The sequence below is a fragment of the Klebsiella sp. R445 genome (genome assembly GCF_051131755.1).
GTDB classification, from domain to species: Bacteria; Pseudomonadota; Gammaproteobacteria; order Enterobacterales; family Enterobacteriaceae; genus Klebsiella; species Klebsiella lignicola.
The window spans coordinates 1,373,234-1,430,904 of the sequence record NZ_CP180446.1; the positions used below are offsets into that span (position 1 = coordinate 1,373,234).

Sequence of the window (57,671 nt, forward strand, 5' to 3'; positions counted from 1 at the left end):
GAGTCGCTAAAGGAGAGCCAGGCACCATGCATACTAATTAATGACATTCTTTATTCCTTTCAGGCTGCGGTAATCAGCCAGCAGTTGTGAATCTGACGGTTACGGGCGAAATCCTGAGACAGCGTTTTTTGCGTAATTTCTTGCGCCTTCAGCCCCAGCTGTGCCAGTCCGTCATGATCCATACGGAAACCGCGTTTGTTGTTCGAGAACATAATGGTGCCGCCTTTGCGCAGCAGACGTTTAAGATCCGTCATCAGACGCAGGTGATCGCGCTGCACGTCGAAGGCATCATCCATGCGTTTGGAGTTGGAGAACGTCGGCGGATCGATAAAGATCAGATCGAACTGTTCATCGCTTTCACGCAGCCAGCCCAGCACGTCGGCCTGCATCAGACGATGCGCACGCCCGGTCAGCCCGTTGAGGCGCAAGTTGCGCTCGGCCCATTCAAGATAGGTGCGGGACATATCCACGGTGGTGGTGGAACGTGCGCCGCCGAGGCCGGCGTGGACGCTGGCGCTGCCGGTGTAGGCGAAGAGGTTCAGGAAGTCTTTCCCTTTGCTCATCTGGCCCAGCAGGCGACGGGCGATACGGTGGTCAAGGAACAGGCCGGTATCGAGATAATCCGTCAGGTTGACCCACAGACGGGCGTTATACTCCTGAACTTCCAGGAAATCGCCCTTCTCGGCCATTTTCTGGTACTGATTCTTGCCTTTCTGCCGTTCACGGGTTTTCAGCACCAGTTTGTTCGGCGCAATGCCCAACACGGAGATCGTCGCCGCGATGATGTCAAACAAACGCTGGCGCGCCTTGTGCGCATCAACCGTTTTCGGTGGCGCGTATTCCTGCACCACCACCCAATCGCCGTAGCGGTCGATCGCCACGTTGTATTCCGGCAGATCGGCATCATACAGGCGGTAGCATTCGATCCCTTCCTGACGCGCCCATTTCTCAAATTTCTTCAGGTTTTTACGCAGGCGGTTGGCGAAATCATCCGCCATGGATGCCACGCTGCTGCCATCGGTTTCCGCCAGATGGTAGTTTTTCTGCACGCAGTCCAACGGGCCGTTTTTCGCTTTAAACTGTTTGTCCGCACGCAACTGCAGGCAGCTAAGCAACTCCGGCGAGGCGCTGAACAGTGACAGATTCCAGCCGCCAAACTGCGTTTTCATCGCCCGACCAAGCAGGCTGTGCAGGGCAATCAGCGCCGGCTCGCTTTCCAGACGTTCGCCGTATGGCGGGTTGCTGATAACGGTCCCGTAAGGGCCTTTCGGCAGCGGATTGCTTAACTGGGCCACATCTTTGGCTTCGAAAGCGATCAGCTCGCCTACCCCGGCGCGACGGGCGTTGCTGCGCGCACGCTCAATCACACGAGCATCCACGTCAGAGCCGTAAAAACGTGACTCGTAGGCAGCCAACCCTTTGCGGGCACGGGTCTGTGCTTCGGCTTTGACCTCTTTCCACACCGCGTCATCGTGCTGCAACCAGCCATTAAAGCCCCAGTGTCCACGATGCAGACCCGGCGCGCGGTCGGTGGCCAGCATCGCGGCTTCAATCAGCAGCGTACCGGAACCACACATCGGATCGAGCAGCGGCGTTCCCTGTACCCAGCCAGAGCGCATAACAATCGCCGCCGCCAGGGTTTCTTTGATCGGCGCCATGCCGGTGCCATCGCGGTAGCCGCGAAGATGCAGGCCTTCTCCGCTGAGATCCAGCGAGATGTGCGCGGTCTCTTTATTCAGCCAGACGTTAATGCGCAGATCGGGTTGTTCACGATCGACGTTTGGACGCGGCAGATTTTTACGCGTGAAGCTGTCAACGATCGCATCTTTGACCTTTAACGCGCCGTACTGGCTGTTACGAATCTCGTCGTTCAGCCCGCTAAAATGGACGGCAAAAGTGGCGTCTGGGGTGAAAATCTCCGTCCATGGAATGGACTGCACGCCGAGGTACAGATCCAAATCGCTGTACACGCTACACTGGCCCAGCGGCATCATGATGCGCGAAGCCAGCCGGCTCCACATCAGGCTTTGATAGCGTACTCGCGTATCTCCCTGAAAATGGACACCGCCCTGGACTACCTGGCAGTCCAGCGCGCCAAGCCCTTCCAGTTCAGTTTTTAACAGCTCTTCAAGGCCACGAGCCGTACTGGCAAACAGAGAATTCATATCGTCACTTTTACTAAAAGAAAATTGTTGCGCATTATAGCCAATATGCGCCCCATGTCATAAAGTTAAAGGCTTATTTTTAAGCCTGGAGGCAGCGCATGCTAACGCTATCGCGACTTTTTATTCATCCCGTCAAATCCATGCGTGGAATTGGCCTGACGCACGCGTTTGCCGATATCAGCGGTCTGGCCTTCGATCGTGCCTTCATGGTGACGGAAACCGATGGCACCTTTATTACTGCCCGCCAGTTTCCTCAGATGGTCAAGTTTACCCCCTCGCCGTTGCACGACGGTATTCACCTGACGGCGGTCGACGGCAGCAGCGCGATTATCCGCTTTGCGGATTTTGCACCTCAGGGCGAGCCGACCGAAGTGTGGGGGAACCACTTCACCGCGCTGATCGCGCCCGCCTCGGTGAACCAATGGCTCAGCGGCTTCTTTAATCGTGACGTGCAGCTCCGCTGGTTAGGGCCACAGTTGACCCGACGGGTGAAGCGCCATGACGCGGTTCCCCTGACCTTCGCCGATGGCTTTCCCTATTTATTAACCAATGAAGCCTCATTGCGCGATCTGCAAAGCCGCTGCCCGGCAAGCGTGCGCATGGAACAGTTTCGCCCCAATCTGGTGGTGACCGGCGCCGCGGCCTGGGAAGAAGACAGCTGGAAAGTGATTCGTATCGGCGAGGTAGTGTTTGAGGTGGCAAAGCCCTGCAGCCGCTGCGTGCTGACCACCGTCAGCCCGGAACGTGGGCAAAAACATCCCTCCGGCGAACCGCTGGCCACCCTGCAGCGCTTCCGTACCGCGCTGGATAACGGCGATGTCGATTTCGGTCAGAACCTGATCGCCCGCAACAGCGGCGTCGTGCGGGTTGGCGATGAAGTGGAAGTGTTAACGCGTGGTCCGGCAAAAGCCTACGGCGCAGGCGAGAGCGACGAGACGCTGGCGGTAGATTCACAGCAGGATTCCGTGGTGGAGATCGCGTGGCAGGGACAGAGTTTTAACGGCAATACGCAGCAGGTCCTGCTGGAGCAGCTGGAGCAAAAAGGCATTCGCATTCCCTACTCCTGTCGGGCCGGCATCTGTGGCAGCTGCCGTATCCGGCTGGAAGAAGGTGAAGTCAGCCCGCTGAAGAAAAACGCGGTGGCGGCAGATGGCACCATTCTGTGCTGTAGCTGCGTACCTAAAACTGCTTTACGGCTGGCTCCTTAGCCAACGTGGTGTTTACACCGCCTGACCCAGACTGTAGCTGGCGGCACCTGATGCCGGTTGCAGTCGGTCGTTCATAATTTTAATCACGTCACCAAGCTGCAAAATACGTCCTGCGACCGTCACTCCCGGCTGGGCCAGCAAACACAGGGCCGCATTTTCCCCGGGTTCAACCACCAGCAAATTCACCTGTTGTCCGGTATCGCTGAGCCAGGCGCTGGCGGCATCACCGCTCACCGGCTGCCAGCTGGCGTCATGAGAAGTGAAATGCCAGCTTTTTGGCATTTGTGGTTTCAGGAAGCGAATCGCGACCAGCGCATTAAGGACTAATTCCGCGCGCTGCTCTTTCGATAATTCTATATCGCGACATTTCTCTTCGAAGGAAAAATAAAGCGCAGCATCGTCAACGCAAAATCCGGATGGCGCGAAGGCGTCCGGGGTTAACATCCGACGCGCAAAACGCGAACGGAACAACATACCATTGGCCAAATCGAGCATCATACGATCGTGCTCTTCATCGTAATACCAACGCCAGTTATCGTCAGGTTTAATTCGCATCGTCTACTCGCCCTCTTTTGCGTCCAGCCTTAATTACAATGGCATCCTGCAACAAAATTATTTCCAAAATTAAGAAAAGACTAAAATGTCTAAATAAGCAACAATGAAGGAATATAAAACAACCAGGGCCGGAAATAAAGCCCTGGGTGGGATCAGAGGGGGAAAAGATTAGATATGGGTAACAATTTCTTTAATCAGGGGCGGCCCTTTAAAAATAAACCCGGAATAAATCTGGACCAGACTCGCCCCCGCGGCCATTTTTTCTCGCGCGGCGATCACCGAATCAATCCCGCCAACACCGATAATAGGTAACCGACCATTTAATTCCGCCGCCAGCATACGGATAATTTCTGTACTCTTCAGCTGCAGCGGACGACCGCTAAGACCACCGGTTTCATCACAGAATTTCATTCCCTGTACCAGCGAACGATCGAGGGTGGTATTGGTCGCGATGACGCCATCAATATTATGACGAACTAAACTATCGGCGACCTGGATCAATTCTTCGAGAGAAAGATCCGGCGCGATCTTCACCGCTACTGGAACATATTTTTGATGCTTCTGCTGAAGCTCCAGTTGCTTATTTTTAATACCGGAAAGCAGATCGTCGAGGGCCTCACCATATTGTAAGGTACGCAGCCCTGGCGTATTCGGCGAGGAGATATTAATGGCGATATAACCGGCATAGGGATAGATTTTTTCCATACAAATCAGATAATCATCTTTACCCTGCTCGACCGGCGTATCTTTATTCTTGCCGATATTAATGCCGAGGATACCGTCAAAATGCGCCTTTTTGACGTTCTCAACCAGGTTATCAACGCCGTGGTTATTAAAGCCCATGCGGTTGATCAAACCTTCCGCATCGACCAGACGGAAGATCCTCGGCTTGTCGTTGCCCGGCTGCGGGCGTGGCGTCACGGTGCCAATTTCAATAGAGCCGAACCCCATGGCGCCGAGCGCGTCGATGCACTCGCCATTCTTATCCAGCCCTGCGGCCAGACCCAGCGGATTCTTAAATGTGAGACCCATGCAGGTAACCGGTTTGGTCGGCACCTTCTGGCGAACCAGCATTTCCAGCGGCGTACCTGATACTCGGCGTAATTGTTGAAAAGTAACTTCATGAGCGCGCTCAGGATCGAGCTGAAAAAGGGCTTTACGAACGAAGGGGTAGTACATGAACTCTCCTGGATTCCCGGTGGCAAACCGGGGGCGTATTATGTTCGATCGGCGCCAGAAAGGGAATTGACCTACAACAAAAAATCTCGCATCCGACGCAAACGTTTTCTTCTCTTCCCTTCCATTATGCAAATTCTGACAAAACAAGGGTGGAAAAATCATTTAGGGAAATAAATCGCCTCTGTCACACTGCACGCAAATGTTATCAATTATAGATAAATGCAAACATTTAGTTATAAGGAGAGAGACGATGCGTGTCATTACACTTGCGGGCAGCCCGCGCTATCCTTCCCGTTCCAGTGCGCTTCTGGAATATGCCAGAGCAACACTCTCCGCGGTTGATGTTGAAGTTTGCCACTGGCACCTGCAAAACTTTGCCCCGGAAGACCTGCTTTATGCCCGTTTCGATAGCCCGGCGCTGCAGACCCTCAACGAACAACTGTCCGGCGCTGACGGGTTGATTATCGCCACCCCGGTCTATAAAGCGTCGTTTTCCGGTGCCCTGAAGACCCTGCTCGACCTGCTGCCGGAGCGGGCGCTGGAGGGGAAAATCGTCCTGCCGCTGGCCACCGGCGGCACTATCGCCCATATGCTGGCGGTGGATTATGCCCTGAAGCCGGTTCTCAACGCCCTGAAAGCCCAGGAGATCCTCCACGGCGTCTTTGCTGACGATAGCCAGATAACCGACTATCAGCACAAGCCGCAGTTTACGCCAAACCTGCAGGGCCGCCTCGATCAGGCGCTGGAAACGTTCTGGCAAGCGCTGCACCGCACCGCCAGCCGGGCCCCTGGCCTCAAGACCATTCGCGGGGTGGAGCATGCGTAATATCCTGCGAACCTTGACCCTCAGCGGGTTACTGACATTTTCTGCCCTGAGCCACGCGGCGGAAACCACGCCTGACGCGCTGCGCATCGGCTACCAAAAAGGCAGCGTCAGCATGGTGCTGGCCAAAAGCCACCAGCTGCTGGAAAAACGCTATCCACATACCACCATCTCCTGGGTGGAGTTCCCGGCGGGACCGCAGATGCTCGAAGCGTTAAATGTCGGCAGCATCGATCTGGGCAGTACCGGTGACATTCCGCCGATATTTGCCCAGGCCGCCGGGGCCGATCTGGTTTACGTCGGTGCCGAACCGCCGAAGCCCAAAGCGGAAGTGATTCTGGTGGCCCAGGACAGCCCGATAAAAAGCGTGGCGGAACTCAAGGGACGTAAAGTCGCGTTCCAGAAAGGTTCCAGCTCCCACAACCTGCTGCTGCGGGCCCTACAGCAAGCTGGCCTGAAAATCAGCGATATTCAACCGGTCTATCTGGCCCCTGCCGACGCTCGTGCGGCGTTCCAGCAGGGCAACGTGGATGCCTGGGCTATCTGGGATCCGTACTACTCTGCGGCGCTGCAGCAAACCCACGCCCGGGTGCTGAAAGATGGCAGCGACCTGAAACAAACCGGCTCTTTCTATCTCGCAGCGCGCCCCTATGCCGACAAAAACCCGGCCTTTATTACCGGCGTACTGGAAACATTCAGCCAGGCGGATGCCCTGACCCTGAGCCAGCGCCCGCAAAGCATTACCTTACTGGCGAAAACCATGGGTGTCCCAGAAGCGGTGATCGCCAGCTATCTTGACCATCGCCCGCCCACCACCATTACCCCGGTCAGTGCCGAAACGGCCGCTCGCCAGCAGCAAACCGCCGACCTGTTCTATGAGAACAAACTGGTACCGAAAAAAGTCGATATCCGCACCCGAATCTGGCAGCCCGCCGTGGCACAAGGAGCAAAATCATGAGTTTAAATATGTTCTGGTTTTTACCGACCCACGGCGATGGCCGCTACCTTGGTACTGACGAAGGCGCTCGTCCGGTGGATCATGGCTATCTGCAACAGATCGCACAAACCGCCGACCGTCTTGGGTTTACCGGCGTGCTGATCCCGACCGGCCGCTCCTGCGAAGATGCCTGGCTGGTTGCCGCCTCGATGATCCCAGTGACGCAACGGCTGAAGTTTCTCGTGGCCCTGCGCCCCAGCGTGATGTCTCCGACGGTTGCCGCTCGCCAGGCCGCAACGCTCGACCGCCTGTCCAACGGCCGGGCGTTGTTTAACCTGGTAACCGGTAGCGATCCGCAGGAACTGGCCGGCGACGGAGTATTCCTCGACCATACCGAGCGCTACGAAGCCTCCGCGGAATTTACCCATATCTGGCGCCGCCTGATGGAGGGAGAAACGGTCACATATAACGGTAAACACCAGCGGGTTCGCGGCGCGAAGCTGCTGTTCCCACCGATCCAGCAGCCGCGGCCACCGCTCTACTTCGGCGGATCCTCTGACGTCGCGCAGGATCTGGCGGCGGAACAGGTCGACCTCTATCTGACCTGGGGAGAACCGCCGGAACAGGTGGCAGAAAAAATTGCCCAGGTGCGGGAAAAAGCCGCGCGTCATGGTCGCCAGGTCCGCTTTGGGATCCGTCTGCATGTGATTGTCCGGGAAACCAATGAAGAGGCCTGGCAGGCGGCTGACAGCCTCATTTCACACCTTGATGATGAGACCATTGCCCGCGCGCAGGCGGCCTTCGCCAAAACCGACTCGGTCGGCCAACAGCGGATGGCGGCGCTGCATAACGGTCAGCGTGACAAGCTCGAAATCAGTCCCAACCTGTGGGCTGGCGTCGGGCTGGCACGTGGCGGCGCCGGCACCGCGCTGGTGGGCGATGCGGCCACCGTGGCCGAGCGCATCAATGAATACGCGGCACTGGGTATCGATAGCTTTATCTTCTCCGGCTACCCGCATCTTGAAGAAGCTTATCGCGTCGGGGAGCTGCTGTTCCCGCTGCTGGATGTCAATATTCCGTCGGTTCCGCAGCCGCAGAGCCTGCGCCAGCAGGGCGAGGCGGTCGCCAATGAGTTTATCCCGCGTAAAGTCGCGCAAAGCTAAGGAGCACACATCATGGCAAGGTCTGCGCAAAAACTGCTGATGCGGGTTGCTCCCTGGCTGCTGCCGGTGGGAACCGTCATCATCTGGCAACTCGCGTCGTCGGTCGGCTGGTTATCCACCCGCATTCTCCCCTCTCCGGAGGGGGTACTGAAAGCCTTCTGGACGCTCTCCGCCAGCGGCGAGCTGTGGCAGCATCTGGCCATCAGCTCATGGCGTGCGCTGCTGGGCTTTGCCATCGGCGGCTCTATCGGGCTGGTGCTCGGGCTGATCAGCGGCCTCTCGCGCTGGGGCGAACGTCTGCTGGATACCTCGATTCAGATGCTGCGCAATGTGCCGCATCTGGCCCTGATTCCGCTGGTGATTTTATGGTTCGGCATTGACGAAAGCGCCAAAATTTTCCTCGTCGCGCTGGGGACCATGTTCCCTATTTACATCAACACCTGGCATGGCATTCGTAACATCGACCGCGGGCTGTTGGAGATGGCGCGGAGCTACGGCTTATCCGGCTTTGCCCTCTTCCGCCATGTGATTCTGCCCGGCGCCCTGCCCTCCATCATGGTCGGGATCCGCTTCGCCCTTGGCCTGATGTGGCTGACGCTGATCGTGGCCGAAACCATCTCCGCCAACGCCGGCATTGGTTATCTGGCCATGAACGCCCGCGAGTTTTTACAAACCGATGTGGTGGTGGTAGCCATCATTCTTTACGCCATTCTTGGCAAACTGGCCGACGTCAGCGCACAGCTGCTGGAGCGCGTGTGGTTACGCTGGAACCCGGCTTATCATCTTCAGGAGGCCAACGCATGACCACTGCCCGTCTCAACCCAGGGATCCCGCTGTTACTGAACGGCGTAAGTAAGCGCTACGGCGACAATACCATTCTGAACGCGCTGGATTTACATATTCCTACCGGGCAATTTGTCGCGGTAGTCGGGCGCAGCGGCGGCGGAAAAAGCACCCTTCTGCGTCTGCTCGCCGGGTTGGAAAAGCCCAACGACGGCGAGCTGCTGGCCGGTGCCACCCCGCTGGCGCAGATCCAGGACGATACGCGAATGATGTTTCAGGATGCGCGATTGCTGCCATGGAAAACGGTGATCGACAACGTCGGCCTGGGCCTGAAAGGCGCCTGGCACGACGCGGCCCGCCAGGCATTGGCCAGCGTGGGTCTGGAAAGCCGTGCCGGCGACTGGCCGGCGGCGCTCTCCGGCGGGCAAAAGCAGCGTGTGGCGTTGGCCCGCGCGTTAATTCACCGCCCCGGCCTGCTGCTGCTCGACGAACCACTGGGGGCGCTGGATGCGTTAACCCGCCTGGAAATGCAGGATCTGATTGTGTCGTTGTGGGAACAACATGGGTTCACCGTGCTGCTGGTCACGCATGACGTCAGTGAAGCGGTGGCAATGGCCGACCGGGTGCTGTTGATTGAAGACGGTAAAATTGGGCTGGATTTAGTGGTGGATATTCCACGTCCACGGCGGACCGGTTCGGCGCGCCTGGCCGAGCTGGAAGCCGAGGTGCTGGACCGGGTTATGCAGCGCGGCAAGAGCGAGTCTGCGCCGCGCTTATTGAATCACGGTTAACCACCGTTCTGGATCTCCCCGGTCGCGCTGCGCGTACCGGGGATCCACTGACCGTTATGCCAGAGCTTTACTGATTTTTTCGAACAGATCCCCGGAGAGATTCTCCAGACCTTTCAGCTGCTCCAGCGCCCCACGCATCAGCGCCTGACGTTTGGCATCGTAACGTTTCAGACGAATCAACGGCTCAATCAGGCGAGACGCCACCTGCGGGTTACGGCTGTTGAGTTCGGTCAGCATTTCAACCAGGAACTGATAGCCGCTGCCGTCTTCCGCATGGAACGCCGCCGGGTTGCTGCCGGCAAAGGCGCCAATCAGCGAACGAACGCGGTTCGGGTTGCTGATGCTGAAGGAGCGGTGATTCAGCAGGCCGCGCACCGTTTCCACGACATTCGCCGCCGGGCTGGTGGACTGCAGAATAAACCATTTATCCATCACCAGACCGTCCTGATGCCACTTATCGTCATACTCCTGCATCAGCGCATCGCGGCACGGCAGTTCCGCCGCCACCGCCGCTGACAGTGCCGCCAGCGCGTCGGTCATATTGTCCGCCTGATGATACTGCGCGACGACCAGTTTGTTTGCCAGCTCAACGTCGCCGAACGCCAGGTAACGCAGGCAGGTATTGCGCAGTGAACGTTTGCCGATATCGGCATGTTCCACGCGATAGCTCGCGAGCTTGTTGGCGTTGTAGATTGCCAGGAACTCGTCCGCCAACTCTTTCGCCAGCGTGCGGGTCAGCGCTTCCCGTACCGTCGCAATGGCGATCGGGTCGATGATGGCAAACAATTCAGCGATTTCGTTGGCGGAAGGCAGCGTCAGAATTTCTGCCGCCAGCGCCGGGTCAATCTTCTCATCCAGCAGGATCGCGCGGAACGCGTCGGCCACATGAATCGGCAGCGACAGCGGCTGGCCCTGCTGATGGCGATTGACGTTCAGCTTGATGTAGGTTGCCAGCAGGCTCTGCGCAGCATCCCAGCGAGAGAAGTCGTTACGCGCATGGCGCATCAGGAACGTCAGCTGCTGATCGCTCCATTTATACTCCAGCTTCACCGGAGCGGAAAATTCGCACAGCAGCGCCGGTACCGGCTGGAAGTAGACGTTGTCGAACACAAACGTCTGCTCGGCCTGGGTCACGTTCAGCACATGATGCACCGGATGACCGCCCTTCTGCAGCGGGATCACCTTGCCTTCGTTGTCATACAGTTCGATATCGAACGGAATGTGCAGCGGCTGTTTTTCCGGTTGTTCCGCGGTCGGCGGAGTACGCTGGCTGATGGTCAAGGTATACTGTTCGGTTTCCGGGTTGTAGTCATCATGGACGCTCACCACCGGCGTACCGGACTGGCTGTACCAGCGACGGAAATGGGACAGGTCGACATTGGAAGCATCTTCCATCGCCTGGACAAAGTCGTCGCAGGTGGCGGCGCTGCCGTCATGACGTTCGAAGTACAGCTGCATCCCTTTCTGGAAGTTGGCTTCACCCAACAGGGTGTGCAGCATGCGGATCACTTCGGCCCCTTTTTCATATACCGTCAGGGTGTAGAAGTTGTTCATCTCAATGACCATATCCGGGCGGATAGGATGGGCCATCGGGCTGGCATCTTCAGCGAACTGCATGCCGCGCATGGTGCGAACGTTGCTAATCCGGTTGACCGCACGTGAACCGAGGTCGGAGCTGAACTCCTGATCGCGGAAGACGGTCAGCCCCTCTTTGAGGCTCAACTGGAACCAGTCGCGACAGGTGACGCGGTTACCGGTCCAGTTATGGAAATATTCGTGGCCAATCACCCGTTCGATATCGAGGTAGTCTTTATCGGTCGCGGTATCGGTACGGGCCAGCACGTATTTGGAGTTAAAGACGTTCAGTCCTTTGTTCTCCATGGCGCCCATATTGAAGAAGTCGACGGCGACAATCATATAGATGTCGAGGTCGTACTCGAGGCCGAAACGAGTTTCGTCCCATTTCATGGAGTTTTTCAGCGACGTCATCGCCCACGGTGCACGATCGAGGTTGCCGCGGTCAACGAACAGCTCCAGCGCCACTTCACGCCCGGAGCGGGTTTTGAAGGTATCGCGCAGCACATCGAAATCACCGGCCACCAGCGCAAACAGATAGCACGGTTTCGGGAACGGATCCTGCCACTGGATCCAGTGACGCCCCTGCTCCAGTTCCCCCTGCGCAACGCGGTTACCGTTGGAGAGCAGGTACGGATACTTCGCTTTATCGGCGATAATTTTGGTGGTGAAACGCGCCAGAACATCCGGGCGGTCCAGGTACCAGGTAATATGTCGGAACCCTTCGGCTTCACATTGGGTGCACAGCGCTTCGCCGGACTGATACAGGCCTTCGAGCGCGGTATTGGCCGCCGGGCTGATTTCATTGACGATAGTCAGGGTGAAATGTTCCGGTAATCCTTCGATCACCAGCTGGTTATTTTCTTCTTTATAGTGGCTCCACGGCTGGCCATCCACGTTCAGGGAGACCAGCGTCAGGTCTTCGCCATCCAGACGCAACGGCACGTCAGACGCCGCCGCGTGACGGGAGACTTTACTCTCTGCCGTAACAACGGTTTTCTCGGCATCCAGGTCAAAGGTCAAATCGATATCGCTAATCAGATAATCCGGCGCACGGTAATCGTGGCGGTATTTGGCTTGGGGCTGTTGTGTCATAAAAAACCTTTAGCATGTTCCATAAAGTGTCGAACCCAGTCTATTCCTGTTGCGTAGATCGCGCTACGCAGAATCTTCATCTTTTCAATGCCAAACACGAAAATTGCTACATATCGATAACATTAGAGGCACGAAATGCACTCGACCCGCTATAAAGCTTGTGGTGTGATCCCTGTTCAATATATTAAACTAGGCCTCGCAAATGACCGCCAGCGTCGCCATCGATCGCCACTGCGGGACAGAGTCGGGTAATAAAGGTATACTCCGCCTCCTTTTTTCTGCTTCGGTTTTGATGGAAACGCTCCAGTGAGAGGACGCTACTGCGCACCATGACACAATTCACTTCTCCTGTACTGCACTCGCTGCTTGATACGGATGCCTACAAGCTGCATATGCAGCAGGCTGTCTTCCACCGCTACGAAGATGTGTACGTTGCGGCGGAGTTCCGCTGCCGCGGCGACGATCTGCTCGGTATCTATGCCGATGCGATCCGCGAGCAGGTTGAGACCATGCGTGACCTGACGCTGCAGGACGATGAATATCACTGGTTGTCTACCCTGCCGTTCTTTTCTCAGGATTACCTCGACTGGCTGCGTGACTTCCGCTACGACCCGAGCCAGGTCAGCGTCAGCAACGACAACGGCAAGTTGAATATTCGCCTGTCCGGCCCGTGGCGTGAAGTGATCATGTGGGAAGTCCCGCTGCTGGCAGTGATCAGCGAGCTGGTTCACCATTATCGCTCGCCGGAAATCAGCGTCGATTTGGCGTTAGACACGCTCGAACACAAGCTGACCGATTTCAGGCAGATGACCGCCGACCTCGATCTCAGTGACTTCCGCCTGATGGACTTCGGCACCCGCCGCCGTTTCTCGCGTGAGGTGCAGCAGGCTATCGTTGAACGCCTGCAGCAGGAGCCGTGGTTTGTCGGCACCAGCAACTACGATCTGGCCCGCCGTCTGAATCTGACGCCTATGGGCACCCAGGCACACGAATGGTTCCAGGCGCATCAGCAAATTAGCCCTAACCTCGCCAGCAGCCAGCGCGCGGCACTGGCAGCATGGCTGGAAGAGTATCCCGACCAGTTAGGGATCGCCCTAACCGACTGCATTACCATGGATGCGTTCCTGCGAGATTTCGGCCCGGAGTTTGCCACCCGCTATCAGGGCCTGCGCCATGATTCCGGCGATCCGGTTGAGTGGGGAGAGAAAGCCATCGCGCACTACCACAAGCTGGGGATCGACCCGCTGAGTAAAGTGCTGGTGTTCTCCGATAATCTCGATCTGGCCAAAGCGGTGGATTTATATCGCCACTTCGCGTCACGGGTTAATCTCAGTTTCGGGATTGGTACGCGCTTAACCTGCGATATTCCTCAGGTGAAACCGCTAAATATCGTCATCAAACTCGTGGAGTGTAACGGTAAACCCGTCGCTAAACTCTCTGACAGCCCCGGTAAAACCATCTGCCACGATAAAGCCTTTGTCCGGGCGCTGCGTAAAGCCTTCGATCTACCGCCGGTGAAAAAGGCCAGTTAATCATCATAAGGAGCCGTTCTGGCTCCTTTCCTTTATTTATTTCCGAATTCTCCCCTTCGCGGTGCGAAATCTACTTGTCTGATGGAAGATGACAGGTAACATAGATATCCCCCCATCACCGGGGGATACAGATTTTTTTTATTGGACTACGAATAGAGAGACTATTATGAGCGTTGTGCCTGTAGCCGACGTACTCCAGGGCCGTGTTGCCGTTGACAGCGAAGTCACCGTGCGCGGATGGGTGCGTACTCGCCGAGATTCAAAAGCTGGCTTTTCCTTCCTGGCCGTCTATGACGGTTCCTGCTTTGATCCTGTACAGGCCGTCATTAGTAATTCTCTGCCCAATTACAATCAGGAAGTGCTGCGTCTGACTACCGGCTGTTCGGTCATCGTCACCGGTAAAGTCGTGGCATCTCAGGGCCAGGGCCAGAGCTTCGAAATTCAGGCCAGCAGCGTAGAAGTGACCGGCTGGGTCGAAGATCCGGATACCTATCCGATGGCCGCCAAGCGCCACAGCATTGAGTACCTGCGTGAAGTCGCGCACCTGCGCCCGCGTACCAACCTGATTGGCGCCGTTGCCCGTGTTCGTCATACCCTGGCGCAAGCACTGCATCGTTTCTTTGACGAGCAAGGTTTCTTCTGGGTATCGACGCCGCTGATCACCGCATCCGATACCGAAGGTGCCGGCGAAATGTTCCGCGTCTCCACCCTGGATCTGGAAAACCTGCCGCGCAACGATCAGGGCAAAGTGGATTTCGATAAAGACTTCTTCGGCAAAGAGTCGTTCCTGACCGTATCCGGCCAGCTGAACGGTGAAACGTATGCCTGCGCGCTGTCCAAAATCTACACCTTCGGCCCGACTTTCCGCGCCGAAAACTCCAATACCAGCCGCCACCTTGCGGAGTTCTGGATGCTGGAGCCGGAAGTGGCCTTCGCTAACCTGAACGACGTTGCCGGCCTGGCGGAAGCCATGCTGAAGTATGTCTTCAAAGCGGTGCTGGAAGAGCGTGCCGACGATATGAAATTCTTCGCCGAGCGCGTAGATAAAGAAGCCGTATCGCGTTTGGAACGCTTTATTGATGCCGATTTCGCCCAGGTCGATTACACCGATGCCGTCACCATTCTGGAAAACTGCGGCAAGCAGTTTGAAAACCCGGTGTACTGGGGCGTAGACCTCTCTTCCGAGCATGAGCGCTATCTGGCAGAAGAGCACTTCAAAGCACCGGTCGTCGTCAAAAACTACCCGAAAGACATCAAGGCGTTCTATATGCGCCTTAACGAAGACGGTAAAACCGTCGCGGCAATGGATGTTCTGGCACCAGGTATCGGCGAAATCATCGGCGGTTCTCAGCGTGAAGAGCGTCTGGACGTGCTGGATGCCCGCATGGCAGAAATGGGTCTGAATAAAGAAGACTACTGGTGGTACCGCGATCTGCGTCGTTATGGCACCGTTCCGCACTCTGGCTTCGGCCTGGGCTTTGAGCGTCTGATCGCCTATGTCACCGGCGTACAGAACGTGCGTGATGTGATTGCGTTCCCGCGGACCCCGCGTAGCGCCACATTCTGATTGTTTTTCCTTATTACCCGAAAGGCCAGCGTATGCTGGCCTTTTTTTATGTCAAGATTTGTTAACGAATATTAATTAATCTAAACATCAACCCTTCCGCGCAACATTTGTGTTACTCACTATTACGACTCCCTGAGTAAGGATAAATCGCACCTTATGTTCATTTCTCAGTGAAACACCTGATAATTTTGTTCATTTTTTAACCTCTCGCAGCACGAGATGCAAAGACAAACGCTGAGCGAAAAAAAAGCGAAATGCAGCCATAAAATGCACAATCGCGGCTTTATCTAAATTAATCATAATTAATTCATATAGATATATATAGCCAGGTGATTTAATGAGCAAAGTGGAACGGAATTTTGATTGAGTTCACAAAGTTCCCTAAAAAACACATTTTGTTACATACTCTTTCTTATTGTTACTCATATGCGACATTGGTAGCATTTTCCGGCTAGCGAAACGCTGGCGCGGATGGAAAGATGCCTTCAGACACCAAACTATCATCAATGGTTCTGTAAGTTTTTATTGACAGAATGTATTGGCGGCAGTGGCAAGTGTTCATATAAAAATATTAATGAGGGTAATAAATAATGATGAAGCGCAATATTCTGGCAGTGGTAATTCCTGCCCTGCTGGTAGCCGGCGCAGCGAATGCTGCAGAAATCTATAACAAAAACGGCAACAAACTGGATTTCTACGGCAAAATGGTTGGCGAGCACGTCTGGACCACCAACGGTGACACCAGCAGCGAAGACACCACCTACGCTCGTATCGGCCTGAAAGGCGAAACCCAGATCAACGACCAACTGACCGGTTACGGCCAGTGGGAATACAACATGGACGCGTCCAACGTTGAAGGTTCTCAGGGGACTAAAACTCGTCTGGCATTCGCTGGTCTGAAAGCGGGTGAATACGGTTCATTCGACTACGGTCGTAACTACGGTGCGATCTACGACGTTGAAGCTGCAACCGATATGCTGGTTGAGTGGGGCGGCGACGGCTGGAACTACACCGACAACTTCATGACTGGCCGTACCAACGGCGTTGCAACCTACCGTAACTCTGACTTCTTCGGTCTGGTTGACGGCCTGAGCTTCGCGCTGCAGTACCAGGGCAAAAACGACGCAAGCACTCGTAACGTTCACAAACAGAACGGCGACGGCGTCAGCACCTCCGCAACCTACGCGTTTGACAACGGTATCGCGCTGTCTGCTGGCTACTCCAGCTCTAACCGTAGCGTAGATCAGAAAGCTGATGGCAACGGCGACAAAGCTGAAGCATGGGCAACTTCTGCGAAGTATGATGCGAACAACGTCTACGCTGCAGTGATGTACTCCCAGACCTACAACATGACCCCGGAAAACCAGGGTAACTACTTCGCCGGCAAAACTCAGAACTTTGAAGCCGTTGCTCAGTACCAGTTCGACTTCGGTCTGCGTCCGTCCGTTGGCTACGTACAGACCAAAGGTAAAGACCTGCAGGGCCGTGCTGGCTTCTCCGGCGGCGATGCTGACCTGGTTAAATACGTTGAACTGGGTACCTGGTACTACTTCAACAAGAACATGAACGTCTACGCAGCATACAAATTCAACCTGCTGGACGACAACGATTACACCAAAACTGCGGGCGTTGCTACCGACGACCAGGCAGCTGTTGGTATCGTTTACCAGTTCTAATCTGCAGTACACCCCTTCGTGATATGCCTAAAAAGCAGGACTTCGGTCCTGCTTTTCTCATTTAGTAAGATAAAGATCGTAACTTTCGAAAACCTTCTCGCTTTTTGTCGCAAACGGTTGGCAATTTGTAAATCTCCCGTTACCCTGATAGCGAAATTCCCTCAGTAATCACAATGGAACCTCGTCATGTTTGAGAACATTACTGCCGCCCCTGCTGACCCCATTTTAGGCCTGGCCGATCTGTTTCGTGCCGATGACCGTCCGACTAAAATTAACCTCGGAATTGGTGTTTACAAAGACGAAACGGGTAAAACCCCGGTCCTGACCAGTGTCAAAAAAGCAGAGCAATACCTGCTGGAAAATGAAACCACGAAAAACTATCTGGGTATCGACGGTATTCCGGAGTTTGGCCGCTGCACTCAGGAGCTGCTGTTTGGTAAAGGTAGCCCGATCGTTAGCGATAAGCGCGCACGTACCGCTCAGACTCCAGGTGGCACCGGCGCGCTGCGCGTTGCCGCAGACTTCCTGGCAAAAAATACCTCAGCGAAACGCGTCTGGGTAAGCAACCCAAGCTGGCCGAACCACAAGAGCGTGTTCAACTCCGCAGGCCTCGAAGTATGTGAATACACCTATTACGATGCGGCCAACCACGCGCTGGATTTTGACGGCCTGCTGGCAAGCCTCAGTGAAGCTCAGGCGGGTGACGTGGTTCTGTTCCACGGTTGCTGCCATAACCCAACCGGTATCGACCCGACGCTGGATCAGTGGCAACAGCTGGCACAAATGTCCGTCGAAAAAGGCTGGCTGCCGCTGTTCGATTTCGCCTACCAGGGCTTTGCCCGTGGTCTGGAAGAAGATGCTGAAGGTCTGCGTGCATTCGTTGCGCTGCATAAAGAGCTGCTGGTTGCCAGCTCCTACTCGAAGAACTTCGGTCTGTATAACGAGCGTGTGGGTGCCTGTACGCTGGTGGCCGCCGATGCCGATACCGTTGACCGCGCTTTCAGCCAGATGAAGTCGGTGATCCGCGCCAACTACTCCAACCCGCCGGCTCACGGTGCTTCGGTGGTCGCTACGATCCTCAGCAATGACGCACTGCGTGCAATCTGGGAACAAGAGCTGACCGATATGCGCCAGCGCATTCAGCGCATGCGTCTGCTGTTTGTTAATACGCTGCAGGAAAAAGGCGCCAGCCGTGACTTCTCTTTCATCATCAAGCAAAACGGGATGTTCTCGTTTAGCGGCCTGACCAAAGAGCAGGTGCTGCGTCTGCGTGAAGAGTTCGGCATCTACGCCGTGGCGTCCGGGCGTATCAACGTGGCGGGCATGACGCCAGATAACATGGCGCCGCTGTGTGAAGCGATCGTCGCCGTGCTGTAATCTCGCCCAGAAAAAATAAAGGCCGCTAACGCGGCCTTTATTACATTCCCCACACGATAAATTACCAGACCGGCATTTCATCCTGCAGGAAGGGGTTGTGCAGACGCTCATAGCCCAGCGTCGATATCGGACCGTGACCGGGAATAAACGTCACATCATCACCTAACGGCAATAATTTACGTTTAATCGCATCAATCAGCTGCCCATGATCGCCGCGCGGGAAATCGCTGCGCCCGACTCCCCCTTTAAAAATCACATCGCCGGAAATCAGCAAGCGTGAAGCATCATCAAAAAAGACAACGTGTCCAGGCGTATGCCCCGGGCAGTGCAGTACCTGCAGAGAGACATTCCCTACGCTGACCACGTCGCCTTCATTGAGCCAGCGGTCCGGCTGCAGCGGCTGGCAATCTTCCAGACCGAACATCCGGCTTTGCGCTGGCAGCCCTTCCAGCCAGAACTCATCTTCTTTTTCCGGACCGATAACCGGCACACCATAATGCTGTGCCAGTTCAGCCGCCGCACCAACGTGGTCGAGATGACCGTGGGTGAGCAAAATCTGCATCAGGCTGACGCCCGCTGCGGTCACTTCCTGTTTGATTCGCTCGGCGTCGCCGCCCGGATCGACCAGTGCGGCGAGCCGGGTTTGTTCACACCAGATTAAAGAACAGTTCTGAGCGAACGCGGTGACCGGAATAATACGATAGTTCATGATGCTCCTTTCGTTACCAGTGCCTGACCGGACCGGTATCAATATGCACAAAATTGCTACGTGGGTAGTATCCTACACCACCTGCGCCCATAGATAACGCCGCTTTGCGAACATTGCTTAACGAAATGCCTTCAATATGAAAATCCATGGCCTGTCCCTTGGTGTGATAGCTGTGTTTAGCCACACCACGGCTTCGTGCGCGAAGCTCGTCATTGGTATCGAGTGAACGATAGCCAGAGATGAGCTGGACAGGTTTATTCGTGCCAAGTAATCCCTGCAGACGATAGAGGTGATCAAACAAACTCGGATCGATAGTCTTAATTTTATTCGCGCGGAAATCGCGGAAGAAATGATTAAGTCTTGCTAATTCATCCTGAATATAGCCTCTGCCATCGAAAAACTCCGCCTTGAGTGATTCACCAGTATGCAGGTTATTCAACGTCAGAATACGCGGTCGGGGGGTCGAGAGGGTGGCAAATGCCGGCGCAGGCAGGATGGCTGCAGCACCGAGCGCAACCCCGCCTAACGCCAGCAGTTTGCGGCGATTAGCGTCAAATTTGTCCATGATAATCAGGTCTACAAGTAAATGAATCGAATATATGCACTTCTGGCGCACGAAAGGCACCTTACCGGGCATTATTGCCAACGTCAAGGTAGCCTAACCCCAGCAAATACAGGCCCTGCAGACACACAGAGCCTGTTTTTACCACGTAATAGGACAACAAATTTGGCTGAACTACTTCATTTACCTGATTAATTGTTCCGCTTTTGGCAGAATTTGTGCGCCAGATCGCGCGGTGAGATCGTAATTGTAAATATCTGTACGATATTGCATGCGGCCATCGGACCCGACGAACGCGGTTAAATAGTAAAGATTGACCGGAATATTTTGACGGATATTCACATAACGGGTGTCGCCCTGCTTCAGCGCATCGGAAATCCGCGTATCGTTCCAGCCCGCATCCTGCAGCAGCATATTCGCCAGTTCAGAGGCTTTATTCACCCGCACGCAGCCGGAGCTTAACGCCCGGACATCTTTCTGGAACAGGTTATGGTTCGGTGTATCGTGCAGATAGATGGCATCGGAGCTTGGCATGTTGAACTTATAGCGGCCCAGTGAATTACGCGCGCCTGGCGCCTGCTGGAAGCGGAACGGCAGATTTTTTTCGGTGATCGTCGACCAGTCAACCCGGTACGGATCGATCGCCTCTTTGCTGTTCCAGCCGCGCATTACGGTATAACCGTGCTGTTCAAGATAACCGGGGTCGTTACGCACCTTCGGCAGAATATCTTTGCGCGCCAGCGTCGGCGGGACGTTCCATGGCGGATTAACCACCACGTTATTCAGCGCGCTGCTCATCATCGGCGTTTTACGATCCGGACGACCGACGATAACCCGCGATGCCAGAACCTGGCTGCCATCCTGGTAGTAGACCAGGGAGAATGCCGGGATATTCACCATGATACCGGTCGACAGTTTGCCCGGCAGCAAGCGTAAGCGTTGAATATTTAACGCCAGCACCCCGGCGCGTTGCGCCGCCGAGACGTTCAGCCAGTCGCGTGTGGATTGACCAATAACGCCATCGGCACCCAGTCCCTGCCAGGTCTGAAAACGCTTCACCGCGTCGACAAGCTGGCGGTCATAGACCCCGCGCGTCGCGGCTTTCCCCTTCTTCACCGCCGACGGGCTTACGACATCCCCCGGCAGGGCAATGTTAGCGGCATCGTCGAGCATGCCGTTGCGCTGTAAGATTTCACGCAGCGCGCCAATATCGTTGCTCCACTCGCCCGGTCGCAACGAGGTCGTGCTGGTCAACTGCGGCCACGGACGCGAATCCGCCACCAGCGACAGCAGCGCGCGGTGCATCGCCTCATATTGCGGGTGCGTTGGCGTCAGTCCGGCAATAAACGGCACCAGCGCGCCGTTATCCAGCGCCAGCTGCCACTGATTAATCACCGACAGCGGCGGCGTCGCCATCGTGTACGGTTTGGTGCCATACAGCCAGCGATTCCCCTGCACCGGAATGCCGCTGATAAAATGCAGGTAGCCCATCATGGCGTCAGACAGCACGATATCGCGTGCCATACCGTTGACTGCCGGATCGGTCAGCAGGCTCACCCAGGTGGTGAACTGCGGTTGAAACCCGGCGATGGCGACCTCGGCCAGCTGTTGCTGGAAGGCCTGAACCGCCTCGCGGTTCTCCCACATCGGTTTCATGTCCCTGGCCGCATACAGCGCCACCAGCGGATTCATAAACACCGGCTGGTAGCCCGCCGGCAGCAGGGCTGTGATATCGGCGCGACTTTTCTCTACAGCTCCGGCAGCCTGAGGCTGCTCACCGGCCATTTTGGCCACCGCCGCCGACTGGCCGACGCTCTGGCTTAGCGCAGAAGACAGCTCTCCTAAGGTCGCGGAGCTGTCCGTTGGTACAACTTCAGGCTCTTCGGCCTGGGCATTGAACAGTGGAGCAAATGCCAGTGCCAGGCTCAAACTCAGCGCTGACAATGAACAACCATACCGTTTCTTTAGCAACATCCCTTGCCCCCTGTTGACACATTGCTGCCCACAAATTAGGGCTTACTCTCAGTATATGAAGGCGAAAGCGCTTTTGCCTTCCCAAATGTAAAGAAGTTTAAAGATTATACAACGTTACGGTAGCAGATCCGACAACAAAAAGGGCGACATCATGTCGCCCTTCTATCTATCAATCATCCCTCTCAGGAAGCATCCGCCGTTCCCGGCAGCGTTTCCGGAAGTTGGGCGGCAAAACCGCGCAGCCCGACCACGTGGACGTGTTCGTGATTATTAAACACTTTACGCACGAGTTTGTAGGTGGTGCCTTTTTCCGGACTGATGTTTTCCGGCGCCGCAATGATCAGCTGCATCTCGAGGCGTTCGCACAGCTCAAACAGCGTGGCAATAGAGCGGGCATCGAGACGCGCCGCTTCATCGAGGAACAGCAGGCGGCATGGCGACAGGTCTTTTCCGCGCAGGCGGCGAGACTCGTCTTCCCAGCTCTGCACAACCATTACCAGAATTGACATCCCGGTACCGATCGCTTCCCCGGTCGACAGCGCGCCGGATTCCGCACGCAGCCAGCCGTCGGAACCACGGTTGACTTCCACTTCCATCTCCAGATAGTTGCGGTAGTCGAGCAGCTCTTCGCCGATGGTCTGCGGCGTGCGCTGCCCCATATCAATCTGCGGGTTCAGGCGTTGATACAGTTTCGCCAGCGCTTCGGAGAAGGTCAGACGGTTGCTGTTAAACAAATCCTGATGCTGTTCATGCTGTTCAGACAACACATCAAGCAGCGTCGAGTGGGTTTCCCGCACGTTGACATTCAGCCGCACGCTGTTGACCTGCCCGAAGGAGACGCTCTGCAGACCCTGGTTGAGCATACGGATACGGTTCTGCTCGCGCTGGATGGTCTTACGAATGATGTTGGCGACGCTGCGGGAGCTAATAGCCAGCTTCTGTTCGCGGTTAGTCAGCTCTTCGGTCAGACGGTTAAGCTCGATCTCCATCTGTTCAATCGCTTCAACCGGGTCATCGGTACGAATAATATCCTGACGGATACGCTCGCGCAGATGCTGATAAACGGCGACAAAGAACTGAATTTTACGCTCAGGACGTTTTGGATCTTCCGAGACGCGCAGCACATCGCGCAGGTGTTCGTTATCCGACACCGCCAGACGCAGCGCACCGAGGGCTTTATCCGACATCGAACGCAGTTCATCAGCAGAGAGATAGGCCAGCTCGCGACGGTGCAGGCGACGTTCGACGCCGTTGTCTTTCACCAGGCGCATGACCGCACACCAGCCCGCTTTGGCGCTCACCACCTGCTCACGCATTTCGCAGTAGTCACGCTCAAGCTTACGCAGCTTGCGGGTCAGGTTGTCCATTTCCGCTTCGCAGAAGGTCAACGCTTTCTCCAGCTGATTACGGCGGGCGCGGTTGTTGCTTAACTGCGTATGCAGCTCATCGCGACGCGAACGGGCGCGTTCTTCCGCCCCGCTATCGGCACGAACGCCGATCTCCTGCAGCTCTTTATACAGATCGCCCAGCAGCTCTTTTTTGGTGTCATAAGAGCTTTTCAGCGAGGCCAGTACCTGATTGTACTGGTTCAGCTGCGCAGAATGGCTGCGCATTGCCTCACGGGCGCGGCTACGTTCCGTTTCGGCGTGCTCCAGACGCTGGCGCAGTTTTTCGTTCAGATCGCTGTTGCCGCTCAGCATTTCCGCCGAGTCTGAGTAGCTGAAGTGGGCGCGACGCTGCACAACTTCGCTCAGCGCAAACGCCTGCTGACGCGCATCACGCTGCGTCTGCTGCGAATAGAGATAGTCTTCTTTCAGCTGTTCAAACTGTTCCGGATCGCTTTGCAGTACCGAAACGATCGGCTCCAGCTTCGCCAGCTGATTACCGTGCTGCTGAATAAAGCGCGCGGCTTCCTGGGCTTCATCCAGACGTTCCTGAATTTCGTCCACCCGGTCAGCCAGGGTATCGTCCGCCAGCAGGCTAAGACGCGGCAGCAGACGGTTAAGGGCCGAGACGCCCTCTTTCGCCTGTTCAAATTGTACCCGGTTCTGCTGGTTATCACTTTCGTGCGTCGTCAGCGCGCGCTCCAGCTCGCCACGGCGGCTGTTGAGCTTGCGGATTTCTTCTTCCGGATCGTCTTCAAAGGCTACCGCCAGATGGCTACCGATAAAGCGGCTGAAGGCCTGATGCTGACGCTGCGTTTTCTGAACATCAAAAGAGAGGGTCGCAAAACGCTCGGACAAATCTTCACGTTCAGCGTGCAGGCTCTCGATGCGACTTTCACGTGCGGCGCGGCCGAACAGCGGCAGCGTCGGGAAGCGTGAATAACGCCATTGACGATCGGCGACCTTCACCACCACCGCTTTTTCCATCTCATCGACGCTAAATACGCTGTCATCGAATGACTGCGGATCGCCCTCGATCAGATAGAGATCTTCCGGGCAATCTTCCAGCCCTTCAAGATGTTCGGTGATCTGCGACAGATCCGGTACCACGATCGCATGACGCGACGGGCCGTACAGCGCGGAGAAGTACGGGGCATCTTCGAGGCTGACATCGTCATAGATTTCCGACAACAGCACACCGCCAAAACGTTCCGCCAGCGCATTAAGACGCGGGTCTTCAGAACCACCCGGCTGACTGAGACGTTCGATCTCTTCGTCAATGGCCCGTTTACGTGCGCCAACTTCGTCACGCTCAACAATCGCTTCGCGCTCGCGCTCCAGCAGCTGCTGCAGATATTCGGTGACGTCCTGGCTCGATTCAAACTGTTCGCCGCTCTGCTCGCAGAGCTGGTTGAGGCTGTTCTGTGCCGCCAGCCAGACCGGCGCACGACGCAGCAGAGACTGGGTGCGCGACTGCAGCTGTTCCAGCTCCTGGCGCAGGTTCATGCGCTGTTCGCTGGCGGAAGAGACGCTATCGGACAACGACGCAATACGCGCTTCCAGCTCCTGATGCAGTGCTTCCAGTTCGTCGAAGTCGTAGCGTTTACCCTGGCGCTTGCAGAAATCGCTCAGTTGACGTTCGGCATCCTGCTGTTCGCGCAGGCGCTGTTCCAGTTCGGTCAGGCGGCTCCGTAGCCCTTGCGCTTGCTCGGCATGATGTCGCTGATTCACGCCATCACGCAGCAGTTCGCGCGCGATGTCCCAGGCTTCATTACGCGCCAGTGGGCCGTTAATCGCCGCTACCAGCTGATAAGCCTGTTCAAACTGACCGTGCGCCGTTTGCGCGACGCTCATTTTTTGTTCCAGCGACAGCATTTTCTCCGTCGCTTCTTGCTCTTTCGCCTGGAAGGTTTCGAGCCATTCGCCAGCGCTTTCCGGAGTTAAATCCGGCAAATGGCACAGCGCTTTCGCACGCTCCAGCGCCTGCAGCGCCTGGTTGTACTGAATGGCCCGGGTCTGCTGCACGTCCAGCGCCTGCTGATAGTCGGCGAGCTGGCTTTTCAGCTCATCCACTTCCAGTTCAGCGGCTTCTGCGCGGGCTTCGTTTTCTTCCTGCAGATCGGTCGCCTCTGCGACCACTTCGTTCTGCTCTTCAAGACGAATCTGCAGCTCTTCGAGGTCCGCTTCATAGCGCTCGATTTTTTCCTGCTGACGCAGTGCGGTTTGCACCAGATTCAGATGGTCGCTGGCCGCCTGATAATCGGCTTCCAGATCGCCCTCTGCGCCGTTATGCTCCTGAAGTTCGCGGGCCATATCGACGTGCTTATACTGCTCTGCTGCCAGCTGCGCCCGTGAGGTAAACAGGTCGCGACGGTACTCCAGCGCTTTGTCCAGATGCACCCGACGTTCGTTGGCGTGACGCATGTAGTCCGCCGCCACGTAGTTCGTCGCTTCGCTGATCAGGTGCTTAAACAGGTCACGATCGGACTGCGTCACCCGGATCGCTTCAAGGGTCATGCGGTTTTCACGCAGCGCGGCTTCCATGTCCTGGAACGCCTTACGCACGCCGCTGTTTTCCGGCAACAGATAGTCGCGCAGCGAGCGGGTAATGGTGTTGGAGATGCCGCCATACAGCGAGGCTTCAATCAGGCGATAGTATTTACTACGATCCGAGGCCGAGCGTAAACGACGGGCGACGACGCCCAGATCGAACATCAGCGAGTGATAATCGGTGATCGAGTTGAACTGTTTGAACTGCACCCCTTCCATCGCTTCGAGCTTTTCTTTCAGCTCATTGAGGCTCAGAACACGAGCCTGGCGTTCGTTCAGGGTCTCGGTCAGCAGCTGGGTCGGCTGAATCGCCATCGGCAGCCCCTGGATCGCGAAGGGCTTGATATCCACTTTACGATCGCGACCGGCGATCTGCTGCAGGCGCACGCCCACGACCACGCGCTGATGATGGGAGTTGATAACGTCCAGCACCGAATAACAGACCCCGGCTCGCAGCTTACCGTGCAGGCCTTTATCGCGCGAACCGCTGGTGGCGCCAGCCTCGGTGGTGTTACGGAAGTGCAGCAGGGTCAGGTCAGGGATCAACGCCGTGACGAAGGCCGCCATGGTGGTTGATTTCCCTGCCCCGTTACCGCCGGAGAGGGTCGTGACCAGCTCATCCAGATCGAAGGTTCGGGCAAAAAAGCCGTTCCAGTTAACCAGCGTTAGCGAGCGAAATTTACCGCGTTCAATCATTACTCTTCCTCCCCGCTATCCGGCTGATGCTCTTCATTTTCGTCATGAAGCTGCAGATGATTTTCCAGCGCCATCGCTTCGCCGTCGCGAATCATGCGCAGCTGCGCTTCGCGCGGATCGTCGCCCACGCGCACGTCAGCGCCAAAGCGGAACACCGATTCGGTAATGCGGAATTTGCTGCTGTCATGGCCCATAAACCAGACCATGCCCAGACGGCGCAGACGGTTAAGCGAGGCGCGGACTTTTTCCTGCAGCTTCTGGCGGTCGAGATCCGACCCGGTGGAGCGGTTGTTCACCAGCTTCAGCAGCTTGGCTTCGTCGGCCAGGCTCAGCAGCTCATCGTACAGCTCCTGTTGGGTAAAGATCCCTTCATTGGCCAGACGTTCCGGGCTGAGGTAGAGATAGCAAAGAATTTTGCCCACCATCATATCCAGCTCGGACAGCACCGAACGCGGGATCAGCGTGGTGGAACGCGGGCGCAGATAGAAAAACCCTTCCGGCGCGCGAATCAACTCAACGTTATAGCGAGCGTAAAATTCTTCCAGGTAGTCCTGGAAATCCATCAAAAATGCGTGATTATCCAGCTCGTCCAGACCCACATGGCGGCCTGCACGCAAGGCGCTATCCAGCGCCGGAAATAACGGATTGCCCAACGCCTGCGCCAGTTTAACTGGCATCACTTGTTCAATATTTGTCGATGACATGCGCCTGTACCTTGGCTCCGTAATCATTAATCGGCTGCCATTTTGCCGGCAGTCCGGTGAAATCTGCTTGTGCGACGCCCAGGCGAACGGCCTGGTCAACAACGATTCGCGCCACATCAAAATGGCGAGCCCGCGGATACTGTGCCAGATATTCGCGCACCACCAGACCCAGGTCCAGCGGCACACCTTTGTCTTTATAGACCACCAGCTGCGCTTCAATCAGCGCGGCAAGCTGTTCGCGAATTTCGTTAAACTCTTCGTACTCCAGATCGGCCGGAAGTTCCCCGGTAACCTCTTCGTCGCGCAGCGCCATCTCTTCATCACGCATATCCAGCAGACGATCGGCGCTGGCGTGGGTCAATGCCCACGGTGCATCAAAGTAGGTTTGAATCGACTGGCGCAGACGCTGGGCGAACACGCGGTTTTTATCCATATCGATGGCGGTACGGATAAATTTGTGGACGTGGCGATCGTAGCCAATCCACAGGTCGATAGCCTGTTGGCCCCAGCTGACGATGCGGTCGAGTTTGCTTTGCAGATCGAAAACCAGACGGTCAACAAAATGCAAATCATCGCGCGCGATTGTCGCGTCCTGAATCCTCAACAGGTTTGCCTGAAGCTTATCGCCCGCGGCATCCAGCGTATCCTGCAGCTCACGCAGCGTGCCTGAGGTTTCTGACAGCAGCAGTTCACAGCTGGAGATCGCCGCACGCCAGTCTTTATTCAGCAGCTGAGCGATATCATCTTTGACCAGCTGCTGCTGCTCATCCATGATGCGCTGCGTCAGGTCGATACTGTCGAAAATCTCAGCCACCGAGTATTTCAGCGGCGCAAAGACGTTGCGATGCCAATGAAACTCATCGCCGCCCTCTTCAGCCGAATCAGCGGCGCGCTTAAGCTCACCGGCAACGATCGACAGCTGCATCGACAGGCGCAGAGTAGAAAATTCGCGTTGGCGAATATAGTAGTCGGTAATGCCGATACCCAACGGCGTCAGGCGATAAATCGCATTACCTTCCGTAATTTCGCTGGTAAAGCGGTTCAGCAGACGCTGGCGCACCATATCGTTGATCGCGTTATTGGCGCGCTGGCTGATGGTTTCGCTGGTCTGCTCAAACGCATCACTGACGTGGCGGAACGCATCCACCAGTTCTCCCTCAGTCATTTCCCCTTCGAGCCGCTCGCCGTTCAGCGTAGCAACCGCCAGCAGAAAAGAGAGTCTGTCCACCGGCAGCGAAATAGAAAAATCATTTTTTCTGGCCCAGGCAACCAGTTCGGGGACTGTCTGGGAAAATTCACTCATAGTTTATCCTTGCATCTGCGGCTTAAGCGCTGTGACATGAATGTAGCGACCCAGGCTGATATACGGCTCCTGGCGACAGTAGCGCGTCTCCAGCTCCAGCAGCGCCGCAAAATCGTCGCGCTGTTTGCGTTTTTCACGCAGATAATCATGAAACACCCGCACGCCGGTTTTCCCGGTAATGTGCCAGCCCTGCTCTTCCAGCCAGCCATAAACCTGCTGCGGTGAGCGCGGATAGTCCGGCGACAACGTGCGTTTTTTCTTTTTCGGCATGCCAAGCTGTACGTAGTCGAAGTTTCCGACCACCATATTGTGCATCAGCAGACCGTTAGCATTGTAGAACATTAGCGACAATGCACCGCCGGGTCTGATAACGGACCACAGCGTGCGCAGCATCTCCTGCGGTTCAGCCACCCACTCCAGTACCGCATGAAACAGTACCAGATCGACCGGGGTTTCCAAATGCTGCGCAATATCCTGAGCAGCGCATTGTACAAAATGCATGTTGTCGATCACACCTTTATCGGCAGCCGCCTGCCGGGCGCGAGCCACCATTTCGCCAGAGAGATCGCATAACGTCACATGATGACCCATTTCCGCCACTTTGACCGCCGTCTGGCCTTCCCCGCCGCCCGCATCGAGCACCCGAAGCGGCCCAGGGCCAAGCTGGCTCAGTAACGGGTGGAGATCCTGCCAGAGGATCGCCTGACGCAGTTCGCCCTTGGTGGTACCGTAGATATTGCGCGAAAACTTTTCAGCCATGTCATCGAAATTACGATCCTTCACCGGCGACTCCACCTGCCAAAACAAAACCGCTATTTTGTCATACCCACGCGGAGAATGTAGCGATCTGTTATAAGATCCGGGCATAACTTTGGTTATATGGTTAAAAAAGGAACCACCTGGCATGCTTTTTACTCTGAAAAAGTATTTAGGCGGCATGATGCTGCCGCTTCCCTTGTTGCTGTTGCTGATTGCCGCAGGCATCGCCCTGCTGTGGTTCAGCCGTTTCCAGCGAACCGGTAAAGTGTGCGTCAGCGTTGGCTGGCTGCTGTTGGTTGCGCTCAGCCTGCAACCGGTGGCCGATGGTTTACTCAAACCTATTGAGGACAAGTACCCAACATGGCAAGGCAGCGAACGGGTTCAGTATGTGGTGGTACTCGGTGGCGGATATACCTGGAATCCGGACTGGGCGCCCAGCTCTAACCTGATCAACAACAGCCTGCCGCGCCTGGCTGAAGGGATCCGGCTGTGGCAGGAGAATCCGGGGGCGAAGATGATCTTTACCGGCGCCGCGGCGAAAACCAACCCGGTCAGCACCGCTGAGGCTGGCGCCCGGGTGGCGCAAAGCCTTGGCGTCCCGCGCAGCGAAATAATGGTTCTCGATAGCCCGAAAGATACGGAAGAGGAAGCCGCTGCGGTCAAACAGGCCATCGGTGATGCCCCTTTCCTGCTGGTGACCTCCGCGTCGCATCTGCCCAGAGCGATGATTTTCTTCCGACATGCCGGGCTTAATCCACTGCCGGCGCCGGCTAATCAGCTGGCGATTGAATCGCCGCTTAACCCGTGGGAGCGCGCGATCCCGTCGCCGGTATGGCTGATGCACAGCGATCGCGTCGGTTACGAAACGCTGGGGCGCCTCTGGCAGTGGCTAAAAGGAGTGTCAGGCGAGCCAGGGCAGGAGTGATTTAGCGGCCAGATCAAACCGGGTGCGGTCAAAGCGCCCGGTATTGACCAGGTTGTCCACTTCATCCCACAGCAGATACAGCCAGCGCCGCCAGACGAATGACTCCGACACCGGCGCGCGGCGCAGATAGTGCCACAGCAGCTGCTCCCCTTGCCCGCCGTCCGACAGTCGGAACAGTTCGTATTCTCGGGGCGCCCAGAGCATCATGCCCGGCCCGACCATTGCCAGCAGCTGATCGCTACGCGCGTCTTTCAACATACTGCGCAGCGTGAAGCTCCCGTGCACCAGCACGCAGTTATCGCTGAAATCTTCAAATAGCGCCGGGAGGCACTCCCGGGAGCGGAACAGGATCCGTTTGTCCTGCATCGTCAGGCCGGTGTCCTGATACAGGTTTAGCGTACTCCACAGCATCTCTACCCGTTGACGATACCAGTTCGACCACAGGTTTTCCTGGGTGCTGTCGACCATGCCAACACAGCCGCCGCTGTCATGCCGATGCCAGGCCAGCAGGGCTTCAACGATCTGCTCCTGCAGCTGTTCCCAACGTTGCGGCGTCCGGGTTGGCGCCTCCACGGAAACACCGCGCAGTCGTTCAATCAACAGCACATCAGGCCCGGGATGTTCCTCATGAGTTAACACGCCGTACACCACCGGCATCCGCGCGGTGCCGCTGCGCGCAAGCATCGAGATTTTCCAGGCCAGCTGACGGGCAATTCCGGGGGTGGTGAAACTCCTCGCCAGCAGCGGTAACGGATTTCCTTGTGCATCATAGAGCGACCACAGCGCCGACAAGGGCTTCTCGCTGACACACTCCACGCGGCTGAGTTTTTCACCCAGCAGGTGGCTCAGTTCGGTTCGCAACTGTTCCATTCAGATTACCCCTGTGAATACTACTGGTTTCATAATGAGCGCCAGCCGCAGGGATGTCATCGGGTAAGATCAAATTTGGGGCAAATAGTATGGAAAAACAGCGTGAGGATATCCCCTCGCGATGGAGGGGATGGGGAGATTATCGCAGCTCTGCGCGAACGCGAGCCAGATCTTCCGGCGTATCGACACCGGTGCCGGGAACCACTTCGGCTACCGCAACATGGATTTTTTCGCCGTACCACAGCACCCGCAGCTGCTCCAGCATTTCGATCTGTTCCAGCGGGCCTGGCGCCCAGCTGACATAGCGACGGATAAAGCCCGCGCGATACCCGTAAATCCCGATATGACGAAGCAGTGAATCGCCGATGGTTTCGCGGGACTGCGCAAAACGATCGCGATCCCATGGGATCGTGGCGCGGGAGAAATAGAGCGCGTAGCCCTGCGCGTCCATCACCACCTTCACTGCATTAGGGTTAAAAGCTTCTTCGGCATCATGAATCGGCACCGCCAGCGTCGCCATACCGCAGGTATTAGCCGCCAGATTCGCCGCCACCTGGCGCACAATCGCCGGCGGGATCATCGGCTCATCACCCTGAATATTGACGATGATGGTGTCATCACTGAAGCCGCATTTTTCAACGACTTCGGCCAGACGTTCAGTGCCGGACTGATGGTCAGCGCGCGTCATGCACACTTCGCCACCGGCTGCTTCTACCGCACGCGCCACTTCATCATGGTCCGTCGCGACGATAATACGGTCGGCCCCGGACTCACGCGCGCGTTCGAGCACATGCACGATCATCGGCTTACCGTTAATGTCCTGTAACGGTTTTCCGGGCAAACGTGTGGAGGCAAAACGGGCAGGAATAATGACCACGAAACTCATGAGTGGCTCTCTCCGACGGCTAATGCGCGGGCTTCGGTTTCCAGCAAAACGGGAATGCCGTCACGCAGCGGGAAGGCCAGGCTGTCAATTTTACAGATCAGCTCTTGCTTATCCTGGCTGTAGTAGAGTTTACCGTTGCAGACAGGACAGGCGATGATTTCTAATAAACGGTGATCCATAATTCCTCCTGATGGACCGAATAGATTCCGCAGCAGCATATCACATGATGACAAGCTCAGGGATCCGTTTGCGGCAATGGCTACGCGAGCCATCGCCAGGGGGTCAGGCTGAGGCGATTTCCCAGCCCTGAGGCCGGTCTGCAAACAGCCCCGGCGGCAGACGACCCAGAGTGATATGCTGCACCGACTGCCAGAGGGCAAAGGCTTCTATTGCACGTATCAGCCCTTTTTCCAGCCCGCCGCTAACCTTAATCCCCTCTTCCAGCCACAGCGAGATAATTTCCAGTACCCCGGTTTTACGATGCACTTTGCTGTCCATTCTGCCCACCAGTTTGCCCTGATGCAGCAGCGGTAGTACAAAGTAGCCATACTGACGTTTAGGCGCCGGGGTATAGCACTCAAGGCGGTAGCTGAAATTGAATAGCTGTTCGGCGCGTTTACGGTCCCAGACCACCGGGTCAAACGGTGAGAGCACGGCGCTATGGCTGGCGGTAAGTTTGCCTGCAGGCGCGGATTCAAGCTGCGCTCGCGCTTCGTGATGCAGCCACATTTCACCGAGCTCTTCAACGTTCACCGGCGTCACCAGCCCATCGTCCTGCCAGCGCTTGAGCAGCGCCGGCAACGATGGTTGACGCAGCCGGTAGTAATCGGCCAGCCACTGGGGACGGAAGATACCGAGGCTGCGGGCGCTATTACGCAGCATCAGGGCTTCAGCGTCGGCTTGCGACAGCGCGTCGCGCTCATCATCCCAGTGCGGCATCACCCGATGCGTCAGATCGTACACCCGCTGGAAATTACGTCGTTCGACAACCATGACTTTTCCGGCGGTAAACAGCCCTTCCAGATGACGTTTATGCGGTTTCCACTCCCACCAGCCGCTGGTACCTTTGCGCGGGTGTTCAAAATCGGCGGAACGTACCGGGCCATTCTGGGCAATATGCTCCAGCAGCTGTTGAATATCAGTGGCGTGTTCAGCCATCCATCCTTTGTGGTACTTCCAGCCCATATTATCCGGCGTCAGCATGCGGTGGCGTACCAGGGCAAAGTCACTGCGGGGTAAAAAGCAGGCTTCATGGGCCCAGTACTCCATCAGCTCGCCGCTGCGCAGCGCCTCTTCCAGCCAGGCTGGCGAATAGCTACCGAGACGACTAAAAAGCACCAGATAGGGGCTGCGGGCGACGACGTTGATGGTATCGATTTGCAGCAGTGACATCTGCTGGATGGTGGGAAGAATATCGCTGGCGCGAGCACGGCGCCGGGGCGTTTTCAGTAACCCCTGCGCCGCAAGATGGAGATGGCGGGCGTCTTTAAGTGAAAGTTGTAATACCGACATGCAGGTTCTCCGTGAAGGACTCCGGCACAGCGTTATTGAGGCTTACGTTGCGCCAGCGCGACCAGTTCCGTCAGCAGCTGCTGAGCGCGTTCATCCGCCATTATGGCGTCGACGGGCAAATACCACCAGTTCGCGTCGGCAAAACCGCGGCATTTCACCGCGTCTTTTTCAGTCATCAGCAGCGTTTGCTGTGCCGTCACGAGAGCGGAAACGCTGGCCTGGGTCAGCGCCTGATGATCTGCCAGCGCCACGGTGTTCACCGGCTGTACGCCGCAGCTTTCCAGGGTGGCGAAGAACCGCGGAGGATGGCCGATTCCGGCCATGGCGACAACATTGTCGAATGAGGCCACATCACGCCGTTCACCGCTGAGTAAATTCACCGCCTGCCCCGGACGCAACTGCATCGGGATCTCACCCGTTCGCGCCACGCCGCCGTTCACGATGATGGCGTCGACGCTCTGAAGGCGTGACGCGCGTTCGCGCATCGGCCCGGCCGGTAGCCACCAGCCATTGCCAAAACGACGCACGCCGTCAATCACCACGATTTCCTTGTCCCGCGCCAGCTTATAGTGTTGCAGGCCGTCATCGGTAACAATGATCTGGAGGTCGTGGGCCGCAAGCAGAGTGCGTACCGCATCGCTGCGCACCGGCGAGACGGCAACCGGTGCTCCGGTACGTTGGAAAATCAGCACCGGTTCGTCACCGGCTTCGGCGGTACTGGTGCTGGCGCCCAGCAGCAACGGATAGCTTGCCGCCTTCCCGCCATAGCCGCGAGACACCACACCAACGCGAATGCCGCGCTGCTGGAGTTGTTCCACCAGCCAGATAACCACCGGGGTCTTACCGTTACCCCCGGCGGTCAGGTTACCGACAACCACCACTGGAACCGGCGCGCGCCAGGCTTTCTTCAGCCCCAGCCGGTAGCTGAGGCGAATCAGCCCACTCACCAGGCCATAAAGCCAGGAGAGCGGGAGCAACAGCCGCCATAACGGCGACTCACCAGACCAGATTCGGGCAATCATTGGCCAAACTGCATCTTATGCAGTTGGGCATAGACGCCACGATGCTCCAGCAGATCGGCATGGCTGCCACGTTCTACGATGCGACCATCTTCTACCACGACGATTTCGTCGGCTTGCTCGATGGTAGACAGACGGTGCGCAATCACCAACGAAGTGCGGTTTTTTTGCAGTTCGTCCAGTGCCGCCTGGATGGCGCGTTCAGATTCGGTATCCAGCGCCGAGGTTGCTTCGTCGAGGATCAGAATCGGGCTGTTACGCAGCAGCGCTCGCGCGATAGCAATACGCTGGCGCTGACCGCCGGAGAGCAGGACGCCATTCTCACCAATAACGGTATCAAGGCCGTTATCCATTTTGCTGATAAAGTCCATCGCATAGGCCATCCGCGCGGCTTCTTCAATCTGCTCGCGGCTGTACTCGTCCGTACGGGCGTAGGCGATGTTGTTCGCCACGGTATCGTTGAACAGATGGACATTTTGCGACACCAGCGCCACCTGATTACGCAGAGAGGCCAGGGTATATTCACGCAGATCGTGACCATCCAGCTTAATCTGGCCTTCATCGATATCATAAAAGCGGGTAATCAGGCTGGCGATGGTCGATTTGCCCGACCCGGAACGCCCGACCAGAGCAACCGTTTTACCTTCCTGAATGTTCAGGTCGATATTGCGCAGAGCCGGCGTTTCGCGCCCTGGGTAGGTGAAGGTGACATTGTTGAACTCAAGGTTGCCCTTCGCACGCTCAATCACCAGCTTACCTTCGTCTTTTTCCTGCTCGGAATCGAGGATAGCAAACAGCGTCTGACAGGCCGCCATACCGCGCTGGAACTGGGCGTTGACGTTAGTCAGTGATTTCAGCGGACGCATCAGGGCAATCATCGAAGAGAACACCACGGTGATCGTACCGGCGGTCAACGTTTCCATCACGCTTGGGAAACTCGCCGCATAGAGGACAAACGCCAGCGCCAGCGAGGCAATCAGCTGAATGATGGGATCAGAGATTGACGAGGCGGAGACCATTTTCATCCCCTGCAAACGCATCTTGTTGCTGACCTTATCAAAACGCTTGGTTTCTACGCCCTGGCCGCCAAACATCAGCACTTCTTTATGGCCTTTCAGCATCTGCTCAGCGCTGGTTGTCACCTGCCCCATCGTATTCTGCATATTTTTACTGATATTACGAAAACGCTTGGAGACCACACGAATCGCGATGGAGACGATAGGCGCCAGCACGATCAGGATCAGCGACAGCTGCCAGCTGTAGTAGAACATCATCACAAACAGACCGATGATCGAGGCACCTTCACGCACCACGGTAATCAACGCGCTGGAAGAGGACGACGCCACCTGTTCGGAGTCATAGGTAATACGTGACAGCAACGTCCCCGTGGACTGCTTATCAAAGAACGAGACCGGCATTCCCATCATATGGCTGAACAGACGACGACGCATCGTCATAACCACTTTCCCGGAAACCCAGGAAATACAATAGCTTGAAATGTAGCTGGTGACACCACGCAGCACCATCAGGCCGATCACCACCAGCGGCATCCATAGCAGCACTGAGCGATCCGTTTTACCAAAACCATCATCCAATAACGGTTTAAGAAGCGATAACATGAAAGTATCACTAGCTGCGTTAAAGACTAACGCAACTGCCGCGACGATCAGTCCGGGTTTAAATGGCGCTATAATCGGCCAGAGTCGGCGGAAGGTCTGCCACGTGGAGAGATCTTTATCGTTCTGCATTCAATAAACCAGCTTATGTTGAAATAGCCGCATATTCTACCCGTTATCCACGGTCTCGCCAAACCACTGATGATACCAACGCGGTAAAAGTTGATCTCGTAAGCTGTGGATTTGCCAGCTTTCTGCGGAAAAAATAACCGTTATTTGCCCCTGATGGGGCGTATCGAACCACCGGTAACCTTGCTGCCGGTAGCGCTGCACAACCTTATCCGCTGGCATGCGCCAGGCATTGTATCGCGACACCGACGCCAGCGCCGCCGCCCCGCCCACCCGCTGCAACAGCGCGAGGGAAGATGACGTATTGCTGCCATGATGCGGGACCTGGATAAGTGTAGACGCAAGATGCTGCCAGTAGTGACTCATCATCGCGCGTTCTGCTGGAATTTCAATATCTCCGGTTAACAGAATGCTGTGTTTGCCATCGTCAATGCGCACCACGCAGGAGCGATTATTGCCCGTCGTGTTTGCCTCCGGGAGCGGCCAGAGTGCGCGGAAGGTCAATCCCTGCCAGCGCCAGCTTTCGCCTCGCCGGCACGGGAGATGCCCCTGCCAGCCAAGCGGACTACGGACCCACAGGCCGGGCCAGGCCTGCAACAACGAATTCAGACCACCGCGATGATCGAGGTGTTCATGACTCAAAATAATCCCCTCAGGACGCAGGTTATGCCAGCGCAACCACGGGATAATAATCTGCTGCCCGCTATCGCCACCGGGCCAGGCCAGCCCGGTATCATAGAGAATCGCCGCCCCTTCACGCTCAATAACCAGCGCCAGCCCCTGCCCGACATCAAGCATCGTGACCCGCCACTCCCCCTGCGGCAACGGGCGCCATAACGGCCAGCTCAACAGCACGGTGCTGCTGAGACACAGCGCCGGGAGCGAACGCCAGGCATGAAAGCGCCAGATAAGGAGCCACAGCCAGGGCAACAGGCTCACCCCGGCCCAGCGGAAATCCAGGCTCAGCCACCCTGACGGTAACAGCCGTAAAAACCAGAATAATCCGGCCAGCAGACGGTCAGCCAGCAGCCACAACGCCATCTCAATAAGCGTGGGACCACTGAGATGCAGCAACATGGCCAACAGAATGCAGGGAACGATAGCAAAGGTGACCAGCGGCACGGCAATAAGATTAGCCAGCCAGGAGGTCAGGCTGATGCCATGGAAAATAACAATCTGAATGGGCAGCAGTAAAAACATCAGGCCCAACTGCAGGTGACTTAATGCCAGTATCTGCCGCAGAGGCCAACGCCAGTTGTGCAACGACACGGGCACAATCTGATACCAGAAAATCAGCGTTGCGACGGCAAATACCGAAAGCCACAGGCTATCCGATAACACCGCCAGCGGGTCGGCAAGCAGCATCGCTCCAATACAGCATAACCACACCTGCCAGGGCGACCAGCGCTTGCCGGATAATCGCAAAGCGACCGCCGTGCCCAGCGCAATACAGGTCCGCAGGGCCGGCGGCTGCATACCGGTCAACCAGGCGTAACCGAGGGCACAGATCAGGCCCGCGAGTAACGGCGTTTTCCAGTTGATCCATCGGCAGGGAAAAAAGAACTGCAGGCCACGTACTGCCAGTCCACCCAACAGCGCACCTAGCGCGATATGCAAACCAGAGATCGCCATCAGATGAGAGGTTCCGGTCTCTTGCATCAGGCGTTTGATATCCCCGGGAATCACCAGGCGCTCCCCCATCCCGAGGCCGAGGATAACTGGCTGCCAGGGGAATGCCGCGAGGGTATGACCCAGCGAGGCCAGAAAGCGCGCCCGATAGCTGCATTCAGGGTCGAGCGCTTGTGCAGAGGTAAAGCGGCCGCTCAGAGAACGATGTTGCGATAGCGCATAGCGCTGGCTGTCAAAGCCTCCGACGTTAAGCTGGCTATGGACCGGACGAAGCCGGACCGCCATCTTCCAGCGCTGCCCGGCACAAGGCGCAATGGGAAGAGGATTGCCATACAGCGTAATCCCCGGGGCCGGAAACAGCCGCTGCCCGTTCAGGTGGGTGATAACCCCCTGATGGGTTGTCTCGGCGTCAGTCGCGGTCAGCGTTATCTCAACCGACGAGTGGCTACCGGTTAATGCGCGGGTTGGCCAGAGTGCCTGATGGGCGCTCAGCACGCCCCAGGCAAAAAAGAGGATGGTCAGCGCCAGGTAGCGTAAGACGACATAGCGGGAAAAAGAGAGCGCGATGGCCCCGAGAATGCATCCTTGAATGGTGCTCAGCGTCGGCAGCACCGGCAGTACCAGCAGCGGAAATATTCCGGTAATGACGCACCCTGCTAGCTGTGATAAACGCATGGTGACCTCCCTGTTAGCGGGAAGTATTACGCGAATGCGGGAGAGCGTCAGCTGTCGTCCGTCGGCTATGGATTGCGGTTTCTACAGAATTGGTCGGAGTACTGCAAAGCGGAGAATAAACTGCGAGGAGCAGCAAATTGCGGGCATAAAAAAAGCACCAGTGAGGTGCTTTTTTTATCTTCGGAGTACGTAGTCACCATCTGGCGAGACTTACTCTTCGTAAATATTGGCGCGGTCGCGTAGTTCTTTCCCAGGCTTAAAGTGCGGAACGTACTTACCTTCCAGTTCGACTTTATCGCCAGTTTTCGGGTTACGCCCGGTGCGAGGTGCTCGATAGTGCAAAGAGAAGCTGCCGAAACCGCGGATTTCAATGCGCTCACCTTGAGCAAGCGTTGAGGCCATATGCTCCAGCATCTCTTTAACAGCATCTTCAACCGCTTTCGCAGGAATGTGAGATTGCTGGCTGGCAAGTCGTTCTATCAATTCGGACTTGGTCATTATTCCTCCGGTTTCCTTCAAGGCAAATTAGCTAACTGCTTTAAACAAGGGCGGCCGTAGCCGCCCTTTGTGCATGATTACAGGACGAATCCTGCAATCTGTCAAGTAAACTCGTCATAATTCAGGTTGTTGTAACCTGAATGACTAAGATTACTCGCCTTTAGCTGCTTTGAAAGCTTCAGCCATTGCGTTGTTAGAGAAGTTTGCATCTTCCTGTTTGTTAACAGTTGCGATTGCATCTTTCTCATCAGCTTCGTCTTTAGCACGAACAGACAGGCTGATTGCGCGGTTTTTACGATCAACGCCGGTGAACTTAGCTTCAACATCGTCGCCAACGCTCAGAACCAGAGTTGCATCTTCAACGCGGTCGCGGGAAGCTTCAGAAGCGCGCAGGTAACCTTCAACGCCGTCAGCCAGTTCTACGGTTGCGCCTTTAGCGTCAACTGCAGTGACTTTACCGTTTACGATTGCGCCTTTCTTGTTCAGTGCAACCCAGTTGTTGAACGGATCTTCTGCGAGCTGTTTAACGCCCAGAGAGATACGCTCACGCTCTGCGTCAACCTGCAGAACAACTGCTGCGATTTCGTCGCCTTTTTTGTATTCACGTACTGCTTCTTCGCCTGCAACGTTCCAGGAGATGTCAGACAGGTGAACCAGGCCGTCGATGCCGCCGTCCAGGCCGATGAAGATACCGAAGTCAGTGATAGACTTGATTTTACCTTCAACACGGTCGCCCTTGTTGTGGGTTTCCGCAAACTGCTGCCACGGGTTGTTTTTGCACTGCTTCAGACCCAGGGAGATACGACGACGTTCTTCGTCGATATCCAGAACCATAACTTCCACTACGTCGCCAACGTTAACAACTTTGGACGGGTGGATGTTTTTGTTGGTCCAATCCATTTCGGATACGTGAACCAGGCCTTCAACGCCTTCTTCGATTTCAACGAAGCAGCCGTAGTCGGTCAGGTTGGTCACGCGACCGGTCAGTTTGGTACCTTCCGGATAACGCTTAGCGATAGCTACCCACGGATCTTCGCCCAGCTGTTTCAGGCCCAGAGATACACGAGTACGCTCGCGGTCGAACTTCAGCACTTTAACAGTGATTTCGTCGCCAACGTTTACGATTTCGCTCGGGTGCTTAACGCGTTTCCACGCCATGTCGGTGATGTGCAGCAGGCCGTCAACGCCGCCCAGATCAACGAATGCGCCGTAGTCAGTGAGGTTCTTAACGATACCTTTGACTTCCATGCCTTCCTGCAGGTTTTCCAGCAGCTGATCGCGTTCTGCACTGTTTTCGGATTCGATAACAGCACGACGGGAAACAACAACGTTGTTACGCTTCTGATCCAGCTTGATTACTTTGAACTCAAGCTCTTTGCCTTCCAGGTGCAGCGTGTCGCGAACTGGACGAACGTCAACCAGGGAACCTGGCAGGAACGCGCGAATACCATTCAGCTCAACAGTGAAGCCACCTTTAACTTTGCCGTTGATGACACCGACTACAGTTTCAGCTTCTTCGTAAGCTTTTTCCAGCGTGATCCAAGCTTCGTGACGTTTAGCTTTCTCACGGGACAGCAGGGTTTCACCGAAGCCGTCTTCTACTGCATCCAGAGCAACGTCAACTTCGTCACCAACCTGGATTTCCAGCTCGCCCTGGGCGTTTTTGAACTGCTCTGCCGGAATGGCAGACTCAGATTTCAGACCGGCGTCAACCAGTACGATATCTTTGTCGATAGCAACAACAACACCACGAACGATGGAACCCGGACGGGTTTCGATTGTTTTTAAGGATTCTTCAAATAGTTGAGCAAAAGATTCAGTCATGTTTAATCTTCAGGTTTCATATTTAACGTCCACCTGGCTCCGTGCCGGATGGGGTTGTTTAACATACCCGCTAACACTCCATTGCTGCGGGGGTACTGCTATAATTCGGAGGCCGTGTCGCTTAACGATCAGGCGACTGCCAGTTTTTCGCGCGCATAGTGTAGCGCTTTTTCAATTACTTGCTCAATGTTTAGTTCAGTAGAATCGAGAACTAACGCATCAGCAGCCGGGACAAGCGGCGCCACGCTGCGATTACGGTCGCGATCGTCACGCTCTTTTATCTCGGACAAAAGACGTTCAAAGTTAACACTAAAGCCCTTATCCTGCAACTGCAGCATGCGCCGATGGGCGCGCTCTTCAGCGGATGCATCGAGGAAAATTTTCACTGGCGCATCGGGAAATACCACGGTTCCCATGTCGCGTCCGTCGGCAATCAGGCCCGGCAATTCGCGGAACGCACGCTGGCGACGCAATAAGGCTTCGCGCACGCGTGGAAACGCCGCCACTTTCGAGGCGGTATTGGCGACTTCCTGAGTACGGATCTCGGCGCTGACGTCTTCACCTTCAAGCACCACTTCGAGGCTGCCGTCAGTAGAGATAAAACGCACGTCCAGATGCGCGGCCAGCGGCACCAGCGCCTCTTCAGATTCAACATCTACATGGTGATGCAGCGCGGCGAGTGCCAGCACGCGATAGATGGCACCGGAATCCAGCAGATGCCAGCCCAGCGCTTCTGCCATTGCCTTGCACAATGTGCCCTTACCCGCACCGCCAGGCCCATCAATGGTGATTACCGGAATCGTTGCCGTCATCTTTTTCTCCTTCAGCAAGGCACATAGAATGTAAACGCCGCGCATTATACGCATCTATACGCTGGAAAGTGAGCATTGCTTGCAAATTACGGGCTACCAGAAAAGGATCGCAGAAGAATTGCGCAATTATAGCGGGCTGATGGAATATCAGCCCGGGAGATGACAATGTTTTACTTTTTGTTTTACGTCTTACCGAAGCGCATTACGCCAGGGTGCTGATTCGCGCCAGCTGCTCGAAGTAATCCGGGAAGGTTTTCGCCGTACACTTCGGGTCGAGAATCGTCACCGGCGTATCGGAAAGCGCCACCAGCGAGAAGCACATTGCCATACGGTGATCGTTATAGGTGCCGATCTCCGCAAACTGCAGCGTCAGCGGAGGCGTAATGCGGATGTAATCCTCGCCCTCTTCCACTTCAGCGCCCACTTTACGCAGCTCGGTTGCCATCGCAAACAGACGGTCGGTCTCTTTGACGCGCCAGTTATAGATATTACGCAGCGTGGTGGTCCCTTTTGCGAACAGTGCCGCGGTGGCGATGGTCATTGCCGCATCCGGGATATGGTTCATATCCATATCGATGGCGTTTAGTTCGCCGTGGGTACAGGCAATAAAATCATCGCCCCAGGTAACGGTAGCGCCCATTTTTTCCAGCACGTCAGCAAAACGAATATCGCCCTGAACGCTGTTACGGCCAATACCGGTCACTTTCACCGTGCCGCCTTTAATCGCGCCTGCAGCGAGGAAGTACGACGCCGATGAGGCATCCCCTTCAACCAGGTAATCACCAGGCGACTGGTACTGCTGATTGCCCTTAACCACGAAACGCTGGTAGGCCTGGTTTTCGACCTCAACACCGAAGGTTTTCATCAGATGCAGCGTGATATCGATATACGGTTTGGACACCAGCTCGCCTTTAATGGCGATAACAGTATCCTGCGGCGCCAGCGGAGCCGCCATCAGCAGCGCGGTCAGGAACTGGCTGGAGACGCTGCCGTCCACTTCCACCTGGCCGCCGGAAAAGCCGCCGCGCAGACGCAGAGGCGGGTAGTTTTCCTGCTCCAGATAATCAATTTGTGCTCCGCCCTGGCGAAGGGCATCCACCAGGTGACCAATCGGGCGTTCTTTCATGCGCGGTTCGCCGGTCAGCACGATATCGTTGCTGCCCAGACACAGCGCCGCCGCCAGCGGACGCATGGCGGTTCCGGCGTTACCGAGGAACAGCTCGAGGGCATTACCGGCCTGCAGCGGACCCGCGTTACCGACAACTTCACAACGGGTACGGTCAGAAGACAGGGTGTAATGAACTCCCAGAGCGCTCAGGGCATTCAGCATGTGGCGTACATCGTCGCTGTCCAGCAGGTTGGTCAGCACCGTGGTGCCACGGGCTAATGCCGCCAGCAGCAAAGCGCGGTTAGAGACACTTTTTGACCCAGGCAGGTTTACGGTGCCATCCACTCGCGCAATGGGTTGTAACGTCAGGGATTCCATCAAACTCAACTCTCAAACAAACAGAATAAAAACCCCGCAGACCGGCTGCGGGGATGAAAAGCAGAACGGTGATCAGCCGTGGCGGCGTTCAAAGTCCTGCATAAAGTCGGTCAGTGCCTTCACGCCCGCCAGCGGCATCGCGTTATAGATAGAAGCACGCATCCCGCCAACCACACGGTGGCCTTTCAGCGCATGCAGACCCGCCGCGAAGGACTCTTCAAGGAACAGCTTATCCAGCGCGCTGTCAGCCAACTGGAACGGCACGTTCATCCGCGAGCGGTTAGCCGCGGCGACGTCGTTACGATAGAAGCCGCTGTTATCGATGACACCGTAGAGTAAATCAGCTTTTTGCTGGTTGATGTTGTCCATAACGGCAACACCGCCCTGCTCTTTCAGCCACTTGAATACCAGACCGGCCAGGTACCAGGCAAAGGTCGGCGGGGTGTTGAACATCGAGTCGTTGGCATCCAGCACGGAGTAGTCAAGGATCGAAGGACACGCGATGCTGGCTTTACCCAGCAGATCTTCACGCACAATCACCAGCGTCAGGCCTGCCGGACCGATGTTTTTCTGCGCGCCCGCGTAGATCACGCCGTAGCGGCTGACATCGATAGGGGAAGACAGAATGGTGGAGGAGAAGTCCGCCGCAACAACCACGTCGTCGGCAAAATTCGGCGTTTCATTAATCGCGATGCCGTCGATGGTTTCGTTCGGGCAATAGTGCAGGTAGGCTGCCCCCGGCGTCAGTTGCCATTCGCTCATCGGTTTCACCGCGCGCAGGCCATCAACCGTCACTTTGGCGTCAATGCTGTTCGGTGAACAATATTTCTTCGCTTCTTTGATTGCGCTGGCGGCCCAGTAGCCGGCATCAACATAGTCAGCGGTGGTTTTATCACCGAGCAGGTTCAGCGGAACACCGGCGAACTGCCCGCGACCGCCGCCGTGGCAGAATAAAACTTTATAGTTGGAAGGGATATTGAGCAGATCGCGAAAATCCTGTTCCGCCGTCTCGGCCACCTGGATAAACTCTTTACCACGGTGGCTGATCTCCATCACCGACGTACCCAGCCCCTGCCAGTTGCACAGTTCTTGCTGCGCCAGTTTGAGAACTTCCGCCGGCAGCATTGCCGGGCCCGAACTAAAGTTATAGACCTGAGCCATTTCCCCTCACCACGTTGCTATGTTATTTGCTCGCGAACCGCCGCGGGCTATCAGTAATCCCTGTATCGGTGCACCACATCTATTCCACACACGTCAAGATGACAGGTCCGGGCGTGACCAGGCGCTGAGAGTAGCAACCAAGGTAAGCAGACTGAGCCAGCAAAGAGGCGGTTGGAAAGAGGATGTATATATCGGTTTTATCATTCAGTGACACGCACCGCAATGGGTAAAACTGGCCGGGGGTGAAATGCGTTCCCCGTCACACAAAAGAATCTGCCATCTTGACGTCATAAAACCGACATAATTGCTGCCATTGCGCTGGAATTACCGCCTCTGCCTTCAACCCTGCTGCATTTATCCTTCCCCTGGAAATTGAGCCGATCGAACGATAAGAAAGCAGTGATGCATTCCCCTGCGCAACGAGATAGCGCCTGTCATCTAAAAGCCGTATCATTGCGCGCTTTACGTACGATAAAAGTGATCGCCATGACTCAAACATTTATACCCGGCAAAGACGCCGCCCTGGAAGACTCCATCGCGCGCTTCCAGCAAAAGTTGCTCGACCTCGGATTTGATATTGAAGAGGCCTCATGGCTGAATCCGGTACCGCACGTGTGGTCCGTCCATATCCGCGATAAAGCCTGCTCGCTGTGCTTCACCAACGGCAAAGGGGCAACTAAAAAAGCGGCGCTGGCCTCAGCGCTGGGCGAATATTTTGAACGCCTGTCCACCAACTACTTTTTCGCTGACTTCTGGTTAGGCGAAACCATCGCCAACGGGCCGTTCGTCCACTATCCGAATGAAAAATGGTTCCCGCTGACCGAAGATGACGAAGTGCCGGAAGGCCTGCTGGATCCGCGCCTGCGCGCCTTCTACGATCCTGACGATCAACTGACAGCCAGCATGCTGGTCGACCTGCAGTCCGGTAACGACGATCGCGGCGTGTGCGGTCTGCCGTTCACCCGCCAGTCCGATGGCGAAACCGTCTATATTCCAATGAATATCGTCGGCAACCTGTATGTGTCAAACGGGATGTCAGCGGGCAACACCGCGAATGAAGCCCGCGTCCAGGCGCTGTCAGAAGTCTTCGAGCGTCACATTAAAAACCGCATCATTGCCGAAAGCATCAGCCTGCCGGAAATCCCTGCCGACGTGATGGCGCGCTATCCGGGCGTGGTGGAGTCAATCAACAAACTCGAAGCCGAAGGTTTCCCTATCTTTGCTTACGATGGCTCGCTGGGCGGCAAATATCCGGTTATCTGCGTGGTGCTGTTTAACCCGGCTAACGGCACCTGCTTCGCCTCTTTCGGCGCTCACCCGGACTTCGGCGTCGCCCTGGAGCGTACCGTTACCGAGCTGCTGCAAGGCCGCAGCCTGAAAGACCTCGACGTCTTCACGCCGCCAACCTTCGATGACGAAGAAGTGGCCGAACATGCCAACCTTGAAACCCACTTCATTGATTCCAGCGGTTTGATCTCCTGGGATATGTTCAAGCAGGATGCCGACTATCCGTTTGTCGACTGGAGCTTCTCCGGTACGACAGAGCAAGAGTTCGCCACCCTGATGGCCATCTTCAAAGAAGAAGATAAAGACGTGTATATCGCCGACTACGAGCACCTGAGCGTCTACGCCTGCCGTATCATCGTGCCGGGAATGTCCGACATTTATCCGGCAGAAGACCTGTGGCTGGCGAATAACAGCATGGGCAGCCATCTGCGCGACACGATCCTTTCGCTACCAGGCAGTGAGTGGGAAAAAGAAGATTATCTGGCGCTGATCGAGCAGCTGGACGATGAGGGGAACGATGACTTTACCCGCGTACGCGAGCTGCTAGGCCTGGCAACGGGTAAAGACAACGGCTGGTACACCTTACGTATTGGTGAACTGAAAGCCATGCTGGCACTGGCCGGCGGCGATCTGGACCAGGCGTTAATCTGGACCGAATGGACCATTGAATTCAATGCCTCCATCTTCAGTGCAGAGCGCGCCAACTACTACCGCTGCCTGCAGACGCTGTTGTTGCTCAGTCAGGAAGACGAGCGCCAACCTCTGCAGTACCTGAATGCCTTTGTGCGCATGTACGGGGCTGACGCAGTTGAAGCTGCCAGCGCGGCGCTGAGCGGTGAAGCACCGTTCTACGGCCTGCAGCCGGTCGATAGCGATCTCAAGGCCTTCCCGGCCCATCAGTCTTTACTGCAGGCATACGAAAAACTGCAGCGCGCAAAAGCGGCCTTCTGGCATAAATAAACGCTAGCGTGCAGGACATCAGCGGGGCCGTAAATGGCCCCGTTTTTACAGCTTCACAGGCAATCGCGCAGAATTGTGGACGCAACGTTAATTTGTCGTAAATTTTTTTCACGCTTTAAATTACGGTTGTTAATTTTAATAAAAATACCCCATTTTAATTAACCGTCACCTGCCCCCAAAAATGAAAAAAATCAACATAAGTTGTAAATTTTAAAATTTATTTTTTCAATAAAAATCAGATAGTTAATATCAATAAATCACAAAACCATACATATAAAGGGCTTATAGTTCCGGTAGGATATGATCTACATCAAATTCCCTTCTATAATGCTTTGTTAGTATCTCACCGCCAACTTTTATAAAGAGAGAGTTAGTGTGAAAGCTGACAACCCTTTTGATCTTTTACTCCCTGCTGCCATGGCGAAAGTTGCCGAAGAAGCAGGTGTCTATAAAGCGACAAAGCACCCGATGAAGACGTTTTATCTGGCGATTACCGCTGGTGTGTTCATCTCAATCGCTTTTGTCTTCTATATCACTGCGACAACCGGCACAGCCGCAATGCCTTTCGGGATTGCCAAGTTGATCGGTGGGGTCTGTTTCTCCCTGGGCCTGATTCTTTGTGTTATTTGCGGTGCTGACCTGTTTACCTCTACCGTACTTATCGTCGTGGCAAAAGCCAGCGGACGAATTACCTGGGGTCAACTGGCAAGAAACTGGCTCAACGTCTATGTTGGTAACCTGATAGGCGCATTGTTGTTTGTATTGCTCATGTGGTTGTCTGGCGAGTATATGGCCGCCAACGGTGGATGGGGCCTCAACGTCCTGCAAACCGCTGACCATAAAATGCATCATACATTTATTGAAGCCGTGTGCCTGGGTATCCTGGCGAACCTGATGGTCTGTCTGGCGGTGTGGATGAGCTACTCCGGTCGCAGCCTGATGGATAAAGCCATGATTATGGTATTACCCGTCGCCATGTTCGTTGCCAGCGGCTTTGAGCACAGTATCGCTAATATGTTTATGATCCCGATGGGTATCGTAATCCGCGACTTTGCAAGCCCGGAATTTTGGACCGCTATCGGTTCAGCTCCGGAAAATTTCTCTCACCTGACCGTCATGAACTTCATTACTGATAACCTGATTCCGGTAACTATCGGGAACATTATCGGCGGTGGTCTGCTGGTTGGGTTGACATACTGGGTCATTTACCTGCGTGGCGACGACCATCACTAAGGGTCGTTTCAGGCAGTAAATAAAAAATCCACTTAAGAAGGTAGGTGTTACATGTCCGAGCTTAATGAAAAGTTAGCCACAGCCTGGGAAGGTTTTGCGAAAGGTGACTGGCAGAAAGAAGTCAACGTACGTGACTTTATCCAGAAAAACTACACCCCGTATGAAGGTGACGAGTCCTTCCTGGCTGGCGCAACTGACGCGACAACCAAGCTGTGGGACAATGTAATGGAAGGTGTTAAACAGGAAAACCGCACTCACGCGCCTGTTGATTTCGACACTTCCCTTGCATCCACCATCACTTCTCATGACGCTGGCTACATTGAAAAAGCCCTCGAGAAAATCGTTGGTCTGCAAACTGAAGCTCCGCTGAAACGTGCGATTATCCCGTTCGGTGGCATCAAAATGGTTGAAGGTTCCTGCAAAGCGTACAATCGCGAGCTGGACCCGATGCTGAAAAAAATCTTTACTGAATACCGTAAAACTCACAACCAGGGCGTTTTTGATGTTTACACCAAAGACATCCTGAACTGCCGTAAATCCGGTGTTCTGACCGGTCTGCCAGATGCGTATGGCCGTGGCCGTATCATCGGTGACTACCGTCGCGTTGCGCTGTACGGTATCGACTTCCTGATGAAAGACAAATACGCTCAGTTCCTGTCTCTGCAAGAAAGACTGGAAAATGGCGAAGATCTGGAAGCAACCATCCGTCTGCGTGAAGAGATCTCCGAGCAGTATCGTGCTCTGGGTCAGATCAAAGAAATGGCAGCAAAATATGGTTGCGATATCTCTGCTCCGGCAAAAACTGCACAAGAAGCAATCCAGTGGACCTACTTCGGTTACCTGGCTGCCGTTAAATCTCAGAACGGCGCGGCAATGTCCTTCGGTCGTACTTCCAGCTTCCTGGATATCTTCATCGAACGTGACCTGAAAGCCGGTAAAATCACCGAGCAAGACGCTCAGGAAATGATTGACCACCTGGTCATGAAACTGCGTATGGTTCGTTTCCTGCGTACTCCTGAATATGATGAACTGTTCTCCGGTGACCCGATTTGGGCAACTGAATCTATCGGTGGTATGGGCGTTGATGGCCGTACTCTGGTTACCAAAAACAGCTTCCGCTTCCTGAACACCCTGTACACCATGGGGCCGTCTCCGGAACCGAACATCACTATTCTGTGGTCTGAAAAACTGCCACTGAGCTTCAAAAAATTCGCCGCGAAAGTGTCCATCGATACCTCTTCTCTGCAGTATGAGAACGATGACCTGATGCGTCCGGACTTCAACAACGACGACTATGCTATCGCTTGCTGCGTAAGCCCGATGGTTGTTGGTAAGCAAATGCAGTTCTTCGGTGCGCGTGCAAACCTCGCGAAAACCATGCTGTACGCTATCAACGGCGGCGTTGATGAAAAACTGAAAATGCAGGTTGGTCCTAAATCTGAACCGATCAAAGGCGACGTCCTGAACTTCGACGAAGTTATGGATCGCATGGATCACTTCATGGACTGGCTGGCTAAACAGTACGTCACCGCGCTGAACATCATCCACTACATGCATGACAAGTACAGCTACGAAGCTTCCCTGATGGCACTGCATGACCGTGATGTTGTTCGCACCATGGCATGCGGTATCGCAGGTCTGTCCGTTGCGGCTGACTCCCTGTCTGCTATCAAATATGCGAAAGTTAAACCGATTCGTGACGAAGACGGTCTGGCGATTGACTTCGAAATCGAAGGCGAATACCCGCAGTTTGGTAACAACGACTCTCGCGTTGATGACATGGCTGTTGACCTGGTTGAACGTTTCATGAAGAAAATTCAGAAACTGACCACCTATCGCAACGCTATCCCGACTCAGTCCGTTCTGACCATCACCTCTAACGTGGTTTATGGTAAGAAAACTGGTAACACCCCAGATGGTCGTCGCGCTGGCGCACCGTTCGGACCAGGTGCTAACCCGATGCACGGCCGTGACCAGAAAGGTGCTGTTGCCTCTCTGACCTCCGTTGCTAAACTGCCGTTTGCTTACGCAAAAGATGGTATTTCTTATACCTTCTCTATCGTTCCGAACGCACTGGGTAAAGACGACGAAGTTCGTAAAACCAACCTGGCTGGCCTGATGGATGGTTACTTCCACCACGAAGCGTCAATCGAAGGCGGTCAGCACCTGAACGTCAACGTTATGAACCGCGAAATGCTGCTCGACGCGATGGAAAACCCGGAAAAATATCCGCAGCTGACCATCCGTGTATCTGGCTACGCAGTACGTTTTAACTCCCTGACTAAAGAACAGCAGCAGGACGTTATTACCCGTACCTTCACTCAGACCATGTAATTGGTTTTGACTGAAATCGCGAAGTAAAAAGCGTACAATAAAGGCTCCACGTCAGTGGGGCCTTTTTAGCACCTACCCCTGTCTCTTTTGTCCGTTATCTATACTCAATGGATAACCGCCAAAACAGACTTAACACAGCCGGTTTGAGCTGTGCATCACAGGCCCCGGACGGGCCGAATCTGGAGATATCACCGCAATGTCAACTATTGGCCGTATTCACTCCTTTGAATCCTGTGGCACCGTCGATGGCCCAGGGATCCGCTTTATTACCTTCTTCCAGGGCTGCCTGATGCGCTGCCTGTATTGCCATAACCGTGACACCTGGGATACCCACGGCGGTAGCGAAGTCACCGTCGAAAGCCTGATGAAAGAGGTGGTGACCTATCGTCACTTTATGAATGCCTCCGGCGGCGGCGTCACGGCATCCGGCGGTGAAGCCATTCTGCAGGCCGAGTTTGTGCGCGACTGGTTCCGCGCCTGTCAGAAAGAAGGCATTCATACCTGTCTTGATACTAACGGCTTCGTCCGCCGCTACGATCCGGTCATTGATGAGCTGCTGGAAGTCACCGACCTGGTCATGCTCGACCTCAAGCAGATGAACGATGAGATCCACCAGAATCTGGTTGGCGTGTCGAACCATCGTACCCTGGAATTTGCCCGCTACCTGTCGAACAAAAATGTCAAAGTCTGGATCCGCTACGTCGTGGTTCCAGGCTGGTCAGATGATGATGACTCTGCCCATCGCCTTGGTGAGTTTACCCGCGATATGGGCAACGTCGAAAAAATCGAGCTGCTGCCTTATCACGAGTTGGGCAAACATAAATGGGTCGCGATGGGTGAAGAATACAAGCTTGATGGCGTGCATCCGCCGAAGAAAGAGACGATGGATCGGGTGAAAGGCATTCTGGAGCAGTATGGCCACAAGGTGATGTACTAACTCCCCTGCCGTTTTAGCCATTTCCGGGGCTGCATCAGCGTTGCCCCGGAAGCGCCCCTCTTCTTCCTTCTACTCTTGCCAGCAAACGTATAACGCCCACCGGCAATATTTCAGCTGTAATCAGGCGTGAGCCACCGGCGTCGGATGATGCCCGGCTTTACGCAGCAGAGTCAGCAGATAAATAAACGACACGCTGGCAATCATAATAAACAGCAGATTGTCGGAGAAGCTCTGCATCAGCATCGCGGTGAGGGTTGGCCCAAGCAGGCTCCCGATGGTATAGCTCATCAGCAACGCCTGGTTCATCGCCACCAACTGATGGCGTTCGACTTTTTCACAGGCCCATGCCATCGCCACCGGATAGAGCGTGAAGCCCGAGGCACCAAGAATGAATAACGCCGGCGCCATCGCGGCACCGCTCAACATTGCCAGGCAGCCCAGAATGACGATAAAGACCTGCACCCGCAGCACCAGCAAACGGCCGTAGCGGTCAGCCATGCGGCCAATTGGCCATTGACCAAGGATCCCTGCGCTAACCATTACCGCCATCCAGAAACCAATCCCGGCGTCACTCACGCCCTGATGGTTCAACCACAACGGCATCAGGCCATACAGCGACCCCAGCACGATCCCCGAGATAATGCAGCCATTAACGCCATGGCGCGCCTGACGCAGTCTGAGCATCGGCCAGATACGAGCGGGCTCATGCAGTTCATCGCTTTGATTGACCACTCGGGTAAACAGCAGAGGCAGGATCGCCGCCAGTGCCATCGCGGTCACCCACGGCAGTACGCTCATCAGGTCCGTAGGCAGTTTGCTGACCATCAGCTGTCCCAGCACGGTCCCCACGTAGTAAACCATCATATAGGCGGCGAGCAGACGGCCGCGGCTACGCGACGTTCCGCTACACACCAGCGCACTTTCCACCACCACCCAAATCATCGCGCAGCCAACGCCGGCGATAAAACGCCAGCTTAGCCAGGTCCAGAAACCGATAGTGATCCCCAGCCCCACGCAGCCCACCGCAAAAATCAGGGAAGCCAGATAATAGCTCCGGTTAAACCCAAGACGCTTAATCACCCATCCAGCCAGCAGCGTACCGACCAGGTTACCGGTGAAATAGGATGAACCGACCATGCCAACCTGCCATGTCGGCATATTTTCATGGGCGAGCCAAAGCGGGACGAGGGTGTTTAAAACCGCTATCGCCAGCGTCAAAAGAAGCAGGCCGCAGAGCAACATTTGCACCGGCCGGGTGTAGATGGACATGGGTATAACCGTGAGGAAGTTTAGATTTCGTGCGCATCATGCCACTGCAAAAAACATTGTCAATCCGCCAGAAATCAGGCGGGACGCGGTTTCACGAGCAACGATAGAAGTTTTTTATCCAGCGGAACGGCAACAGAATTATTCTTTATATTATTCCATTGTTTTTATTAATTTATTGGAAAATAACGGCGGGAATATCAGTAGAAAAATTTCATGAATCAATCGCACTTTTTAATTACGCCAGAGCAGGACGCCCTGGCGTAATAGCAATATCAGCTGGCGATCGCCATACCGACGGTCATATGCAGACCATAGAACACACCACGCCCGAGCATCTCACCGACCAGCACCAGTACCAATGCCAGACTTAACAGCGGCACCGCCGGTTGATAGCCTTTAAGCAGCGGGATTATCCAGCATGCCAGAGCCAGCGCTAACGCGACCACACGCCAGGCCATCAGTGAGCCGTAATCCGGTACCAGCGCCGAAGCCTGCTGAATGGAACTGTGGATCGTCGACAGCTCGCTGCCTTGCATCAGGGCGACGATGACGCTCGCCACCAGCGCCAGCAAGCTGATAACCGGCAGCAGACGCATTGCCCAGCCGTCAACGCCAGCGACGCGCAGCAGCAAATGCCCAAGCAGCGGCCCCCCGATTAACAGCGTCAGGAAGAAGCTCAGCGGCGTCCAGACGCTATACCAGGTCGGGACGGTATCAATGGTGTTGTACACCCGCACCATCATCCAGACGAAGATAACGCCCAGCACCATCGTCGCCACCAGCCAGAGGTTACGCAAGCCGACCGGCAGCTTTTTCATCACTGCCAGCAACCAGCCAATACCGCCTACGGCGAAGAAGAGCGCACCGCTCGCAATTTCGTTACTCAATGACGAGGCACCGATGCGGTTAAGCGAGTTAAAGGCCCGCATGGGCGATCCCAGATGCATTGTGGAGGCGATAAAGCCAATCCCCATCAGCACCCATAAACCGAACATGCTCAGTACCACACGCTGTTGCTGCTCGCGCGATAAATCACCTTTCATCAACGCCAGTGCCAGGACAATAAAGCCCCCGGCGACGCACTGTCCAAAGACCGTGAAGATCATCAGCGGCCATTCATGCCATCCACTTCCCATCTCACACCTCCTTCGGGTTGGCCAGATAGCCGGTTGTATCACCACACGGACGACTGTTAGCGTTCGGTTTGATGACAATACTGGGTTTCGTAAAATGCGCTGATGGCAGCGGAGCTACCGCAGCCAGCTCACCGTGTTTTTTACGCAGCTCTTCAATCGGACCAAAGTCCAGCGCGCGTAGCGGGCAGGATTCGACGCAGATCGGCTTTTTGCCGTCGGCGACACGTTCATAGCAGCCATCACACTTGGTCATGTGCCCTTTTGCCGCGTTGTACTGCGGTGCGCCGTACGGACAGGCCATGTGGCAGTAGCGGCAACCAATACACACATCTTCGTCGACGACGACAAACCCGTCATCGCGCTTGTGCATGGCGCCACTCGGACAGACTTTGGTGCAGGCCGGGTCTTCACAATGGTTACAGGCAATGGATAAGTAATAGGCAAAGACATTCTGATGCCAGACGCCATTGTCCTCTTGCCAGTCGCCGCCCGCGTACTCATAAATACGGCGGAAGCTGACGTCGGGCGTTAAGTTTTTGAAGTCTTTACAAGCCAGCTCGCAGGTTTTACAACCGGTACAACGAGCAGAATCGATAAAAAATCCGTATTGAGTTGTCATCGGTTATTCCTTACAGCTTTTCGACCTGGACCAGGTTGGTGTGCGATGGATTGCCTTTCGCCAAAGGCGACGGCCGTTGGGTGGTGAGCACGTTGATGCTCCCAGCCTGATCCACACGTCCTGCGTCCGGGTTATACCAGGCGCCCTCGCCCAATGCGACCACGCCAGGCATCATGCGCGGCGTCACTTTGGCTTCGATATGCACTTCACCACGATCGTTGAAAATACGAATACGATCGCCGTTGGTGATGCCACGTTTCTTCGCATCGAGCGGGTTGATCCACATTTCCTGGCGACAGGCAGCCTTCAGCACATCAACGTTGCCATAAGTCGAGTGCACTCGTGATTTATAGTGAAAACCGGTTAACTGCAGTGGGAATTTCGCGATCAGCGGATCGTTATAGTTTTCAAAGCCGGGGGTGTAAATCGGCAGTGGGTCGATCACATCGCCCTCAGGCAGCTCCCAGGTCGCGGCGATGTTGGCCAGTGCCTGCGAGTAGATCTCAATTTTGCCCGATGGGGTGGTCAGCGGATTGGCCTGCGGATCGTCACGGAAGGCTTTATAGGCAACGTGATGCCCTTCCGGATCGCGCTGTTTGTAAATCCCCTGTTTGCGGAAGGTGTCGAAGTCCGGTAAATCCGGGATCGCCTTGCGGGACAGCTCATGCAGATAGCGCATCCACCCTTCCTGGGTGCGGCCTTCGGTAAACTTCTGCTCCACGCCCATGCGTTTTGCCAGCTCGGTGGTCATGTCATAAATGGTCTTGCATTCAAACCGCGGTTTAATCACCTGGTCGGTGAAGATCACGTACGACATGTTGCCGCAGGAAGCATCCAGCGCGAAGTCCATCTGCTCGGAAGCGGTACAGTCGGGCAGCAGAATATCGGCATATTTTGCCGATGAGGTCATGTGGCAGTCAATTACCACGATCATTTCGCACTTCTTGTCATCCTGCAGGATTTCATGCGTGCGGTTGATATCAGAGTGCTGGTTAATCAGGCAGTTGCCGGCATAGTTCCAGATCATTTTGATCGGCACATCCAGCTTTTCTTTCCCGCGGACGCCATCGCGCAGCGCGGTCATTTCCGGGCCCCGTTCAATCGCGTCGGTCCACATAAACATTGAAATGCTGGTTTCAACCGGGTTTTCAAACGTTGGCATACGCTCAAACGGCAGGTCGTAGGAGCCTTCACGCGCGCCGCTGTTGCCGCCATTGATCCCGACGTTACCGGTCAGAATCGCCAGCATTGAAATCGCGCGGGTGGCAATTTCACCATTGGCATGACGCTGCGGTCCCCATCCCTGGCTGATATACGCCGGTTTGGCGGTCGCAATTTCGCGAGCCAGCTGCACGATACGCTCGACCGGAATACCGGTGATCGTCGAGGCCCACTGCGGGGTTTTGGCAATACCGTCGCTACCCTGGCCAAGAATATAGGCCTTGTAGTGACCGTTGGCCGGCGCATCCGCAGGTAACGTTTTTTCGTCGTAGCCGACGCAGTATTTATCAAGGAATGGCTGATCGACGCGGTTTTCGGTAATCATGACCCAGGCCAGTGCGGAGATCAGCGCGGCATCGGTACCGGGACGAATCGGGATCCACTCATCTTCGCGGCCCGCACCGGTATCGGTATAACGCGGATCGACGATGATCATCCGGGCATTGGATTTCTGCCGCGCCTGTTCCAGGTAGTAGGTCACCCCGCCACCGCTCATGCGCGTTTCGCCAGGGTTATTACCAAACAGCACCACTAACTGGCTGTTTTCAATATCCGATGGACTGTTGCCATCGGCCCAGCCACCGTAGGTGTAATTCAGCCCCGCGGCAATTTGCGCCGAAGAGTAATCGCCGTAGTGGTTGAGATACCCGCCGCAGCAGTTCATCAGACGCGCGATGAGCGTTTTTCCCGGTGGCCAGGAGCGGGTCATGGTGCCGCCGAGGGTGCCGGTGCCGTAGTTCAGATAGATAGACTCGTTTCCGTAGTCTTTAATCAGGCGCTGCATATTGCCGGCAATCGTATCGAAGGCTTCTTCCCAGCTAATGCGCTCGAATTTACCTTCACCACGCTTACCAACGCGCTTCATCGGGTATTTCAGACGATCGGGGTTATAGACCCGACGACGCATTGAACGCCCGCGCAGGCAGGCGCGCACCTGATGCAGGCCGTCATAGTTATCGTCACCGGTATTGTCGGTTTCAACGTATTTGATTTCACCATCAACCACATGCATCCGCAGTGGACAACGGCTACCACAGTTCACGGTACACGCGCTCCAGGTTACCGTCTCATTGACGGGGGCCAGCGCGCCGGCAGCGTGGGCAATACGTGTAAAGGGTAAAGTAAATGCACTGCTGGCCATTGCCAGACCGCCAATGGCCGTGGTTTTCATTAAACCACGCCGGCTTACTTCGGCAGCCAGTAAAGCATCGGGGGCTTTAATTTTCATGGATACTCGCTTTGATTGCTCACAGTTCACTGACAATCGTTATATAGATATTTATATAACGAAATAAGTTTATTATAGTTTTTTATGCTGAATTAACACTGAGGGAGTATGCGGACATTCACCGGGGGGATTATTGCCCGGCATCAAGAAGGGGGTAAAAAAAAAGCGCCCGAAGGCGCTTTTGAGAGAGAGCGGTAAAATTTAGCCGATAAATTCAAGGCCGCGCATATAAGGGCGCAGAACTTCCGGAATTTCAATACGGCCATCTGGCTGTTGATAGTTTTCCATCACCGCCACCAGGGTACGACCTACCGCCAGTCCGGAGCCGTTCAGCGTGTGAACCAGACGCGTTTTCTTGTCTGATTTGCTGCGGCAACGAGCCTGCATACGGCGCGCCTGGAAGTCCCAGACGTTTGAGCAGGAGGAGATTTCACGGTAGGTGTTCTGTGCCGGCACCCAGACTTCGAGGTCATAGGTTTTACAGGCACTGAAGCCCATGTCACCGGTGCACAACGCCACTTTACGGTACGGCAGACCCAGCAGTTGCAGAACTTTCTCCGCATGGCCGGTCATCTCTTCGAGCGCAGCCATGGAATCTTCCGGGCGTACGATCTGCACCATTTCAACCTTGTCGAACTGGTGCATACGGATCAGACCACGGGTATCACGACCGTAGGATCCCGCTTCAGAGCGGAAGCACGGCGTGTGGGCGGTCATTTTGATCGGCAGATCGTCTTCGTCGATAATCGCATCGCGAACCAGGTTGGTCAGCGGCACTTCAGCCGTTGGGATCAGCGCGTAATTGCTGCTGTCAGCTTCTTCTTCCAGCGGACGCGTGTGGAACAGATCGCCGGCGAATTTCGGCAGTTGACCGGTACCATACAGCGTTTCCTGGTTGACCAGATACGGGACGTAGTTTTCGCTATAGCCATGCTGTTCGGTGTGCAGATCCAGCATGAACTGTGCCAGTGCACGATGCAGACGCGCCAGCTGCCCTTTCATGACCACAAAACGGGAACCGGTCAGCTTAACCGCTGCAGCAAAGTCCAGCCCACCGTGCATTTCGCCCAGGGTGACGTGATCGCGGACGTCGAAAGCGAACTCGCGAGGGGTGCCCCAGCGGCTGACTTCAACGTTGTCTTCTTCACTTTTACCCTGCGGAACATCGTCGTGAGGCACGTTCGGAATGGTCAAGGCAATATCGCGGATTTCCGCCAGCAACACGTCCAGTTCGGCTTTCGCCGCATCCAGCTGTTCGCCAAGTTTGTTCACTTCCAGGCGTAATGGCTCGATATCTTCCCCGCGCGCTTTCGCCTGGCCAATGGATTTCGATCGGG

44 protein-coding genes (2 of these 44 running past the window's edge) are annotated in these 57,671 nt (G+C 55.5%); 15 read left to right on the forward strand and 29 right to left on the reverse strand.

Features of this window, described 5'->3' with window-relative positions; genetic code table 11:
* Together ACMYSN_RS06430 and rlmKL are read right to left on the reverse strand one after the other, a co-directional pair.
* Positions 1 to 47: the 5' portion of an ABC transporter ATP-binding protein gene (locus ACMYSN_RS06430; protein ID WP_123756197.1), read on the reverse strand. Its footprint begins 1,861 nt before the window's first position; the window shows 47 of its 1,908 coding nt (coding positions 1–47); its start codon is at positions 45 to 47; the stop codon falls past the left edge of the window.
* A gap of 12 nt (positions 48 to 59) precedes the next feature.
* Entirely contained in the window at positions 60 to 2,165 is a 2,106-nt protein-coding gene (rlmKL, locus tag ACMYSN_RS06435; RefSeq protein WP_462497442.1) for a 23S rRNA (guanine(2445)-N(2))/(guanine(2069)-N(7))-methyltransferase, read from the reverse strand.
* A gap of 98 nt (positions 2,166 to 2,263) precedes the next feature.
* On the opposite strand from rlmKL, the gene ACMYSN_RS06440 reads away from it, so the two are divergent.
* On the forward strand, positions 2,264 to 3,373 hold the full coding sequence (locus tag ACMYSN_RS06440) for a YcbX family protein (protein WP_462497443.1): 1,110 nt from the start codon (positions 2,264 to 2,266) through the stop codon (positions 3,371 to 3,373).
* A gap of 12 nt (positions 3,374 to 3,385) precedes the next feature.
* Here the strand turns inward: ACMYSN_RS06440 and zapC are convergent, their stop codons facing one another.
* Both zapC and pyrD read right to left on the reverse strand, forming a co-directional pair.
* Positions 3,386 to 3,928 (reverse strand): cell division protein ZapC, encoded by a 543-nt coding sequence (zapC, locus tag ACMYSN_RS06445; RefSeq protein WP_462497444.1) that lies wholly within the window; start codon positions 3,926 to 3,928, stop codon positions 3,386 to 3,388.
* A 168-nt stretch (positions 3,929 to 4,096) separates the two neighbouring features.
* Positions 4,097 to 5,107 carry a quinone-dependent dihydroorotate dehydrogenase gene (gene pyrD / locus ACMYSN_RS06450; protein ID WP_123756193.1) on the reverse strand — a complete coding sequence of 337 codons (1,011 nt, stop codon included), beginning with the start codon at positions 5,105 to 5,107 and terminating at the stop codon, positions 4,097 to 4,099.
* Positions 5,108 to 5,357: 250 nt separating this feature from the next.
* Here pyrD and ssuE point away from each other — a divergent pair, with 250 nt between their 5' ends.
* Genes ssuE through ssuB form a run of 5 tightly spaced genes read left to right on the forward strand, consistent with a single transcriptional unit; the run spans position 5,358 to position 9,604 of the window.
* Positions 5,358 to 5,933: an NAD(P)H-dependent FMN reductase gene (gene ssuE / locus ACMYSN_RS06455; protein ID WP_462497445.1), complete on the forward strand. Its 576-nt coding sequence runs from the start codon at positions 5,358 to 5,360 to the stop codon at positions 5,931 to 5,933.
* A complete protein-coding gene (locus ACMYSN_RS06460) occupies positions 5,926 to 6,888 on the forward strand; it encodes a sulfonate ABC transporter substrate-binding protein (RefSeq protein WP_462497446.1) in 963 nt (320 codons plus the stop codon). The genes ssuE and ACMYSN_RS06460 overlap by 8 nt, the downstream gene beginning before the upstream one ends.
* Positions 6,885 to 8,030 carry an FMNH2-dependent alkanesulfonate monooxygenase gene (ssuD, locus tag ACMYSN_RS06465; RefSeq protein ID WP_434585705.1) on the forward strand — a complete coding sequence of 382 codons (1,146 nt, stop codon included), beginning with the start codon at positions 6,885 to 6,887 and terminating at the stop codon, positions 8,028 to 8,030. The genes ACMYSN_RS06460 and ssuD overlap by 4 nt, the downstream gene beginning before the upstream one ends.
* A gap of 12 nt (positions 8,031 to 8,042) precedes the next feature.
* Complete coding sequence (gene ssuC / locus ACMYSN_RS06470) at positions 8,043 to 8,834, forward strand: aliphatic sulfonate ABC transporter permease SsuC (RefSeq protein ID WP_123756189.1); 792 nt, start codon at positions 8,043 to 8,045, stop codon at positions 8,832 to 8,834.
* On the forward strand, positions 8,831 to 9,604 hold the full coding sequence (ssuB, locus tag ACMYSN_RS06475) for an aliphatic sulfonates ABC transporter ATP-binding protein (RefSeq protein WP_123756188.1): 774 nt from the start codon (positions 8,831 to 8,833) through the stop codon (positions 9,602 to 9,604). The genes ssuC and ssuB overlap by 4 nt, the downstream gene beginning before the upstream one ends.
* A 54-nt stretch (positions 9,605 to 9,658) precedes the next feature.
* Here the strand turns inward: ssuB and pepN are convergent, their stop codons facing one another.
* Positions 9,659 to 12,274, reverse strand: a complete 2,616-nt coding sequence (gene pepN, locus ACMYSN_RS06480) for a M1 family metallopeptidase (RefSeq protein WP_462497447.1) — start codon at positions 12,272 to 12,274, stop codon at positions 9,659 to 9,661.
* A gap of 329 nt (positions 12,275 to 12,603) precedes the next feature.
* Here pepN and pncB point away from each other — a divergent pair, with 329 nt between their 5' ends.
* From pncB to ACMYSN_RS06500, 4 genes are all read left to right on the forward strand, one after another.
* A complete protein-coding gene (gene pncB, locus ACMYSN_RS06485) occupies positions 12,604 to 13,806 on the forward strand; it encodes a nicotinate phosphoribosyltransferase (protein ID WP_462497448.1) in 1,203 nt (400 codons plus the stop codon).
* A 166-nt stretch (positions 13,807 to 13,972) separates the two neighbouring features.
* The gene (asnS, locus tag ACMYSN_RS06490; RefSeq protein WP_123756185.1) at positions 13,973 to 15,373 is read left to right on the forward strand and encodes an asparagine--tRNA ligase; all 1,401 of its coding nucleotides are present in this window, start codon (positions 13,973 to 13,975) and stop codon (positions 15,371 to 15,373) included.
* Positions 15,374 to 15,963: 590 nt separating this feature from the next.
* Positions 15,964 to 17,049, forward strand: a complete 1,086-nt coding sequence (locus ACMYSN_RS06495) for a porin (RefSeq protein ID WP_123756184.1) — start codon at positions 15,964 to 15,966, stop codon at positions 17,047 to 17,049.
* 186 nt (positions 17,050 to 17,235) lie between these two features.
* A complete protein-coding gene (locus ACMYSN_RS06500; RefSeq protein ID WP_123756183.1) occupies positions 17,236 to 18,426 on the forward strand; it encodes an amino acid aminotransferase in 1,191 nt (396 codons plus the stop codon).
* A gap of 61 nt (positions 18,427 to 18,487) precedes the next feature.
* On the opposite strand, the gene ACMYSN_RS06505 is transcribed toward ACMYSN_RS06500, so the two are convergent.
* From ACMYSN_RS06505 to cmoM, 7 genes are all read right to left on the reverse strand, one after another.
* A complete protein-coding gene (locus ACMYSN_RS06505; protein WP_174508505.1) occupies positions 18,488 to 19,135 on the reverse strand; it encodes an MBL fold metallo-hydrolase in 648 nt (215 codons plus the stop codon).
* A 13-nt stretch (positions 19,136 to 19,148) separates the two neighbouring features.
* Positions 19,149 to 19,700 carry a peptidoglycan L,D-endopeptidase MepK gene (locus ACMYSN_RS06510; RefSeq protein ID WP_462498213.1) on the reverse strand — a complete coding sequence of 184 codons (552 nt, stop codon included), beginning with the start codon at positions 19,698 to 19,700 and terminating at the stop codon, positions 19,149 to 19,151.
* 180 nt (positions 19,701 to 19,880) lie between these two features.
* On the reverse strand, positions 19,881 to 21,671 hold the full coding sequence (gene ldtD / locus ACMYSN_RS06515) for a murein L,D-transpeptidase (RefSeq protein ID WP_462497449.1): 1,791 nt from the start codon (positions 21,669 to 21,671) through the stop codon (positions 19,881 to 19,883).
* A gap of 182 nt (positions 21,672 to 21,853) precedes the next feature.
* Positions 21,854 to 26,302, reverse strand: a complete 4,449-nt coding sequence (mukB, locus tag ACMYSN_RS06520; RefSeq protein ID WP_462497450.1) for a chromosome partition protein MukB — start codon at positions 26,300 to 26,302, stop codon at positions 21,854 to 21,856.
* A complete protein-coding gene (gene mukE, locus ACMYSN_RS06525; RefSeq protein ID WP_123756179.1) occupies positions 26,302 to 27,006 on the reverse strand; it encodes a chromosome partition protein MukE in 705 nt (234 codons plus the stop codon). Before mukE ends, mukB begins: the two co-directional genes overlap by 1 nt.
* The gene (gene mukF / locus ACMYSN_RS06530; RefSeq protein WP_032688584.1) at positions 26,987 to 28,309 is read right to left on the reverse strand and encodes a chromosome partition protein MukF; all 1,323 of its coding nucleotides are present in this window, start codon (positions 28,307 to 28,309) and stop codon (positions 26,987 to 26,989) included. Before mukF ends, mukE begins: the two co-directional genes overlap by 20 nt.
* A 3-nt stretch (positions 28,310 to 28,312) precedes the next feature.
* Entirely contained in the window at positions 28,313 to 29,092 is a 780-nt protein-coding gene (gene cmoM, locus ACMYSN_RS06535; protein ID WP_462497451.1) for a tRNA uridine 5-oxyacetic acid(34) methyltransferase CmoM, read from the reverse strand.
* 121 nt (positions 29,093 to 29,213) lie between these two features.
* Here cmoM and elyC point away from each other — a divergent pair, with 121 nt between their 5' ends.
* The gene (gene elyC / locus ACMYSN_RS06540) at positions 29,214 to 29,993 is read left to right on the forward strand and encodes an envelope biogenesis factor ElyC (protein ID WP_462497452.1); all 780 of its coding nucleotides are present in this window, start codon (positions 29,214 to 29,216) and stop codon (positions 29,991 to 29,993) included.
* Here elyC and ACMYSN_RS06545 read toward each other — a convergent pair.
* From ACMYSN_RS06545 to serC, 12 genes are all read right to left on the reverse strand, one after another.
* Complete coding sequence (locus ACMYSN_RS06545; RefSeq protein WP_462497453.1) at positions 29,970 to 30,863, reverse strand: YcbJ family phosphotransferase; 894 nt, start codon at positions 30,861 to 30,863, stop codon at positions 29,970 to 29,972. The two genes, elyC and ACMYSN_RS06545, sit on opposite strands and share 24 nt — an antisense overlap.
* Before the next feature lie 139 nt (positions 30,864 to 31,002).
* Complete coding sequence (gene kdsB / locus ACMYSN_RS06550; protein ID WP_174508501.1) at positions 31,003 to 31,749, reverse strand: 3-deoxy-manno-octulosonate cytidylyltransferase; 747 nt, start codon at positions 31,747 to 31,749, stop codon at positions 31,003 to 31,005.
* Entirely contained in the window at positions 31,746 to 31,928 is a 183-nt protein-coding gene (ycaR, locus tag ACMYSN_RS06555; RefSeq protein ID WP_123756174.1) for a protein YcaR, read from the reverse strand. The genes kdsB and ycaR overlap by 4 nt, the downstream gene beginning before the upstream one ends.
* 103 nt (positions 31,929 to 32,031) lie before the next feature.
* The gene (locus ACMYSN_RS06560; RefSeq protein ID WP_462497454.1) at positions 32,032 to 33,261 is read right to left on the reverse strand and encodes a winged helix-turn-helix domain-containing protein; all 1,230 of its coding nucleotides are present in this window, start codon (positions 33,259 to 33,261) and stop codon (positions 32,032 to 32,034) included.
* A gap of 32 nt (positions 33,262 to 33,293) precedes the next feature.
* Positions 33,294 to 34,283 (reverse strand): tetraacyldisaccharide 4'-kinase, encoded by a 990-nt coding sequence (gene lpxK / locus ACMYSN_RS06565; protein ID WP_462497455.1) that lies wholly within the window; start codon positions 34,281 to 34,283, stop codon positions 33,294 to 33,296.
* Entirely contained in the window at positions 34,280 to 36,028 is a 1,749-nt protein-coding gene (gene msbA, locus ACMYSN_RS06570) for a lipid A ABC transporter ATP-binding protein/permease MsbA (RefSeq protein ID WP_123756171.1), read from the reverse strand. The genes lpxK and msbA overlap by 4 nt, the downstream gene beginning before the upstream one ends.
* 36 nt (positions 36,029 to 36,064) lie before the next feature.
* Entirely contained in the window at positions 36,065 to 38,329 is a 2,265-nt protein-coding gene (locus ACMYSN_RS06575) for an MBL fold metallo-hydrolase (RefSeq protein ID WP_462497456.1), read from the reverse strand.
* A gap of 210 nt (positions 38,330 to 38,539) precedes the next feature.
* Entirely contained in the window at positions 38,540 to 38,827 is a 288-nt protein-coding gene (gene ihfB, locus ACMYSN_RS06580; RefSeq protein WP_004100704.1) for an integration host factor subunit beta, read from the reverse strand.
* Positions 38,828 to 38,977: 150 nt separating this feature from the next.
* Positions 38,978 to 40,651: a 30S ribosomal protein S1 gene (gene rpsA / locus ACMYSN_RS06585; RefSeq protein WP_004860074.1), complete on the reverse strand. Its 1,674-nt coding sequence runs from the start codon at positions 40,649 to 40,651 to the stop codon at positions 38,978 to 38,980.
* A 128-nt stretch (positions 40,652 to 40,779) separates the two neighbouring features.
* Positions 40,780 to 41,463 (reverse strand): (d)CMP kinase, encoded by a 684-nt coding sequence (gene cmk / locus ACMYSN_RS06590; protein WP_154143396.1) that lies wholly within the window; start codon positions 41,461 to 41,463, stop codon positions 40,780 to 40,782.
* A 202-nt stretch (positions 41,464 to 41,665) separates the two neighbouring features.
* Positions 41,666 to 42,949, reverse strand: coding sequence for a 3-phosphoshikimate 1-carboxyvinyltransferase (aroA, locus tag ACMYSN_RS06595; protein WP_174508496.1), 1,284 nt, complete (start codon positions 42,947 to 42,949; stop codon positions 41,666 to 41,668).
* A gap of 72 nt (positions 42,950 to 43,021) precedes the next feature.
* Complete coding sequence (gene serC / locus ACMYSN_RS06600) at positions 43,022 to 44,110, reverse strand: 3-phosphoserine/phosphohydroxythreonine transaminase (RefSeq protein ID WP_123756167.1); 1,089 nt, start codon at positions 44,108 to 44,110, stop codon at positions 43,022 to 43,024.
* A 486-nt stretch (positions 44,111 to 44,596) separates the two neighbouring features.
* On the opposite strand from serC, the gene ycaO reads away from it, so the two are divergent.
* From ycaO to pflA, 4 genes are all read left to right on the forward strand, one after another.
* Positions 44,597 to 46,357: a 30S ribosomal protein S12 methylthiotransferase accessory factor YcaO gene (gene ycaO, locus ACMYSN_RS06605; protein ID WP_462497457.1), complete on the forward strand. Its 1,761-nt coding sequence runs from the start codon at positions 44,597 to 44,599 to the stop codon at positions 46,355 to 46,357.
* 375 nt (positions 46,358 to 46,732) lie between these two features.
* Positions 46,733 to 47,590 (forward strand): formate transporter FocA, encoded by an 858-nt coding sequence (gene focA / locus ACMYSN_RS06610; protein ID WP_123756166.1) that lies wholly within the window; start codon positions 46,733 to 46,735, stop codon positions 47,588 to 47,590.
* A gap of 51 nt (positions 47,591 to 47,641) precedes the next feature.
* The gene (pflB, locus tag ACMYSN_RS06615; RefSeq protein ID WP_123756165.1) at positions 47,642 to 49,924 is read left to right on the forward strand and encodes a formate C-acetyltransferase; all 2,283 of its coding nucleotides are present in this window, start codon (positions 47,642 to 47,644) and stop codon (positions 49,922 to 49,924) included.
* 196 nt (positions 49,925 to 50,120) lie between these two features.
* Positions 50,121 to 50,861: a pyruvate formate lyase 1-activating protein gene (gene pflA / locus ACMYSN_RS06620; RefSeq protein ID WP_462497458.1), complete on the forward strand. Its 741-nt coding sequence runs from the start codon at positions 50,121 to 50,123 to the stop codon at positions 50,859 to 50,861.
* Positions 50,862 to 50,981: 120 nt separating this feature from the next.
* On the opposite strand, the gene ACMYSN_RS06625 is transcribed toward pflA, so the two are convergent.
* From ACMYSN_RS06625 to serS, 5 genes are all read right to left on the reverse strand, one after another.
* Complete coding sequence (locus tag ACMYSN_RS06625) at positions 50,982 to 52,130, reverse strand: MFS transporter (RefSeq protein WP_462497459.1); 1,149 nt, start codon at positions 52,128 to 52,130, stop codon at positions 50,982 to 50,984.
* A 272-nt stretch (positions 52,131 to 52,402) separates the two neighbouring features.
* A complete protein-coding gene (locus ACMYSN_RS06630) occupies positions 52,403 to 53,266 on the reverse strand; it encodes a dimethyl sulfoxide reductase anchor subunit family protein (RefSeq protein ID WP_462497460.1) in 864 nt (287 codons plus the stop codon).
* 1 nt (position 53,267) lies between these two features.
* Positions 53,268 to 53,885: a DmsB/YnfG family anaerobic dimethyl sulfoxide reductase iron-sulfur subunit gene (locus ACMYSN_RS06635; protein WP_462497461.1), complete on the reverse strand. Its 618-nt coding sequence runs from the start codon at positions 53,883 to 53,885 to the stop codon at positions 53,268 to 53,270.
* A 10-nt stretch (positions 53,886 to 53,895) separates the two neighbouring features.
* The gene (gene dmsA / locus ACMYSN_RS06640; RefSeq protein ID WP_462497462.1) at positions 53,896 to 56,334 is read right to left on the reverse strand and encodes a dimethyl sulfoxide reductase subunit A; all 2,439 of its coding nucleotides are present in this window, start codon (positions 56,332 to 56,334) and stop codon (positions 53,896 to 53,898) included.
* Positions 56,335 to 56,535: 201 nt separating this feature from the next.
* A protein-coding gene (serS, locus tag ACMYSN_RS06645; RefSeq protein WP_123756159.1) for a serine--tRNA ligase crosses the window boundary here: on the reverse strand, positions 56,536 to 57,671 show its 3' portion. It continues 157 nt past the right edge of the window; 1,136 of the gene's 1,293 nt are visible here — the last part of the coding sequence; its start codon lies off the right edge, out of view; the stop codon is at positions 56,536 to 56,538.

What these genes read in the sequence shown, in the direction of transcription:
- kdsB (WP_174508501.1), bottom strand. Translation starts at nt 31,749, where the DNA reads ATGAGTTTCGTGGTCATTATTCCTGCCCGTTTTGCCTCCACACGTTTG.
- ACMYSN_RS06500 (WP_123756183.1), top strand. Translation starts at nt 17,236, where the DNA reads ATGTTTGAGAACATTACTGCCGCCCCTGCTGACCCCATTTTAGGCCTG.
- mukB (WP_462497450.1), bottom strand. Translation starts at nt 26,302, where the DNA reads ATGATTGAACGCGGTAAATTTCGCTCGCTAACGCTGGTTAACTGGAAC.
- cmk (WP_154143396.1), bottom strand. Translation starts at nt 41,463, where the DNA reads ATGACGGCAACGATTCCGGTAATCACCATTGATGGGCCTGGCGGTGCG.
- lpxK (WP_462497455.1), bottom strand. Translation starts at nt 34,283, where the DNA reads ATGATTGCCCGAATCTGGTCTGGTGAGTCGCCGTTATGGCGGCTGTTG.
- msbA (WP_123756171.1), bottom strand. Translation starts at nt 36,028, where the DNA reads ATGCAGAACGATAAAGATCTCTCCACGTGGCAGACCTTCCGCCGACTC.
- mukF (WP_032688584.1), bottom strand. Translation starts at nt 28,309, where the DNA reads ATGAGTGAATTTTCCCAGACAGTCCCCGAACTGGTTGCCTGGGCCAGA.
- dmsA (WP_462497462.1), bottom strand. Translation starts at nt 56,334, where the DNA reads ATGAAAATTAAAGCCCCCGATGCTTTACTGGCTGCCGAAGTAAGCCGG.
- ACMYSN_RS06630 (WP_462497460.1), bottom strand. Translation starts at nt 53,266, where the DNA reads ATGGGAAGTGGATGGCATGAATGGCCGCTGATGATCTTCACGGTCTTT.
- ssuC (WP_123756189.1), top strand. Translation starts at nt 8,043, where the DNA reads ATGGCAAGGTCTGCGCAAAAACTGCTGATGCGGGTTGCTCCCTGGCTG.
- rlmKL (WP_462497442.1), bottom strand. Translation starts at nt 2,165, where the DNA reads ATGAATTCTCTGTTTGCCAGTACGGCTCGTGGCCTTGAAGAGCTGTTA.
- ycaO (WP_462497457.1), top strand. Translation starts at nt 44,597, where the DNA reads ATGACTCAAACATTTATACCCGGCAAAGACGCCGCCCTGGAAGACTCC.
- elyC (WP_462497452.1), top strand. Translation starts at nt 29,214, where the DNA reads ATGCTTTTTACTCTGAAAAAGTATTTAGGCGGCATGATGCTGCCGCTT.
- pflA (WP_462497458.1), top strand. Translation starts at nt 50,121, where the DNA reads ATGTCAACTATTGGCCGTATTCACTCCTTTGAATCCTGTGGCACCGTC.
- zapC (WP_462497444.1), bottom strand. Translation starts at nt 3,928, where the DNA reads ATGCGAATTAAACCTGACGATAACTGGCGTTGGTATTACGATGAAGAG.
- ssuD (WP_434585705.1), top strand. Translation starts at nt 6,885, where the DNA reads ATGAGTTTAAATATGTTCTGGTTTTTACCGACCCACGGCGATGGCCGC.
- ACMYSN_RS06625 (WP_462497459.1), bottom strand. Translation starts at nt 52,130, where the DNA reads ATGTCCATCTACACCCGGCCGGTGCAAATGTTGCTCTGCGGCCTGCTT.
- mukE (WP_123756179.1), bottom strand. Translation starts at nt 27,006, where the DNA reads ATGTCATCGACAAATATTGAACAAGTGATGCCAGTTAAACTGGCGCAG.
- pncB (WP_462497448.1), top strand. Translation starts at nt 12,604, where the DNA reads ATGACACAATTCACTTCTCCTGTACTGCACTCGCTGCTTGATACGGAT.
- pyrD (WP_123756193.1), bottom strand. Translation starts at nt 5,107, where the DNA reads ATGTACTACCCCTTCGTTCGTAAAGCCCTTTTTCAGCTCGATCCTGAG.
- ycaR (WP_123756174.1), bottom strand. Translation starts at nt 31,928, where the DNA reads ATGGATCACCGTTTATTAGAAATCATCGCCTGTCCTGTCTGCAACGGT.
- ACMYSN_RS06545 (WP_462497453.1), bottom strand. Translation starts at nt 30,863, where the DNA reads ATGGAACAGTTGCGAACCGAACTGAGCCACCTGCTGGGTGAAAAACTC.
- ssuB (WP_123756188.1), top strand. Translation starts at nt 8,831, where the DNA reads ATGACCACTGCCCGTCTCAACCCAGGGATCCCGCTGTTACTGAACGGC.
- pepN (WP_462497447.1), bottom strand. Translation starts at nt 12,274, where the DNA reads ATGACACAACAGCCCCAAGCCAAATACCGCCACGATTACCGTGCGCCG.
- asnS (WP_123756185.1), top strand. Translation starts at nt 13,973, where the DNA reads ATGAGCGTTGTGCCTGTAGCCGACGTACTCCAGGGCCGTGTTGCCGTT.
- ldtD (WP_462497449.1), bottom strand. Translation starts at nt 21,671, where the DNA reads ATGTTGCTAAAGAAACGGTATGGTTGTTCATTGTCAGCGCTGAGTTTG.
- ACMYSN_RS06560 (WP_462497454.1), bottom strand. Translation starts at nt 33,261, where the DNA reads ATGTCGGTATTACAACTTTCACTTAAAGACGCCCGCCATCTCCATCTT.
- ACMYSN_RS06575 (WP_462497456.1), bottom strand. Translation starts at nt 38,329, where the DNA reads ATGCGTTTATCACAGCTAGCAGGGTGCGTCATTACCGGAATATTTCCG.
- ACMYSN_RS06460 (WP_462497446.1), top strand. Translation starts at nt 5,926, where the DNA reads ATGCGTAATATCCTGCGAACCTTGACCCTCAGCGGGTTACTGACATTT.
- ACMYSN_RS06635 (WP_462497461.1), bottom strand. Translation starts at nt 53,885, where the DNA reads ATGACAACTCAATACGGATTTTTTATCGATTCTGCTCGTTGTACCGGT.
- serC (WP_123756167.1), bottom strand. Translation starts at nt 44,110, where the DNA reads ATGGCTCAGGTCTATAACTTTAGTTCGGGCCCGGCAATGCTGCCGGCG.
- ACMYSN_RS06440 (WP_462497443.1), top strand. Translation starts at nt 2,264, where the DNA reads ATGCTAACGCTATCGCGACTTTTTATTCATCCCGTCAAATCCATGCGT.
- pflB (WP_123756165.1), top strand. Translation starts at nt 47,642, where the DNA reads ATGTCCGAGCTTAATGAAAAGTTAGCCACAGCCTGGGAAGGTTTTGCG.
- aroA (WP_174508496.1), bottom strand. Translation starts at nt 42,949, where the DNA reads ATGGAATCCCTGACGTTACAACCCATTGCGCGAGTGGATGGCACCGTA.
- ACMYSN_RS06505 (WP_174508505.1), bottom strand. Translation starts at nt 19,135, where the DNA reads ATGAACTATCGTATTATTCCGGTCACCGCGTTCGCTCAGAACTGTTCT.
- rpsA (WP_004860074.1), bottom strand. Translation starts at nt 40,651, where the DNA reads ATGACTGAATCTTTTGCTCAACTATTTGAAGAATCCTTAAAAACAATC.
- ACMYSN_RS06510 (WP_462498213.1), bottom strand. Translation starts at nt 19,700, where the DNA reads ATGGACAAATTTGACGCTAATCGCCGCAAACTGCTGGCGTTAGGCGGG.
- ssuE (WP_462497445.1), top strand. Translation starts at nt 5,358, where the DNA reads ATGCGTGTCATTACACTTGCGGGCAGCCCGCGCTATCCTTCCCGTTCC.
- ihfB (WP_004100704.1), bottom strand. Translation starts at nt 38,827, where the DNA reads ATGACCAAGTCCGAATTGATAGAACGACTTGCCAGCCAGCAATCTCAC.
- ACMYSN_RS06495 (WP_123756184.1), top strand. Translation starts at nt 15,964, where the DNA reads ATGATGAAGCGCAATATTCTGGCAGTGGTAATTCCTGCCCTGCTGGTA.